The organism is Kitasatospora sp. NPDC059462 (assembly GCF_042749955.1).
Classification (GTDB): domain Bacteria; phylum Actinomycetota; class Actinomycetes; order Streptomycetales; family Streptomycetaceae; genus Kitasatospora.
Map to the genome: position 1 here is coordinate 1 of NZ_JBHYUU010000033.1, position 57671 is coordinate 57671.

A 57671-nucleotide genomic window follows, 5' to 3' on the forward strand; every position below is an offset into this window, starting at 1 on the left:
GGGCGGCGGGTGCCGCGGGCGCGCCGGACGACGCGGCGACCACCGAGCTGCGGGCCGTGCGGGACACCGGGGCGGCGCAGCCGCGGACCGGGCACGGCGACGACGCGACCCAGGAGCTCTCGCTGCGGGGCCGGGGCGCGGCGGACCTCACGGCGACGGCGAAGCTGCCGGTGGTGCCGGACGGGCCGGCGGCCGACGAGACCGCGGTGCTGCCGCGGATCCCGGCTGAGGACGCCGACTCGACGGCCGTGCTGCCCCGGATCGAGCCGGGCGCCCCGGTCGGCCGGACGCCCCGGGACACCTGGCGGGACGGGCGGCCCCGCACCGGGCGGCCGGAGACCGAGGAGCGCCCGGTGGAGCGCACCCGTGAGCTTCCGGTGGTCGACCCGCAGCAGGACGGGCCCGCCGCCGACCAGCGGCCGCGCCCGGACTGGGCGGAGGAGACCCCGATGGACGACCTGCCGAGCCTGACCGACACGCTGCTCGGCTCGCGCGAGGAGTGGGCCCGCTGGGGCCAGGACGACCGTCCGGGTTCCGGCGGCGCCGACCGCCGGGGTGACACCGGCGGCCAGGGCGGACCGGGTGCTCCGGACGGCCGGGGCGGTCAGGACGGCCAGGGTGGTCAGGGCGGGCAGGGCGACGGCAAAGGCAAGGGCCGCCGCTGGGGCCGCCGGAGCTGACCGGCGCCCGGCCGGCCGGGTGCCTCCGGGCCCGGCGGCCCGGCGGCCCGCCGGGCTTCCCGGGTGGCCATCCGCCCGGCCTCCCGCGCGGCCCGGGCCCGTCGTAGCCGCCACGTATGCTCGACGGCGGGAGCGGTAGTCCGTAGCGAGCTTGGGAGCAGCAGTGGCCGTCTGGGACGACCTGGTGGGCCAGGAGCGGGTGGTCGAGCAGCTGACCGCCGCCGCCCGGGCGGCCGGGGCGATCGTCGGCGCCGGGCGCGGCGCCGATCCGGAGGCGGGCGGCAACGCCTCGCTGATGACGCACGCCTGGCTGTTCACCGGCCCGCCCGGGGCCGGCCAGACCACCGCCGCGCGGGCCTTCGCCGCCGCGCTCCAGTGCACCAGCCCCGACCTCGCGCTCGGCGGCACGCCCGGCTGCGGCTTCTGCGACGGCTGCCACACCGTCCTCGCGGGCAGCCACGCCGACGTGAAGTACGTGCGCACCGACGGCCTGTCCATCGGCGTCGGCGACATGCGCGACCTGGTGCTGCGCGCCTCCAGCTACCCGACCGGCGGCCGCTGGTCGGTGATCCTGGTCGACGCCGCCCACCGGCTCACCGAGGCCGCCGCCAACGCGCTGCTCAAGGGCGTGGAGGAGCCGTCCCCGCGCACCGTCTGGCTGCTCTGCGCCCCCTCGGTGCAGGACGTGCTGCCGACCATCCGCTCCCGCTGCCGCCTGCTGGTGCTGCGCACCCCGGCCGCCGAGGCGGTCGCCGACATGCTGGTGCGGCGCGACGGCGTGGAGCCGCACACCGCCCGGCTCGCCGCGCTGGCCGGCCAGGGCGACGTCGACCGGGCGCGCCGCCTCGCCGTCGACGAGCAGGCCCGGACCCGCCGCACCGACGTGCTGCGGATCCCGCTGGAGGTCGGCGACATCGGCGGCTGCCTGGCCGCCGCCCAGCGCCTGGTCGACACCGCCAAGGCCGACGCCGAGGCGCTCGCCGAGACCCAGGACGCCAAGGAGACCGACGACCTCAGGGCCGCGTACGGCGCGGCCGAGGGCAGCAAGGCACCGCGCGGCATGGCCGGGGCGGTCAAGGAACTGGAGAAGCGGCAGAAGAGCCGGGCCACCCGGACCCGCCGGGAGACCCTCGGCGTCGCCCTGCTGGACCTGCTCGGCTTCTACCGGGACGTCCTCGCGCTCCAGCTCGGCTCGACCGGCGCGCTGGCCAACGAGGACCAGCGGCAGGCACTGGACCGGGTCGCCCAGGCCGGTCCGCCGGAGTCCACGCTGCGCCGGATCGAGGCGGTGCTCGCCTGCCGGCGGGCGCTGGACCGCAACGTCGACCCGCTGCTCGCCGTCGAGGCGATGACCGTGGCGCTGCGCGCGGGCTGAGCCGCCGTCGGGGCGGGCCGGTCTGCCCCGGGCGCGGGCCGAGTCACCGTCGGCGCGGGCCGCGCCGTCGGGCCGGTCGGCCGCCGGGGGCGCGGTTCGGCCCGACGCCTCCGTTCGGCGTCCCACCTTCGAGTGAACGTGCGTTACGCGCCGGGCACACGCGTGTGCGAGCCCCGGCTCGTCCCGCACGCTGGGGGCCGACTGCGCCCCGCCGCCGGGGCCGTCGTGTCCCGTACGGTGCCGGGCCCGACCGACGGCCGGCCGGCCCTCCTCCGAGGTGGTGCGTCCCATGGTCCGTTCGCTCCTGATCGTTCCCCTGCTGGCCGCCGCCGGGGGCGGGGTCTGGCTGGCACGCGGCGCGCTGCTGCGCTGGCGCGATCTGCGGGCGGCGGAGACGTACGAGCTGGCCGGGGAGCACCGGCCGATGCTGCTGCGGGCGGCTGGGGCGATGGTCTGCGGGGTCGGCGTCACGGTGCTGACGCTGCTGACGGCGCTGGGCACCTTCGGCGCGCTGAGCGGCGACGGTGCCGCGGACGGTGCGGGCGGACCGGGGGGCCTGACCGGCTCGGCCGGCTCGCTCGGCTCGGTGGCCGGGCGGCTCGACGGATCGGGCGGGGGGTGGCAGGCCGCCCCGCCGGCCGAGGCCGCGGACGCCGCCGTGCCCGCCCCGCCCGTGCCGACGCCGTCACCCCTGCCGGTGGTCAGCCGCTTCGACAGCGTCGGCCACCCGGGCGGCGGCGAGCTGCTGCAGTCCGCCGTCCCCGGCCCGGACGGCCATCCGCGCAACGTCCGGGTCTGGCTGCCCGCCCAGTACGCCAAGGACCCGAACGCCCGCTTCCCGGTCGTCGTGATGCACGCCGCCACCCCCAGGAAGACCGCCGACGCCGAGGTACCGGACGTCTTCGAGGGCCTCGCCTCCGCCGTGCAGAGCGCCAAGGGCAAGCCGTTCATCCTGGTCGCCCCCGAGGCGCCGAACGGCACCGCGCACCCCTGCGAGCTGGTCGCCGCCGCCCCGATGGCGGTCGCCGACGACGCCGCGCTGCGCACCACCATCGCGGCCACCTTCCGCACCCTGCCGCCCGGCCCGGCGGCCTGGGGCGCGCTCGGCGTCGAGGACGGCGCGCCCTGCGCCGCGGCCGCCGGCCTGGCCCGTCCCGACCTGTACGGCGCGGCGGCGGCCGTCTCCGGCAAGTACGACGCGCCCGCGCTCGCCCGCACCGGCGCCGAGGCGCCCGCCACCGGGACCCCGAGGCTGCTGCTCGCCGCCGGGAAGGCCGACACCGCCGGGGTGGACGCCGCCCGCAAGCTCCAGTCGGCGCTGCGCGGCGGCACCGGCGCCGCCGCCCGCGCCGAGGTGCGGATCTCCGACAACGCGACGGACTACTCGGCGGACCGGATCCGGCTGCGGCTGGTCCGGCAGGCGGCGCAGTACCTCGGCGAGGCGCTCGGCAAGGCGTCCTGAGCCCGGCCGCGCGCGGCACTACGCTTCCGGTACTCCCGGTGGCAGTGGGGCCACCGGGAGTGAACGGCTGAGGGGATCCCAGATGCGGGCCGACAGGCGGCAGGACGCCCCGGCGCGGGTGCGCGCCGGGCGCGGGGGAGGAGCGGTGGCGGCCGTCGCCGTCCTGGCCGCCGGACTGCTGGCGGGCGGCTGCTCGGCCGCCGGACCGACCCCGGGCGCCGCCCCGGCCGACGGCGGCGTGACCAGCTCCGCCACGCCGTCCGGGGCCGCCGCCGGGACCTCCGGGTCCGGGTCCGCGTCGCCGGTCACCCCGCTGGAGTCGCTGCCCGCCGCCGTGCCCGCCGCGCTCGCGCCCTACTACGGGCAGCGGCTCGCCTGGTCGCCCTGCGACGACGGCTACGAGTGCACCGGCTTCCGGGTGCCGCTGGACTACGACCACCCCGCCGACGGCGACCTCACCCTGGCCGCCGTCCGCGCCCCGGCCGTCCCCGACGGGTCCGGCGACCGCCTCGGTTCGCTGCTGCTCAACCCCGGCGGCCCCGGCGGCTCGGCCGTCGAGTACGTCGAGGGCGCGGCCCGGACGTACGACGCCGCCGTGCGGGCCCGGTACGACCTGGTCGGGGTGGACCCGCGCGGGGTCGGCCGCAGCTCCTCGGTCAGCTGCCTGAGCGGTGAGCGGATGGACGCGTACACCTCCGTCGACATCACCCCCGACGACCCGGCCGAGGTCGACGCCGTGGTGGCCGCCGCCAAGGAGTTCGCCGAGGGCTGCCGCCAGGGCGCCGGCGCCCGGCTGGGCCACCTGAGCACCGCCGAGGCGGCCCGCGACCTGGACGTGCTGCGCGCCCTGCTCGGCGACGAGCGGCTGAACTACGTCGGCAAGTCCTACGGCACCCTCCTCGGCGCGACGTACGCGGGCCTGTTCCCCGGCCGCGCCGGCCGGATGGTGCTCGACGGCGCGATGGACCCGTCGCTCGACTCGCTGGCCGGGAACCGCACCCAGGCGGGCGGCTTCGAGACCGCCTGGACCGCGTTCGCCCGGGACTGCGCCGCCCGCGCGGACTGCCCGCTCGGCCGCACCGAGCAACAGGCGGGCGAACAGCTCGCCGCCCTGTTCGCGGAGGCCGACGCCCGCCCGCTGCCGACCTCCGACGCCGGCCGCCGGCTCAGCGAGGCACAGGCGACCACCGGTGTCGTCCAGGCCATGTACGCGGAGTTCCTCTGGCCCCGGCTGCGCACCGCCCTCGCCGACGCCCGTTCCGGCGACGGCACCGGCCTGCTGAAGCTCTCGGACGCCTACTACGGGCGGGAGGCGGACGGCTCCTACCCCAATCTGATGTCCGCCAACGCGGCGGTGAACTGCCTCGACCTGCCCGCGCCGTTCGCCGGCCCGGACGACGCCGCGCGGGCGGTGCCGGAGTTCGAGCGGACCTCGCCGCGGTTCGGCCGGGACATGGCCTGGATGGCGCTGACCTGCACCTACTGGCCGGTCCGGGCCACCGGCACCCCGCACACCGTCCGGGCCGCCGGCGCCGCACCGATCGTGGTCGTCGGCACCACCCGGGACCCGGCCACCCCGTACGCGTGGGCGCAGGCCCTGGCCGGCCAACTGGAGTCCGGGCGCCTGCTGACCTTCGACGGGGACGGCCACACCGCGTACGGCCGCCACGACGTCTGCCTCGACGGCGCGGTCAACCGCTATCTGCTGGCCGGCGAGGCGCCGGAGGACGGGAAGCGCTGCGGGTCCTGATCCTGAGAAAGCTTCCGGTACGACGTTAGGATGAGCGCCCCCTCACCGCTCTCCCACCCCACCGGAGCCCACCGTGCTCGGAGTCAACGACCTGGCGACGTACGTCCTCGGCGCCCTCGTCATCGTCCTCCTCCCCGGCCCCAACTCCCTCTACGTGCTGTCCGTCGCCGCCCGCAAGGGCGTCCGCACCGGCTACCGCGCCGCCGCCGGCGTGTTCGTCGGCGACTTCACCCTCATCAGCCTGACCGCCCTCGGCGCCGCCTCCCTCCTGGAGGCCAACCCCGCCGTCTTCGCCGTGGTCAAGTTCGGCGGCGCCGCCTACCTGCTCTGGATAGGCATCGGCATGCTGCGCGCCGCCCGCCAGCTCTGGCGCGAGCACCGCGCTGGCCCCGCGACCGCCCCCGCCGCGACGGCCGCCGACCCCGCCGAGTCCACCGAGCGCCCGTTCCGCCGCGCCCTGGTGATCAGCCTGCTGAACCCCAAGGCCATCCTCTTCCTCCTCTCCTTCTTCACCCAGTTCGTCGACCCCTCCTACGGCAGCCCGGTGCTCTCCTTCACCCTGCTCGGCGGCATCCTGCAGACCTTCAGCTTCCTCTACCTCTCCCTGCTGATCTTCGCGGGCACCACGCTCGCCACCGCCTTCAGCCGCCGCAAGCGCCTCTCCGCCGGTCTCACCAGCGGCGTCGCCGCCCTCTTCGCCGGCTTCGCCGCCAAGCTCGCCGTCTCCTCCGCCTGACCCCACCCCGCCACCGCGTTACGGATCACCGGCCAACCTGTGTAGACTGGCCCGCGTTGCCAGGACTTCCGGCAACGGCGCCGCCTTAGCTCAGTTGGCCAGAGCAACGCACTCGTAATGCGTAGGTCGCGGGTTCGAATCCCGCAGGCGGCTCCATGGCGAACCCCAGGTCAGGACTCTGACCTGGGGTTTCTTCGTTGGGTTGGCCTTGGAATTCGGGTTAATCGGGCGGATGCGGTCTGCGCATCGCAATGCGCAGGCATGAGGTTGACTCAGTGTTGCTGGCCAGCCGAGACCGGCCGCTGACCTGCGGTTCTGTGGGCCGTGGCGTGAACTTGCGGCAAGCGATCGATGCGGCCGGTGGACAGCCGGTGGACAGCCGTGCGTGATGCACCGTCAGCAGCTCTTGTGCCCTCGCAGGCGCTGCAGGTAGGCCAGCGCTGAAACTGTGCTGTTCCGACAATCGAGATATGGGTTCGCGATGCAGCCCCGAGGGCCGAAGCGCTCAGCGCCGGATCGCAAAGACCTCGACCTCTGCGTTCATCGCCCGCAGCCTCCGGGCTGACTGAAGAAGTGAGACCTGAGCGAAGGCGAAGAGGGAGTCGACGGTGATCTCCTTCCCGTCCTTGAGGAGGATGGCGAGGACGACCTTCAATGTGCCGAAGTCGCTCAGGAGACGGTGGTCGGGAGTGCGGTCCGCAACCTGCCGGAGGAAGTCCCCGCGGATGGCTTCGTCACTGCGCAGGGTTTCGACGGCGGTCACGGCCTGAGCGAAGAGGTGGTTCAGCGGCGCGGTGCCAGCACTGCTGCTGGCCTTCTTGACACAGATCAGCTGGTTGTCCGGGCCCAGGACATCGCACATCTCCAGCCCGCCGCCGTTGAACTTGTCGGTCACGACGTTCTTTTTGTCGAAGAGAAGGTAGCCCTCCTGAGCGGCTGCTCGCTTGTTGTACCAGTCCTCGTCGTGAGAGTCCTGCCGCTTGCTGTTCGGCGCGCCCTTCGGCCACCTTGGCAGCTGCACGCTCGACGGCTTGTCGAGCAGCTGCCGCAGCTCCTCCTCGAGCGTCTCGAGGAATCCGGCACCCACCTCGTACCACTTCCCATGGCCATAGAAGTACCGCGTCGTTCCGACGGGGACATCCGCGATGAGCCATTCCTTGCCGCTGGTAGCGGCGCCGGCCGGCGTCTTCAGATCGTCATCGCTGAACATGACGACGCGCACTTGGCTGAGCGCCTTCAGGCGATCGCCTTCGGCTCTGTCTGAGACGAACTGGAGGAGAACGGGAAGGTCGAGATCGAAGACATCGACGGTTCGGCTGCCCGAGGAGATGCGGAATGCCTGGGCAGAGCTGAAGCCCTCCTGGCAGGCTTCGGGAACTCCCAAGGTCAGCCGGGGGTGGCTGGCATCAGCCAGCATGGCCTCCAAGGCGGTTTGGGCGTCTACCGCCTTGCGGCTTCGATTGTCCAAGGTGTGCAGCCGGTCCACGAAGCGCAGCTCGGGCAGCGGATCCGGTCGGGCGCACACCTCTTCAATCGCGCGCAGGTCGTTGAGAAACTCCTCCGGAGTGGTGGCCAACGGCAGCTTGATGGTCGACTCCGAGCACTCCACCCGGACGTGCTTGGAGGTTCCGGAGGGCAGCGAAGTCAATGCAATGCCGCTTACCGTTCCGCAGATGCGGCGGACGACTGCGCCGAATCGGTCGAGCCCGAAACCGTCGATTCGCTCGCCACGGGCGACGGAGTACTCATCAACACGCCCGCGGCCGTCCATGATCTGATTGCGGACCTTGATGATGCCGTCCTCGTCCAAACATCGAGTGGCGAACTCCAGCCCGAACTCGTCGTCCCGGTAGTAGGGGTCGAGCATGTGCTGGCCGACGCCGTAGCTCAAGGCGTACAGGCCGCGCTCGGTCCGCATCAGGACGAGGCCGGCGGCGGAGCGGTTTCGTTCGTTGACCTCCAGGCCGGTGATCCGTTCGACGGCCGGGCACCAGTCAGCCCGGTCCCGGGGGATCCCTCCGTTTACCAATAGTCCGGTGACGCCCTCTCGGGAGAAGTCTCGGACCTGGTAGCCCGGACGGCTGAGATAGCGGGGGCGCACAAGGGCTCGGAGGTCTACCGGCCGCCCATCGGGAACGGTGAGCCGGTGCAGGGTGGACTTCCGGGTTCCGGTGTTCTGTTGCTTGGCATCCACGTTGTGCTCCTTGTCTCTTGCCTTGAGCGGACATGAGCTGCACTGCCTCTTGCACGCTGGCCGGCCGAATGACAGCAGCAGCGCGTTGACAACGAAGGTAGTCAGAGCCTGTTGGCGCTGTCAACAGGGTGTAACTTCGAGAGCGGCTGGTCATGGTGTACGGTGAAGCCATGCTTGAACACGACGTCCCCGACCCCACGGCCACCGCTGCGGAGATCGCACGGTTGGCCGGGGTGACGCGCGCCGCGGTCTCCAACTGGCGCAGGCGTCGCCCGGACTTCCCAGCGCCTGTCGGCGGCACGGCGGCCAGCCCGTTGTTCTCGCTCGTTGAGGTGCAGCGGTGGTTGGACGGACAGCGCGAAGGCCGGGAGGTCAACAGCGAGGTTCGGTTGTGGCAGGCGCTTCGCACCACCTTCGGTGCCGAGATGGTTGGAGCGCTGGCGGCCGTTGGCGAGTATCTCCTCGGGGAGGGCGCCGGGCTGAAGGACCGCTCTGCGCGCGAGGCGATGGAAGGACTGCTCGCGGAGCGGACTCCTGCAGAGGTGATGGACGGACTTGTCGCCCGTCTCTTGGATTCCACCGCCCGCGCCGCTTTGGACGGAGCCTCGACGTTGCAACTCGCCCGAGCTGTGGGGGAGCTTGCGGGCGAGACCACCGGCGCCGTCTTCGATCCGGCCTGCGGTATCGGATCCCTCCTGGTTGCAGTGGGCGGCGACAAGGTGCGCAGCAGGCTGGGCCAGGACATGCAGGCGGACGCGGTACGTCTGGCCCAGGTGCGAACGGACCTGTCGCTCGCATCAGGGGCGACACCCTCTCGACTAGCGGCGGGCGACTCGCTTCGGGCAGACGCCTATCCAGACCTCCGCGCGGACCTGGTCGTGTGCGAGCCCCCAACTGCCGTGGCCGACTGGGGCCGCGAGCAGCTGCTAGTCGATCCACGGTGGGAAGCCGGCGTGCCCTCGCGCGGTGAGAGCGAACTCGCCTGGCTCCAGCACTGCTACCACCACACAGCCCCTGGGGGGAGGGCCGTGGTCGTCTTGCCAGCGTCGGTCGCCCACCGCCGATCCGGTCGGCGAATTCGCGCGGAACTGGTGCGTCGCGGCTGCGTCACCGCAGTGGTGGCTCTACCGCCGGGCCTCGCGGCCAGCCATGCACTCCCGCTGCACGTGTGGATGCTGAGCAGGCCTTCCATTCCTGGGAACAGCGCGACGACGGTACGCATGGTGGACCTCAGCGCCAGCAGTCCAGACGGACCGTGGCAGCCGAAGCCACACCAGGCGGCTGAGGTGCCGCTGATCGATCTGCTGGACGATGACGTGGATCTCACACCCGGCCGCTATGTCCGCGAGCCAGAACCCAACTACGCGGCAGAGTACATCGCGCTACGGGACGAACTCGATCTACAACTGCGCAGGCTTCGGAACCTACTGCCGGAGCTGTCGGCACGGAGTGATGCCAGCGACCTGGACGAGGGCGTACCAGTGGCGGTGAGCGACCTGTTGGCCGCTGGTCTAGTCACTCTCGACGGTGAGCAACTTGCCTCCACCAGTGACCAGCTGGACCCGGACTATGTGCGAGGCTTCGCAGCCAGTCCGGCGAACACCCGTCGCGGCACGTCGTCCTCGGGTACGTTCCGAGCGGACCTTCGCTCAGCGCGCTTGCCGCGTATGGACATTGAGGCGCAACAGCGCTACGGAAACGCCTTTCGCTTGTTGGGAACGTTCCAGCGCGAACTCGCTGAACTCGCCAAGATAGGGGACCGAGCCGCGCAGCTCGCCCGCGACGGCCTTACCAGCGGCGCGCTCGACCCAGAGCCCGCGCGGGACTCTGGCGACACCAAGCAGAAGATCACGACGACCGACGGAGACGACGCAGTGCGGCAGGAAGAAGGCAGGAAGCTTTGAGTAAGAACCAGGAACTGGCTGACTTCATCTGGTCGGTGGCCGACCTGCTGCGCGGAGACTACAAGCGCTCCGAGTATGGCAAGGTCATCCTGCCGCTGACTGTGCTGCGTCGGCTGGACTGCGTCATGAAGCCGACGCGGCAGGCGGTGTGGGACCGGGCCGCGTCCTACACCGGGGAGAACAAGGACGGATTGCTGCTGGCGGCGTCCAAGCTCAAGTTCTACAACCTCTCCGAGCAGACCTTCGACACGATCAGCAACGACGCGGCCAACGTGGCGAAAAACCTCAAGGATTACATCCGGGGCTTCTCAGCCGAGGCCACCGAGATCATCAACCGCTACGAGTTCCACCTCCAGATCGACCGACTGGACAACGCCGACCTGCTCTACCAGGTGGTGCGGAGGTTCGCAGGTCTGGATCTGAGCTTCGAGGTCGTGGACAACCACGACATGGGCTACGTGTTCGAGGAACTGATCCGCAAGTTCGCCGATGCCTCCAACGAGACTGCCGGTGAGCACTTCACCCCGCGTGAAGTCATCGAGCTGATGGTCGAACTGCTGCTCGGGCCAGACGATGATCGACTGACGGGCGAGGGACAGGTCGTTAAGATCCTCGACCCGGCCTGCGGCACCGGCGGCATGCTGGCTGCGGCCGAGGAGCACATCCAGAGGCTAAACCCGCGCGTGCGCGTCAACCTGTTTGGGCAGGAGCTGAACGCTGAGTCCTACGCGATCTGCCGCTCGGACATGCTGCTCAAGGGGCACACCGCTAAGAACATCCGCTTCGGCAACTCCTTCAGCCAGGACGGCCACGAGGGCGAGACCTTCGACTACATGCTTGCCAATCCTCCCTTCGGCGTGGAGTGGAAGAAGGTCGAGAAGATCGTCCGGCAGGAGCACGAGGACCGCGGGTACGACGGTCGGTTCGGCGCCGGCCTGCCCCGGATCAATGATGGCTCGCTGCTGTTCCTGCAGCACATGATGAGCAAAATGCAGCTGCTGAAGAAGGACGACGCCGGCGACGAGGTCGGCGGCACCCGGCTGGCCATCGTCTTCAACGGCTCCCCGCTGTTCACCGGCGGAGCGGGGTCGGGCGAGTCGGAGATCCGCAGGTGGATCATCGAGCACGACTACCTGGAGGCGATCGTCGCCCTCCCAGACCAGCTCTTCTACAACACCGGCATCTCCACGTACTTCTGGATCGTCACCAACCGCAAGCCTGCCGAACGCAAGGGTCGCGTTATCCTGCTGGACGCCCGCGACCAGTGGACCAAGATGCGTAAGTCGCTCGGCGAGAAGCGCAAGCAGATCACCCGTGCGCAGATCGGGCGCATCGGCGCCATCTACCGCGACGCGCTCAGCATCGCTAACGACGAGACCCACCCTGACCACGGGCGAGTGAAGGTCTTCGCTAACCGGGACTTCGGCTACCAGCGCATCACCGTGGACCGGCCGCTCAAGCTCCGCTTCGAGCTCACAGAGGACAGCCTTACCCAGCTCGGCGCGTCTGCCGCCGTGAAGAAGGCAGTTGGGGGCGAGGCAGCGGTCGAGTTCCTGCTCGCCGCACTCAAGCCGCTGCTCGGAGCGCGGTGGTCTACCAAAGCCGAGGCATGGGACGCCCTGCGTACGGCGATGGTGGCCGGGGGCGTGCTGTGGCCCTCTGTCGCATCGTTCCAGAAGGCTATGCGCGACGCGGTGGGTGTGACTGACCCGGAGGGCGAGGTCCAGCTCATCAAGGGCAAGCCCGAGCCTGACGCCGACCTGCGGGACTACGAGAACGTCCCGCTGGGCGAGGACATCGACGAGTACCTTGCCCGCGAGGTGCTTCCCCATGTCCCCGACGCCTGGATCGCGGAGATTCGGAACCCGAAGACAAAGGAGATGGAGCGATACAAGGTGGGGTACGAGATTCCCTTCACTCGCCATTTCTACGTCTACACGCCGCCCCAGCCCTTGCCGGAGATCGACGCGGAGCTGAAGTCGCTGGAGGCCGAGATCCAGGCGCTGCTCGGGAAGGTGGCGGGGTGAGCACGGTACGTCTGCGACACCTGGCACGGGTCAATCCTCCTTGCCCAGCGTTCGACCGCCTTGCCTTTGACGATGAGCTCACCTTCCTACCCATGGAGGCAGTGTGGCCAGGAGAGCGGCTTGACCTCTCCCGCCTACGTAGCAAAGCTGCTGTGGCGACTGGCTACACGCGATTCCAGGAAGGTGACGTACTCGTTCCGAAGATCACTCCGACCTTCGAGGCGGGGCGGGCCGTCTTGATTCGTGGCCTCCGCAACGGCGTTGGGGCAGGTACGACCGAACTCCATGTTCTACGGGCTGGGCCACTTATCGATCCCCGGTTCCTTTTCTATCTCGTGAACACGCATGGATTCCTGAAGTTGGGCGAGGCTGAGATGTACGGCGTCGCCGGTCAGCAGCGTGTCCCGGACGATTTCCTGCGTGACCTAGCAGTTGCTCTCCTGCCGCTTGATGAGCAGCGTCGCATCGCCGACTTCCTTGATGCCGAGACCGCTCAGATCGACAAACTGGTGGCTCTTCGCCTTCGCCAGCGGGATGTCATCCGCATCAGGCAGCGCGTGCACGCTGAGGGGGTGATCAGAGGGTGCTCCTCGGGGGAGTGGACGCGGACAAAATATCTCATGCGGGTGCGACCGCGTTATGGAGTGCTTGTCCCTGTTTTTGAGGACGATGGCGTTCCTTTTGTTCGAGTCAATGACTTGCTGGATCTTCGGGGTCGGGCAGGCAGTTTGGCGCGGATTCCTGCAGGACTCTCGAATCAGTATGCGAGAACAATCACTAGGCCGGGCGATGTGCTGCTCAGTGTTGTAGGAACTTTGGGAAGGGCTGCTGTCGTCCCGGAAGAAGTTGTGGGCGCCAACATTGCTAGGGCCGTTTGCTCGATCCGCTTGCGGCCAGACGTCGATCCGAGCCTCTTCGTCGCTTGGATTGCCACGAGCGAGTTCGAACGACAGGCACTTCTTGCGACTGGCTCCGACTCTGCCCAGCCCACGCTTGGGATGGAAGATCTGTCGAATTTTTCTATTCGATGGCCTACGGATCCCCGAGAGCAAGCGAGCGTTGCCCGTCAGGTGAGGGAGGGCCAGCAGATTCACACGGATTTGGTCCGACGTACAGATCGCCAACTGGCCCTTCTCGCCGAACGTCGCCAGGCGCTGATCACTGCGGCCGTCGCCGGCCAGCTTGATGTCACCACCGCCCACCCCGTGCATGACCGCGACCTCTGAGGGGGATTCAGATGAATGACACCCGCGTGTACACCGAGAAGGCCTTCGAGAACGCCGTCGAAGCAGCGTTGCTGCGCAGCGGTTGGCAGCGCGGGCTGTCGAACACCTATGACCGGGCCCTCGGGATCGACACCTCCGAGTTGGCCGCGTTCCTTGGTGCCTCGCAGAACGATGCGTGGCTCGCGCTTCAGGCCGCCTACGGCGAGGAGGAGCAGCAGGCCATCGCGCGATTCGCGAAGCGTGTCGCGCGGGAGATCGACTCGCGCGGGTTGCTGGACGTCCTGCGGCGGGGGGTGAACGACCGGAACGTGAAGATCCAGCTTGCGTACTTCCGTCCCGCGCACACCCTCGCCGCGGACGCTCTCGCGGAATACGAGGCCAACCGGCTCACCTTCGTGCGCCAGTTCCACTACTCCGTCTCCCGCCCCACCGATACCCTCGATATGGCGTTCTTCCTCAACGGACTGCCGGTCGCCTCGGTGGAGTTGAAGAACGGGCTGACCGGCCAGACCGTCGAGGACGCCAAGCGGCAGTACCGCCAGGATCGCGATCCGAAGGCGCTGTTCTTCGCCAAGCGCAGCCTGGTTCACTTCGCGGTCGATCCGATGCTCGCGTTCCTGACGACCCGTCTGGCCGGGGATGCGACGCGCTTCCTTCCCTTCAACACCGGCTCTGGCGGCCCTGGGCAGATCGGCGGCGCGGGAAACGTCCCTGCCTCTACTGGTGGCAGCTACCCCACCTCCTACCTCTTCGATGGGGTGTGGGCACGCGACAACTGGCTGGACCTGTTGCAGCGGTTCCTGCACGTGGAGGACGCCGCCGCGAAGGCTGGCCGGGCTCCGTCGCACAAGCCCGGCAGCGCTCACGCTCAGCCGTTGATCTTCCCGCGGTTCCACCAGTGGGACGCCGTGCGCAAGCTCACCGCACACGCAGCCCGTCACGGTGCGGGGGAGAACTACCTGATCCAGCACTCCGCGGGTTCGGGCAAGTCCAACACCATCGCCTGGCTCGCTCACCGCCTGTCCAGCTTGCACACCCCGCAGGATCCGGCGCTGATCGCGCCGACTGCGCTCGCCAGCGGTCTAGGGGTGAACAAGTTGGTCTTCGACAAGGTTATCGTCATCACCGACCGCCGCGTCCTGGATAAGCAGCTTCAGGACACGATCTACCAGTTCGACCACAAGGCCGGCGTGGTCGTACGGATCGACGAGAACTCCCAGCAGCTCGCGGACGCGCTGACCGGACCGACCGCCCGGATCGTGATCACGACGGTGCAGAAATTCCCCTTCGTGCTGGACAAGGTCGCAGGGCTGGGCGCACAGCGCTACGCAGTGATCATCGACGAGGCACACTCCTCGCAGGGTGGGGAGAGCGCGGCGGCGCTGAAGAAGGCGCTGGGCCGTCTCGGCTCGGACGCGGTGGACGAAGACGGTGACCCGCTGACGGCCGCGGCATTGGCCCGCGGCAAGCAGCCGAACCTGTCGTTCTTCGCATTCACCGCCACCCCCAAGGCGAAGACGATCGACCTGTTCGGTACCCCTTACCCCAATGCCGGCTCCGGGGAGCAGGAGAAGGGACCGTTCCACGTCTACTCGATGCGGCAGGCCATCGAGGAAGGCTTCATCCTGGATGTGCTCGGCAACTACATCACCTACGCCACCTACTTCAAGCTTCAGGAAGCCGCCGCTGAGGAGGCGGAGCAGCAGGTCGATCCGCGTAAGGCCCGTTCCAAGCTGGTGAGGGCCGCGCTGATGTCGGAAGCGTCGATGGCCTCCCGCGCGAAGATCATCGTGGATCACTTCCGCTCGCATTCCAGCCCGCGCCTGGGCGGCCGGGCCAAGGCGATGGTGGTCACCTCCAGCCGCGAGCATGCTGTGCGGCTCTACCAGGCCATGCGTACCTACATCGACCAGCGCGGCTTCACCGACTGCGGCACCCTGGTCGCGTTCTCCGGGGCGCTGACCCTCGACGGGATCGAGTACACCGAACCCAAGCTCAACGGCTTCCCGGAACGTGAACTGCCTATCCGCTTTGGATACACCCGCGTTGACGATCCGAACCCGCCGTCCGTCCCGAAGCCTGAACACCGCATCCTTGTCGTCGCCGAGAAGTACCAGACCGGCTTCGACCAGCCGCTGCTGACCACCATGTACGTGGACAAGATCCTGGTGAAGCTGGCCGCGGTCCAGACTCTGTCCCGGTTGAACCGCACCCACCCGCTCAAGACCACCGAGGACCTGTTCATCCTCGACTTCGCCAACCGGCCCGAGGACATCGAGCAGGCGTTCCAGCAGTACTACGAGGCGTCGATCACCGAGCCCACCGACCCCAACCTGCTGTTCGACCGCCAAAACGAGGTGATGGCTTACCAGCTCCTGGTGGAAGCCGAGATGGACGCCTTCGTCACCGCGTACTTCGCCGCCTTCCAAGGCGGAATGGCGACCGATACCGCCATCATGAAGGCCCACGCCCGCCTCTACGGCTACCTCCAGCCGGCCCTGGACCGCTTCAACGCCCTCAACGCCAGCGAACCCGACACCGCCGCCGAGTTCCGCCGTGCCCTGGACTCCTACACCAAGGCCTACGGCTGGCTCTCCCACGTCATCGGCTTCGAGAACCTGGAGCTGGAACGGCTCTACCAGTACGGGCGCTTCCTGCTGCGCCGCCTGCCGGCGCCCGTGCGCAGCGCCGGCGCGGACATTGGCGCCGCAGTCCCGAGCCACATGCGCATCACCCAGACCGGCACCCCCGAGCTGCGCCTGGAGGCAGCCGGCGCCCAGCTCCTGCCCGGCTTGGTGCCCGAAGCCGGCGGAGTAGTGGCCGAGGCGGAGGAGATGTCGCTGGCCGAGGTGATTCAGTCCGTCAACGAGGAATACGGGACTGGGCTGTCCACCACCGACCAGATCCTGCTCGGCCAGCTGGTGGTCGCCGTCAGCGAAGACCCCGAACTGCGGGCCATCGCGCTGCACCAGGACCAAGACGTCTTCGGCGGGGAACTCGAGAAGGACCTCGACAGGATCGTCATCGACCAGGCAGCTTCCAACGACGCGCTCATGGTCCGCTACTTCGACGATGCCAACGTCAACCGCCTGTTCAAGCAGGTCGCGATCCAGCAGGCTTACCAGCTCATCCGTCGCCCGGTCCGGCGCGAAGCCGAGCGCCGGGCTACCGAGCAGCGGGCCGCCGAACTGAAGTCCACTGGAAGCCCACGCGCAGATCCACCGACCGCATAGCCTTCTCCCGTCAGAACCTCACATGACAGGCCCGGCGGGGCAGTTGTGCTCCGCCCATGCAGAGAGGCATCGCGCATGGTGCACGGCACGCCGCCCTCCGAGCCCGGAGTACCGGCCCGCCTCATCGCGGGCCGGTACCGGCTGCACACCCCCATCGGTACGGGCGGCATGGGTGAGGTCTGGCAGGCGTACGACGAACGCCTGGACCGGCGGGTCGCTGTGAAGATGATGCTGGCCGAAAGTCCGGTTGCACCCGGCTTCCAGGGCGCGGCCTTCGAGGAGACCCTTCAGACCCGCCGAGCCCGCTTCCTGCGCGAGGTCCAGATCACGGCCGGCATCGAACACCTCGGTGTTCCCGCTATCTACGACACGGGCACTGACGAGGCCAGCGGCCGCCTGTTCGTCGTGATGCAACTCCTACAGGGCCGCGAGCTGCAGACCTTCATCGACGAAACCGACTACGAAAGCGAGACGGTCCCCGTCTCCTGGGCCGCGGCCGTCGGTGCCCAGATCGCCTCCGTCCTCGACACCGTGCACCGCCACGACGTCGTCCACCGTGACATCAAGCCCTCCAACCTGATGATCACCCCAGGAGGGGTCGTCAAGGTCCTCGACTTCGGCGTCGCTGCTCTTCGCGGAGTCGGTACGCTGCCACGGCTCACCCAGGTCGGCATGACCGTGGGCACCCCGCCCTACATGTCGCCCGAGCAGAGCCTGGCCAACGCCGTAGGCCCCGCCGCAGACGTCTATGCCCTCGCCTGCGTACTCCACGAACTCCTCACCGGGAAGCCTCCCTTCACCCCCGACGACAGGCGCTCCCACATGTGGCACCACGTCCACACCCCGCCCCCTCCCATCCGCTCCCTGCGCCCGGACGTACCCGCCGACGTTGAGAAGCTGCTCTTGGCGATGCTGGCCAAGGAATCCGAGCAGCGCATGGGAGCGATGGAGGTCTACGACGCTCTCCTGCCTCTCGTTCACGTCAACGCCGAAACCCTCGCTGCGACGGGCGACGGTGTCCTCGACCCCCGACTGCCGTTCCTGCGCCCCTTCGGTGGTCGGGCGCGCAGTGTCGGCGTCGCCGCCTCCTACACGCCCACCGTGGTGGTTCCCTCGCCACTGGCAGTCCCTGCCGGAGCGGCGCAGGCAGGTACCGCCGCCCTGACCGAGAAGGAGGCGGACGCGATCTCGGACCGTGCAGCTCGGCTTGCTCAGGAGGGCCAGTTCACCCAGGCTGGCGACGCTCTGGATGAGGCCATCGCGAGGGCCATGGATCCAGAACTCAGGGAAGGCATGCAGTTCAGTCTCGCCCAAGTGAAGTTCCTGGCCGGAAGCCACCGCGAGGCCCTCACCCTGTTTGAGCCACTCGCCCACGAATACACCAACCGCTACGGCGACGACGACGAGCAAGCACAGCTGTGCTGGTACTACGCCGCGCAATGCCGGATGGAACTGGGTGAGGCGAGTGCCGCCATCCGGGCTTTCGACCACGTCGCGGAGAACACGCCTGCTCCCGACGACGAGGACGCCGTCAATCGCCATCTGGATACCCTCGCACGGCTCATGAGCCTTTACGCGGCGGCGGAGAACCTTCCTCAGGCACTGGACGTTGGTGACCGTCTCCGTTCGCAAACCTCCCAGTTGCGGGGAAGCGACTGGCCGGGGTTGATGCAGATCGACGCGTATATTCGCCGCCTTCGCCAGGATCTCGGCTGACCTCAATAGCTGCATACCGACAGCGTGTACGTGGTCCGTCTGGTGAGTCGCCGTAGAGCTCCGGTGAGCCGAGTGACGCAAGTCAGCTAAGCGGGTGGACGCAGACTGTCATGTGTAGAGGGTCTCGGCGTTACTCCTCAGCGTCGATGGGGAAGAGTATGCCCTGCCCTGGGACCGTGGTGCGCTTGGCCTGCTTCTTTGGGCTGCGGCGATGGTTTCTCTGCTCGCGTTCCCTCACAGTCTCGGTAGCGCGTTCCACGGCAATGACCACGCTACGTTTGGCCTTTATCCGCTCGCGGCCAAGGGCGTCCAGCTGCTCGAAGGTTGTGCCGACCGTGCCAGCGAAACCGTGCTTTACCAACTCAATGAACTGAGTATTAATCATGTGCCGATTGACATGCTTATAGCTGAGTACTCGTCCGCCGCGCTCTCCGAGCGTGCAGTCATCTGACAGCAGAAGCCGAACATATGAGACAGGTAGGTACATTCCAGGTGCGAGCCCGTGGTCAGGCAGGCCGTTCTCCGGCCAGTAGGCGAGCTTCAAGTAACAAGGATCGGAGCCTAGCCGCCAGTCGTCGGGGGAGGTCGGGCTTTGGCTGAGAGCAGCAACCTCTTCCAGTCGATCCAACTGCCTCAGAAGTCTTTCATCTACCTGGGTCGATTTCCGGCGGGGGTCTAGCCGTTTGTATTGCACCAGGACGAAGCTGCGAGTTGCCTCGTGATAGTAGATGAGGTCAGTGCCCAACCTGGCTTCGACCGGGGTTGCGTTGACATTCACGACCTCCAAGCGGCGCCCTTCGGTGTCATGAAGGACTTGGATGTCCAAGCGCAGGACTTCCGGCCCAGTCCAGTCGCTGAATAGTCCGAGGGCCGGTCCAGTCATACGCACGTCGTGGTCGATCATGCTGTGCTCGACGGGCTCTGGGATCAACCCCGCGGTGTAGGGGGCGTGGATGTCCTTAGGGCGAAGCCACGCGGCGAAGGCTGCAGGGGTTCCGAAGATGCTCCTCGAGCAGCGTGCCGCCTCCTGCTGTTCCTGCCAAGCACGATCTTCGGGTAGCTCGCTGTTGAAGACCGGAGCGTTGATCTGCGCGATGAGCCAATCGAGAAGGGAGGCGAGTGAGGAAGAGCGGGCTCGGAGCGCATCTTCGATGACAGTCCAGACATCCTTGGGGCAGTACGTGACTCCGGCTGAACTCGAGAGAGCCTCGAACGCTTCGCGATGCGCTTCCGGAAGCTGCTCAAGCAGCCCGTTGGCACCAAGAAGGGGAACGGGTGGCAGGCATTCACGTAGAGGCTGGACCGTGATGCTCCGGTCTACCGGACCGACCGTGTTCCAGCGCCCGACCTTGCCGATCCACACGAGGCTTCGATCTCGGACTGCCTGGTGGAAACCGCGAGACTTGGCGGGCCGGCCATCAGTGAGGAACAGAACCAGCGGCAGCGCGCCCGGCTCCTCCGGCCCGTAGCCCGGGGGGATCGCTTTGGTGAACTTCAGGTTCTGACGGAGATCGTCTTGGCTTCGAGCTAGGTCATCGGTGCTCAGGATTACGAGGAAAACCACCCACCGAGCGTAGTGGCCGAGCGATCTCTTTGGTGCCGAACCCGCAAGCTGGCAGCATGCCAGCGCAGCAGCCGGATCTGACCTGGCGTCGACTGGGAGCCCTTCGCGTGGAAGGCGCCTCCTGGATGGGCTTGTGGGAGTTCCACAAGGCCTGACGATCGCCCTGTCTGGGCGGTAGGGACCCCTTCCGGTGGACAGCCGGTGGACAGCCGGTGGACGGATGCCTTTGGACGGTGCTGCATTGGATGGCACGGGACAACCTGCCGCACGTGCTCTGACCGGCCCAAACGTCATGAGACGGCAAGGGGCGGTACTACGTAGCACGACTCCTCGTGATCTCGTAATGCGTAGGTCATGGGTTCGAATCCCATAGGCGGCTCAGTAGAGGCCCAGGTCACCCAACCCGTGACCTGGGCCTTTGTCGTTCCTCGCCACGCGGGCGGGCGCCGGCGGTGCTCTCGGCACTCCCCGGGGTCGTCCCGGGGAGTGCCGAAGTGCGGGGCCGGGTGCGGATGGGTCCACGGTCTCGGAGGCGGGCGGGGGCGGCCTCGGTGTCTTCGGGGCCGGACGGTGGGCGTCGGTCAGTAGTTCTCCCGCACGTACTCGTACGTGCGGTCGAACAGCTCGCCCTTGATCGGCAGGCCGTACTCCTTCAGGGCGGACCGCAGTTCGCGGCGAACGCGCTTGTCGCCGGCGTCGCTCGCGCTCCAGCCGGCGTAGGCGACCTCGACGACGATCGTGTCGATCCGCGAGGCTATGTCGGGGACGATCCTGTGCAGTCCGGGTGGCATGTTCTCCGTGACGATCTGGGTGAGCGCTCCACGCTTCGGGTCGGCCAGGCGTTCGAGCGTTCCGTGGTCGCCCTGTACCGCCGCCCGGTCGGCGGCGACCACGTCCTGGGCGATCCTCAGTGCTTCCTCAAGGAATGCCAGTGAGTCCTCGACGTTCTCGATCGCCTTGGTGCGGAGCCTCTCGATCCGCTCCGCCAGGGACCGGTACGCCGGGCTCCCGGTGGCGGCGAGCCGACGCCGGAGGCGGGCCTCGATGGAGTCGAGGACCTCCTGGTAGACGTCATCGGTCCTCGACTCCGGCGTCTGCCGCTCGGCGAGCTGCAGCTGCTCGGCGATCTTCTTCACCAGCGCCAGGCCGGCGGCGTCGAGCGTGACCGTCTTCGACGGCATCGACGTCACGTCCACATCGGTCATGTGACCGTGGATCAGGGCCCTGGTCTTCGCACCGAGGCGTGCCCAGAGGAACGTCTTGGAGACGTCCTTGGGCCGGATCGACTCGTACACCTTCGCGAGCCAGAAGTACTGTCCCCGGAACGGCCGGAGCATCGGGTGCGGGTCGAGGAACTCCCACACCGTCTGCAGCGCGACGTAGGTCTCGATGAACTCGGAGCGCCGCTCGTCGCCCTCGGGGATCCGCTCGTGGGCCTCGGCGAGCGACCCGAAGGACGAGTCGCCGGTGTCGATGCCGTCGAACAGGTGCAGGAGACGCGTGAGGTCGGTGACGAACTTCCCCGCCAGCTTGGAGGCGTCGGTGACGTTGAGCTCGCGCTCCTCGCCGTCCTCCGCCCTCGGGTCGGCGACCGCCTTGCCGATGGCCCTCGCCAGGCCGATGTAGTCGACGACCCGCCCGAAGTCCTTGCGCTGGCCGGTGACGGGGTTCCTCCACGGGCGGTTGGGCCGCGTGATCGTCTGGAACAGGTTGGTGTCCTTGGCGGGCTTGTCGAGGTACAGGACGCCCTCGATGGGCGCGTTGAAGCCGGTCATCCACTTCGCGGTGACGATGACGAACGACAGTGGGTCGTCGACCTTCTTGAAGCGGCGCTTGAGCGCCTCCTCCTGCTCCGGGGTGAGCAGGTGCCTCCGGTACTCCGCGGGGGTCTCCTTGCCGTCGGCGACGTGCATCACCACGCCGACCTCACGGAGCCGTCCGTCCGGCATGACGGCGGCACGGCGCGCCAGCTCGGCCTCGATGGCGCCGGCGTACGCGATCACGAGGCGCTGGTTGTACGCGACGACCTGGGCCTTCTGCCCCAGGGGCGCGACATGGGTGAGGAAGTGACCGACGATGTCGGCACACACCGCCGCCACGCGCTCGGGGCTGGAGAGGATCGTCTCGATGTGCGAGGCCTTCCCCGACAGGAAGACCTTCTCCTCCTCGTCCAGGCCCTCCTCCGCGGCCAGCTCGTCGAAGGCCTCGTCCAGGGCCTCCTTGTCGAGCTCGAACCCGACGGAGCGGCCCTCCACGATCACCGGCTTGGTGAACCCGTCGGCGATGGACTGCTCCGGCGTGTAGCGCGACATCACGAAGTCCGGGTCCTCAGGGTCCCCGAACAGCTTGAACGTCGAACGGTCCTTGTCCTCGACGGCGGTGCCCGTCGCGCCGAAGAACTTCGCGTTCGGGACCGCCGCGCGCCAGGCGTCGCCGAACTTCCCCTCCTGCGAGCGGTGCGCCTCGTCGACGAGGACCACGATGTTCGACCGGTCGTTCAGGTGGCCGGCCTCGGCGAACTTGTGCACCGTCGTGATGATCACCCCGGGCTCACCGCTGCGCAGCAGGGCGTGCAGCTCCCGCCGGTTGCGGGGCACGGACATCCGCGGCATGCCGGCGGTCTCGAACATCTCCGCCGTCTGCCGGACCAGGTCCTTGCGGTCGGCGATCACGATGACCGTCGGCGCGCTCCCGAACCTCCGCGTCACCGCGTCGTCGCGCAGCAGGCGGGCGGCGGCGAACGCCATGAGTTCGGTCTTGCCCGACCCCTGGTGATGCCAGATCAGCCCGCCGGGACGGCCGGCCAGCACCTTGGCGTGGATCGCCAGGGCCGCCTCGAACTGCGGGTAGCGGGGCAGGAGTTTGAGGTCGACCTCGGAGGCGTCCCTGGCATGACGGAACATCACCAGGTCCTTGAGGATCGGCAGGACGGTCTCCGGCCGCAGCAGCAGGCGTGCGGCCCGCTCGACGCGGGCCGGTCCGGTGACGGTCCTCGGGTCGTCCCCGGTGGACCCCCAGGGGGCCCAGATCTCGGAGTCGGGGTCCGGAACCGCGCGGATCGGAGCCATGCGGAACTCCAGGCCCTCGGTGGCGACGTTGAAGACGTTCGTCGCGAAGAAGCCCGGGTATTCCGCTTCGTAGACGTCGTGGAGGTCCTTCGCGGCGTTGACCCACGAGACCTGGTGCTTCACGGGCGTCTTGGTCTCGGCGACGACCAGCGGGAACCCGTTGACGTAGTAGACGACGTCGAACCGGCGCGGTTTGGCGGCGCCGTCGACGGTGACCTCGTCGGCGACGGTGAAGCGGTTGTTGTCGAGGTCCTCGAAGTCGATCAGCCGGCGCGGCACGTGCCTGCCGTCGATCGTCGTGAACGAGTGGTCGCCGCGGAGCATCACGGTCAGCCGCTCGTTGGCCGCGACGAGACCGTTGTGCGCGTCGAGGACCGCCTGGTTGAGCTCGTGCAGCACGAGGTCCGCCGACTCGGGGTCGTCGGCCAGCTCCGGGTTCAGCGCGAGCAACGCTTCGCGTGCCCAGTCCTCGACGATGACGTCATGCTCGCGGCGCGGGAGCTCGTCCCCCCGCAGACGCTCCCAGCCGGTCTCCTCCGCCCACTCCAGCAGTGAGCGCTGGATCGTGCTCGCTTCCGTCCAACCCATGTCAGGACACCTCTTCGAGCAGCGCGTCGTACGACTCCGGGATCTCGATCTCCTGGTTGAGGAGAGAGGCCAGGAGCGCGGAGCGGAAGGTACGGAGGTGGGAGCGTTCGGCCTCGACCGCCAGTGCCCCCGCGATCAGCCCGTCCAGGCCTGCCGCGAGTACGGCCTGCGCCTCGGCCCCGGGATCGGGAATCGCGAGCTCCCGGATGGCCCGCTGCCCGATGTTGCGCATGTCGGAACCGGCGGTCAGCCGGGCTATCTGGTCGCGGACGCTGGGCGTCGCCATCGCGTGCACCAGGTAGCCGCGGTGCAGGACCTCCTCGTCCGGCACGAGCCGCAGGGTCTTGTCGCACAGGTACAGGTTGTCGGGGACCTCGTGCACGCGGCAGACCGTTCCGACGCGGTCGAGGACGGCGTTGCAGCGGACCAGCAGAACGTCGCCGGACCGCACCCTCGTGGCTTCGGGGAGCACCGTGCCGGCGTCGACGGTCTTCACCTCGGACGGGAGGAACCGCGCCCGACCGACCGCGCTGATCTTCAGGACGGCCCGCTCGTCGGGAGCCGGGATCCGCTCCTGTCCCTTCGGGCTCTTGCCGGCTTCGATGGCGCGCAGACCGTCCGACAGGAGCAGCCGGCCCTCGTGCTCGTCCAGACCCGCCACCGCCGCCTGCCACGACGCCCAGGCCCGGTCGGCCTCCTCCCCCAGCGCCTCGATCTGCGCGTCCACCGCGGCCATCACGTCGACGATGCGCCGCTGGGTGGCCGGGGACGGGAGGGCGAGTTCGTAGTCGTTGAACTGCGCCTCCTTCCAGCGGCTTCGGCTGGCGGTCGTCCCGGTGCTCACGCGCGCGACGTACGACCACACGGACGCCTGCCCGAAGTGGAGGCTCAGGAACTCCGGCAGCAGCCGGGCCCGGTCGCAGTCGAACAGCGGGAACTCGTTGGAGACGTAGGAGCCGGCCAGGTCGTCGCCCACGAGCCCGAAGGCCCCCTTCCAGGCGAACAGGCGGTTGTAGATGAACTGACCGGGCCGGACGCGGTAGAAGCGCGTCGCCTTGGAGGTCTCCGAGGTCACCACCTCACGGAGGAACGGACCCTCGGCGTACCACTTCACGCCCAGCAGGGGGTACTCGGTCCCCGGGGCGACCCTGACGAGCTCCTGGACCGGGGACGTCACGTCCCCCAGCCGTGTCGGCACCCACTCACTCACCCGACACCCCGAACATGCTCAGGTCGACGCCCGCCGCGGCGAGCCGCTCGAACATGACGGCCTCGGTGTCGATGCGGCGCTGCCGGGCGTCGGCGTACGCCACGAGCGCGGCACCCGGATCGGCGGTCTCTTCCGCGGCGACCTTGATGTAGCGGCCGATGTTCAGGTCGAAGCCGTTCCGCTCGATCTCCTCGAACGGCACCAGCCGGACGTTCGCGCCCTCCCGGCCGTCCGGGGCGCCGCCCGTCCGGTACGCCTCGATGAGAGCCCTGACGTCCTCCTCGGACATCACGCTCTGGTTCTTGCCCTTGCCGAACAGGGCCGAGCCGTCGATGAAGAGCACGTGCCTCCTGCGCTCCTCGGACTTCCGGTCGCGGAAGATCAGCAGGCAGGCCGGGATCGACGTCGAGTAGAAGAGGTTGGACGGCAGCCCTACGACGGCCTCCAGGAGGTCCTTCTCGATGAGGCCCCGGCGGATCTTCGCCTCCGCCCCGCCGCGGAACAGCACGCCGTGCGGCATCACGACGCCGACGCGGCCGGATCCGGGCTTCATCGACGAGACCATGTGCTGGACGAAGGCGTAGTCGCCGTTCTTCGCGGGCGGAACGCCGCAGATGGCCCGCGGGTCCGAGGACCAGCGGTCCGCCCCCCAGTTCGTCAGGGAGAAGGGCGGGTTGGCGATCACGGTGTCGAACCGGCGGACGGTACCCTCGGCGGTCTTGAACGCCGGAGCGCGGAGGGTGTCCCCGCGCTTGATGTCGAAGTCCTCGATCTCGTGCAGGAAGAGGTTCATCCGGGCGATCGAGGCCGTCGTCAGGTTGATCTCCTGGCCGTACGCCCGGAGCGTGCGGTAGTCCTTGCCGGACTCGCGCAGCTGGTTGATCGTCGCGACGAGCATCCCGCCGGAGCCGCAGGACGGGTCGTAGACGGACTCGCCCGGCCGGGGCCGGAGGATCCCGACGAGCAGGTTCACGACCTCGCGCGGGGTGAAGAACTCGCCGGCCTTCTTGCCAGACTCGTCGGCGAAGTTCTTCAGCAGGTACTCGTAGCCCGCGCCGAGCAGGTCGTGCGAGACCGTCGACGGGTCGAGCGTGATCTTGTCGAACGCCCGGACGAGCCCCAGCAGGGCCGACTGCGGGATGCGCTCCTGGTTGCCCCACGAGGCGTCGCCGAAGACGCCGGCGAGCGAGCGGGGGTTGGCCATCTCGATGCGCTGGAAGGTCTTCGCGATCTCCGCACCGAGGTTGGTGACCCTTCCGGTGACCTCGCTCCACAGCGTGCCCTCGGGCAGCTCGAACCGGTGGAAGTCGGCCTCGATCTCGTCGTCCAGGTCGTCGCCGTACTCGTCGAGCGCCGTGTCGTGCTCGTGGACCCAGGTGTCGCTGATCCACTTCCAGAACAGCATCGGGAAGACGTAGGTCTTGAAGTCGGCGGGGTCGACGGGACCGCGGAGCGCGTTCGCGGCGTCCCAGAGTCGGGATTCGAGCTCGTGCTGGGCGATCGTCACAGAGGTGAGGTCCTTCGTCGAAGACTGTCCCTGCGATTATGGAGGAGGGCGCCGACATCCCGGGGGCGGGGACGACGGGCAGCGGCGCCCCGCGGACCACCCGCACCCCGAGCGTGACCGAGGACACGCGGGAGCCGGACGCGTCGGCACGGCTACGACCCGGCTGCCCGGTGGCGGGCGGCGGCGTCGGCCGGGGCCGGCGGGCGGCCGTCGACCGGGTGGGCCGGCTCCGGACGGGCCGGCTCCGGGCGTCGCCGCAGCAGGGCCGCGACCAGCGCGGCGCCCGCCAGGGCGGTGAGGCCGCCGGCCAGCAGGGTGTGGTCGAGGGCGGTGGCGAAGGCGGTCCGGAGCCGGTCCCCGGGCAGGCCGGGCACGGCGCGGCCGGCGCCCAGCGTGCGGGCGGCGGAGTCCGGGTCCGGGACGGTGTCCGGGTGCCCGGCGAGGGCGTCGCGCAGGCCCCGGTGCAGGACGAGGCCGAGCAGGGCGATGCCGAGCGCCTGGCCGAGCTGGCGGAAGGTGTTGAGGGCGCCGCCGGCCGTGCCGCCGAGCTCCGGCGGAACGGCCGCCATCGCGGCGGAGGCCAGGACCGGGCTGACCACGCCGACGCCGAGGCCGGTCAGCGCCAGCCCGGGCAGCAGCGCGGCCCAGCCCGACGGCCCGGCCGGCACGGTCTGGAGCAGGCCGCCCAGGCCGATCACGGCCAGGCCGCCGGCCAGGGGCACCGCCGTCGGCAGCGCGGCGAGCCGGCGGCCCGTCAGCGCGGAGACCAGGAGGGCGGCGGCGCTCATCGGCAGCAGGGTGAGCCCGGCGGCCATCGGGCCGAGGCCCAGCACCGACTGCAGCCACAGCGAGATGTACGGCAGGGAGGAGAACGCGGCGGCGGAGTAGACGGCGCCGCACAGCATCACCCCGGTGAAGGCGGGGCGGCGGAACAGCGCGAGGTCCAGCAGCGGGTGCGGGGCCCGCCGTTCGGCCAGCAGGAACGCCGCGAGCGCCAGCACGGCGGTCGCGCCCGCGCCCAGGACGGCGGGCGAGCCCCAGCCGTCCGTGCCGCCGCGGATCAGCGCCAGGACGGCCGCGCCGGCCGCGAGGGTGAAGGCAGCGGCGCCGGGCAGGTCGAGCCGGCGGTCCCCGGAGCCGCGGGACTCCGGCAGCGTGCGCCGGGCCAGGACCAGGCCGGCGAGGGCGACCGGCAGGTTCACCAGGAACACCCACCGCCAGCCCAGGTACTCGGTGAGCAGGCCGCCGGCCACCGGCCCCACGGCCGCTCCCGCGCCGCTGACGGCGCCCCAGACGCCGAAGGCCACCGCCCGGTCGCGGCCCCGGTAGGCGAGGTTGAGCAGCGCCATGGCGGTGGCGAACATCGCCGCGCCGCCGCCCGCCTGGACGATCCGCGCCACCACCAGGGTGGCGCCGTCCGGGGCGAGCCCGCAGGCCAGCGAGGCGAGCGCGAACACCGCCAGGCCCGCCGTGTACACCCGGCGGCGGCCCACCCGGTCGGCCAGCGCGCCGAGCCCGAGCAACAGGGCGGCCAGCGCCAGCGCGTAGCCGTCGAGCACCCACTGCAGGCCGTCGAAGCCCATGTCCAGCCCGGCGCCGATGTCCGGCAGCGCCACGATCACGATGCTGACGTCGGTCAGCAGCATGAACACCCCGAGGCCGACCGCGACCAGCGGTCCCCACTTGCGCATCCCCGTGTCCCTTCCTCCGTGCCGCCCGGTCCGGCCGACGCCCCGTCACCTTCCGTGCGGGGGCGGCCGTTGCGCCGCCCGGCGGGAGGATTCCGGCGGATCCCGACACCGGCTACCCTCCGGACGGTGGAAACCCTGACGCTGGACGAGCTGGACCGGGCACTGCTGCACGCCCTGCAGGTGGACGGCCGGGCACCGTTCCGGCGGATCGCCGAGGTGCTCGGGGTGTCCGACCAGACGGTGGCCCGCCGCTACCGGCGGCTGCGCGGCGCCGGGGTGGTGCGGGTGGTGGGGCGCACCAGCGCCCGGCTGCTCGGCCAGGTCGACTGGCTGACCAGGATCCGCTGCGTGCCGGACGCCGCGGCGTCGATCGCCGAGGCGCTGGCCCGGCGGCCGGACACCTCCTGGGTGAGCCTGCTGTCCGGCGGCGAGATCGTCTGCAACGCCCGCGCTCCGGTCCGGCCGGAGCGGGAGGAACTGCTGCTCGGCAAGCTGCCGCGGACCCCGCGGGTGCTGTCGGTCGCGGCGCACTACCTGCTGCGCACCTACGTCGGCGGGCGGGTGGCGTGGAGCGGGCGGACCTCGGCGCTGAGCGCGGAGCAGGCCGGGCGGCTGCTCCGTGCGGCGCCGGCGGCCGGGTCCGCTCCGGCGGGCGCGCCGGGTGTGCCGGTCGTGCCGGGGTCGCCGGGAGGGAAGGCCGCGCCGGGCGTGCCCCGTCCGGCCGCGCCGGGCGCGTCCGGACCGGTGGCGCCGGACGGGCTGGACCGCGCGCTGCTGGCCGCGCTCGCGGTGGACGGGCGGACGCCGCTCGCCGCGCTGGCGGCCCGGACCGGGAGCCCGGAGGCGACGGTGCGCCGGCGGCTGGCCGGGATGACCGGGTCCGGGCTGCTCTTCTTCGACGTGGACGTGGATCCCCGCCCGCTCGGCTACGGGATCGAGGCGTTCTGCTGGCTGACGGTGGCGCCGGGGCGGCTGGCGGCGGTGGGGCGGGCGATGGCGGACCATCCGGAGGTGGCCTTCGTGGCGGCGACCACCGGGCCGGCCAACCTGGTGGCCGGGCTGGTCTGCCGGGACACCGAGGCGTTCTACGACTACCTGACGGAGCGGCTGGGCGCGCTGGAGGGCGTCGGCACGCTGGAGACGGCGCCGGTGATCAGGAGCGTGAAACGCGCGGGGTTGATAATGCCGTAAATAAAATCATCGGCAAAAGCTTCTGTCGGTCGAATGGCGATGATTTCCGGCAAGGCGCGGGATCGGGGTTCTCTGTAGATCATCGGACAAATCGAGAATTCCATGATTCTCCTCGAAAATGCCTGGCGATGCCTTCGGGGCGCCCTTAGTATCTGAACGAACACTTTCGGTGATCGTTCGACGAAGGGCCGCGAAAGGGGGCTGTCATGCGTGAGCAGCTTCGGACCGTGCTGCGCCGGGTCGCCTATCCGTTCCTGCTGGTCGGCCTCGTCGTGGTATCGGTGGCGACCCTGCGTCTGCGCTGGGACCTCGGCCGGGCGAACCAGCTCTTCCTGCTCGGGACGATCGCCTACATGGCATTGCTCGAACGGATGATTCCGTACGAACCGGAATGGCTTCCGAATGTGCGCGAGTGGGGCTGGTACGGGATCTACTTCGTGCTGACGATGATCGGCGGGGCGCTGTCCCAGATCCCGGTGTCCGCTCTCGTCGGCTGGGCGGCGCCGTCCACGGGGGTGCTGCCGCTCTGGGGGGAGATCCCGGCCGCGCTGCTGCTCGGCTCGCTGGCCAACTACCTGGTCCACCGCTGGTGCCACACCAACCCGAGGCTCTGGCGGCTGCACGGGGTCCACCACGTGCCCGACAAGGTGAACGTCGGCAACAACGGGGTCAACCACCTGCTGGACGTCCTGCTCACCCAGGGCTGTGTCCAGTTCTCGCTGGCGCTGGCCGGCTTCTCGGAGCCGGCGGTGTTCGTGGTGGGCCTGTTCGTCGTCGCCCAGGGCTACTTCGTGCATGCCAACATCGACGTCCGGCTCGGCCCGCTCAACCACGTGCTCGCCGGTCCCGAGCAGCACCGGCTGCACCACAGCACCGACCTGGCGGAGGCCGGACACTACGGTTCCGACCTCTCGGTGTGGGACCACGCCTTCGGCAGCTTCACCTGGAAACCGGGGCGCCGCCCGGTCGCGGTGGGGCTGGCCGATCCGGGCGCCTTCCCGGCCACCGGCCGGGTGATCGCCAGCCATCTCCAGGCCTGGCGCCGCCCGGCCCGGGCCGAGGGCTCCCCGACCGGCTCGACCTGACCCCGCCGAAGCCGTTCAGCCCGAAGCCGACCAGCCCGAAGCCGTTCACCCCGTCGCCGTTCAGCTCCCAGCCGTTCAGCTCCCAGCCGTCCATCCGGTACCCGACCCGACCGGAGCCGATCCGCCCGCACCCGTCCTCCGACCGACCCCCACCGACCGGCCCGTCCCCTCGGCCGTCCCGGTGTCCGGCCTGCCCGGACCCGGCGCCCCGACCCGTGTCCCCCCGCGCACGCGGTGCTCCCGCACTCCACCCGCGCGCGCGAACGCAGCGACCCAAGGACTCGACTCGCATGACGGATTCCCGCTTCGTCACCTCACCGGAAACCTCCGAACGCCCCGCACCCGCCGGTCCGTCCGCCGCCGGGCGGGAGAAGATCGCGATCATCGGGATCGGTCTCCGCCTGCCCGGCGGGGCCTGCGACCACCGGTCGTTCTGGCAGAACCTGGTCGAGGGCAAGGACTGCATCACCCCCACCCCGCGCAGCCGCTACGACGTCGCCACCCTCGGCAGCCGCGACAAGGCCAAGCCCGGCCGGCTGGTCGGCGGCCGCGGCGGCTACATCGACGGCTTCGACGAGTTCGACCCGGCGTTCTTCGGCATCAGCGGCCGCGAGGCCGACCACATGGACCCGCAGCAGCGGAAGCTGCTGGAGGTGGCCTGGGAGGCACTGGAGGACGGCGGGCAGAAGCCCGCCGAGCTGGCCGGCCGCGAGGTCGGCGTCTACGTCGGAGCGTTCACCCTGGACTACAAGATCGTCCAGTTCTCCGACCTGTCCTTCGAGACGCTCGCCGCGCACACCGCGACCGGCACCATGATGACGATGGTGTCGAACCGCATCTCGCACTGCTTCGACTTCCGCGGCCCCAGCGTCTCCATCGACACCGCCTGCTCCTCCTCGCTGGTCGCCGTCCACCTCGCCGCGCAGAGCCTGCAGCGCGGCGAGACCGACCTGGCCCTGGCCGGCGGCACCCTGCTGCACATCGCCCCGCAGTACACCATCGCCGAGACCAAGGGCGGCTTCCTCTCTCCCGAGGGCCGCTCGCGCACCTTCGACGCCGCCGCCGACGGCTACGTCCGGGCCGAGGGCGTCGCCGTGGTCGCGCTCAAACGGCTCTCCGACGCCCTGCGCGACGGCGACCCGGTGCACGCCGTCGTCATCGGCAGCGGCGTCAACCAGGACGGCCGCACCAACGGCATCACCGTGCCCAACCCGGACGCCCAGGTCGCGCTGATCGAGCGGGTCTGCGCCGAGGCCGGGATCACCCCGGGCGCCCTGCAGTACGTGGAGGCGCACGGCACCTCCACCCCGGTCGGCGACCCGATCGAGGCGAACGCGCTGGCCCGGGCGCTCGCCGTCGGCCGCCGCCCCGGCGACACCTGCTACGTCGGCTCGGTGAAGACCAACATCGGGCACACCGAGTCCGCCTCCGGCCTGGCCGGGCTGATCAAGTCCGCGCTCGCCCTCGAACACCGCACCATCCCGCCGCACATCAACCTGGAGACGCTCAACCCGGCGATCGACCCGGCCACCCTGCCCTACGAGATCCCCACCGAGCCGACCCCCTGGCCGGCCCACGAGGGACCGGCCCGCGCCGGGGTCAACTCCTTCGGCTTCGGCGGCACCAATGCGCACGTCCTGCTGGAGGCCGCGCCGGAGCCCGCGCCCGCCGACGACCCGGCGCCCGACGCGGACCCCGCGCACCCCGCCGACGTCCCCGCCGACGTCCCCGCCTGGACGGTGCTGCCGCTCAGCGCCCGGGAGGCCGCGGCCCTGCCCGAACTGGCCGCCGGCGTTCGGGAGGAACTGGCCGGCGTCCGCGGCGGCAGCCCGGCCCGCCCGGCCGACCTCGGCCACACCCTGGCCCACCGCCGCCAGCACCACGACGCCCGGCTGTCGGTCGTCTACGACGCCCGCGAGCACGCCGCCCGCGCCTCCCTCGACGAGGCGCTCGGCGCCCACCTGCGCGGCGAGCCGCACCCCCGGGTCCTCACCGACCACCGCCGCGAGGCCCGGCACCGCCGGCTGGCCTGGGTCTTCACCGGCATGGGCCCGCAGTGGTGGGCGATGGGCCGTCAGCTGTTCGCCACCGAGCCCGTCTACCGGGAGGCCGTCGAACAGGTCTCCGAACACCTCGCCGAACTCACCGGCTGGTCGCTGACCGACGAACTCGCCGCCGACGAGGCGACGTCCCGGATGGCCGAGACCTGGCTCGCCCAGCCTGCCAACTTCGCCGTCCAGACCGGCCTCGCCGCGCTCTGGCGCAGCCGGGGCGTGCGGCCGGACGCGGTCGTCGGCCACTCCACCGGCGAGGTCGCCGCCTTCCACGAGGCCGGTGTCTACGACCTCGCCGACGCGGTCAAGGTGGTGGTCCACCGCAGCCGCCTGCAGCAGAGGCTCGCCGGCACCGGCGGCATGCTCGCGGTCGCGCTCACCGAGGCCGAGGCGCTGCGCCGGATCCGCCCGTACGGGGACGCCGTCTCGGTCGCCGCCGTCAACAGCCCCGGCTCGCTCACCCTCGCGGGAGACGAGCCGGCCCTGGCCGAGCTCGCCGCCGCGCTCACCGCCGAGCAGGTCTTCGCCCGTCCGCTGACCGTCGAAGTCCCGTACCACAGCGCCCGGATGGAGCTGATCAAGGACGAGCTGCTGGAGTCGCTGGCCGACCTCAAGGCCCGTCCGGCGCAGGTCCCGCTCTACCTCACCGGCCGCGAGGGCACCGCGCACGGCACCGAACTGGACGCCGGGTACTGGTGGCACAACGTTCGTGACAGCGTGCGCTTTCGGCAGGCCGTGGAGCGGCTGACCGACGACGGCTACGGCCTGTTCCTGGAGATCGGCCCGCACCCGGTGCTCGGCCGCTCGATCCAGGAGACCGTGGAGGCCCACCCGGGCACGGCGGACCGGCCCGAGGTGCGCACCCTGCCCTCGATCCGCCGCCAGGAGGACGAGCGGGCCGTCCTGACCGCCTCGCTGGCCGCGCTGCACAACCTCGGGGTCGCGGTCGACTGGTCGGTGCTGCAGCCCGCCGGGCGGATCGTCCCGCTGCCGCGCTACCCGTTCCGGCGCGACCGGCACTGGGTGGAGCCCCGGCCGGTCGAGCAGGTCCGGCGCGGAGAGCTCGACCACCCGCTGCTCGGCCGTCGGCTGCCCGGGGCGGAACCGGCCTGGGAGGCCCGGCTGGACGCCGAGGCGCTGCCCTACCTGGAGGACCACCGGATCCAGGGCGACGTCCTGTTCCCGGCCGCCGGGTACCTGGAGATGGCCGTCCAGGCGGTCCGCGCGCTGACCGGCGGGACGGACGCCGCCCTGGCCGACATCGAGCTGCGCAAGGCGCTGTTCCTGCCGGACGAGGAGAGCCGCGCCGTCCGGCTGACCCTCTCCGCGGAGCAGGGCACGTTCACCGTCGCCACCGGCGAGGGCGCCGAGCGCACCGTGCACACGGTCGGCAGCGTCCGCCCCGCCCAGCGCCGCCGGCCCGGCCGGCCGTTGGACACCGGGGCGGTGCGCGGGCGGGCGGTGCGCCGGCTCGCCGGGCCCGACTGCTACGCGGAACTCGCCGCGCTGGGCTACCACTACGGCCCCGCCTTCCAGGGCATCGAGGAGGTCTGGATCGGGCCCGGCGAGGCCCTGGCCAGGATCCGCCCGACGGCGCCGGTCGCCGGGCAGGGGGAGCACCACCAGGTGCACCCGGTGGTGATGGACGCGTTCTTCCAGACCCTGCTGACGCCCCAGCTGCTGGACGGCCGCCCCGGGGGCACCGGCATCCGGCTGCCGGTGGCGATCGCGGAGGTCCGGCTGGACCAGGTCGGCGAGCGTCCGCTCTGGGTGCACGCCACCGTCACCCGGGACGCCGGCGGCGAGCTGGTCGGCGACCTCGCGGTGCACGACGAGCACGGCGCACCGCTCGGCGGGATCACCGGCTTCCGGGCCGCCGACGTCGAGCAGGCCGCCACCGCCGTCGGCCTCTCCACCATCGACGGCTGGCTCGCCGAACCGTCCTGGACGGAGCTGCCGGCCGCCGCCGAAGCCCCCGACCTGCTGGCCGAACACCCCGACCACTGGCTGCTGTTCGCCGACCGGGGCGGGGTCGCCGACGCCCTCGCCGGGCGGATCGCCGCGCGCGGCGGCAGCTGTCTGCTGGTCCGCGCCGGTACCGGCTACCGGCCCGCCGGGGGCGGCCACCCGGCCACCGTCGACCCCGGCTCCGCCGAGGACCTCGCCCGGCTGCTCGCCGACCACCGGGCCACCGGCGCCCCCGACCCCGCCGCCGTGGTCCACCTGTGGAATCTCGACCGTCCCGGGCTGGCCGGGGCCGATCCCGCCGTCGTCGCCGGTCACACCGCCGCGGGTGCCTACAGCCTGGTCGCCCTGGCCGCGCTGCTGGCAGCCGAACTCCCCGACTGCCGCCTCCATGTGGTCACCCGCTCCGCCCAGTCCACCGCCCCCGGCGAGCTCGTCGAACCCCTCGCCGCCCCCGCCTGGGGCATCACCCGCGTCCTGCGTCACCAGGAACTCCCCTCCCACCAGGGCAAACTGATCGACCTCGGCCCGTCCGAGGAGGCCGGAACCGGAGCCGGAGTTGTAGCCGGAGCCGGAGCCGGAGCCGCGGAGGCCGGAGCCGGGCCCGAGGCCGAGGCCGGGGCGCTGCTGCGGGAGTTCGCCCTCGCGGACGAGGACGAGATCGCCCTGCGCGACGGGCGGCGGCTGACCAGCCGGCTGCGGACGGCCGAGGGCCTGAGCCGGCCGCTCGCGCCCCGGCTGCGGGCGGACGCGGCGTACCTGGTGACCGGGGCCTTCGGGGCGCTCGGCCGGCTGCTCTGCCGCACGCTGGTGAAGCGCGGGGCCCGCCGGCTGATCCTGGTCGGCCGCAGCCCGCTGCCGCCGCGCGAGCAGTGGCGCGACCTCGACCCGGCGAGCCCGGCCGGGCAGCGGGCGGCGTTCCTGCGCGAGCTGGAGGCGCTCGGCGCCGAGCCGGTCCCGGCGGTCCTGGACGTCACCGACGAGGCCGCGCTGGCCGCCTGGCTGGCCGAGTACCGGCGGCTGGACCGGCCGCCGGTGCGGGGCGTCTTCCACCTCGCCGGGCAGGTCAGGGACACCCTGGTCGGCGAGCTGGACCGGTCGACCTTCGAGACCGTGTACGGCCCCAAGGTGCTCGGCGCCCTCGCCCTGCACCGGCAGCTGGCCGGCGAACCGCTCGACCACTTCGTGCTGTTCGCCTCGATCGCCTCGCTGCTGACCACCGCGGGACAGACCAACTACGCCGCCGGCAACGCCTTCCTGGACGCCCTGGCCCACCACCGCCGGGCCCTCGGCCTGCCGGCGCTCAGCCTCGACTGGGGCCCCTGGGCCACCGGCATGATCGAGGAGCTCGGCCTCATCGACCACTACCGGCACAGCCGGGGCATGAGCTCGCTCGCCCCGGAGACCGGAATGGCCGTGCTGGAGCGGGTGCTCGGCCAGGACCGCGCCCAGCTGCTGGTCGCCACCGTCGTCGACTGGCCGGTGTTCCTCTCCTGGTACCCGGCGCCGCCGCCGCTGGTCGCCGAACTCGCCGCGGCCGCCCGGGAAGCCGCCCCGGCGGCCGGGCAGACCGGCCTGCTGGACGCCCTGCGGGCGGCCGGGGAGGAGGAGCGGCGGGCGCTGCTCACCGAGCGGTTCACCGCGCTGGCCGCCACCGTGCTGCGGGTGCCCGCCGAGCAGGTCGACCCCGCCGCCGGCCTCGGCGGCCTCGGCCTGGACTCGCTGCTCGCGATGGAGCTGCGGGCCCGGCTGAGCAGCGAACTGGGCACCACGCTCCCGGTGGTGGCGCTGCTCGGCAACACCCCGGTGGCCGAACTGGTCGCCCGGCTGCACGAGTCGCTGGCCGAGCTGCTGGACGAGGACCCGCAGGGCCCGGGCGCGGCCGAGGTCGAGCGGTACGAGGACGAGTCGGCCCACCCGCTGACCCAGAACCAGAAGGCGCTCTGGTTCCTCAAGCAGCTCAACCCGGACGGCTTCGCCTACAACATCGGCGGCGCCGTCGAGGTCCGGGTGGAGCTGGAGCCCGAGCTGATGGCCCTGGCCTTCCGGGCCATGGTCGAGCGCCACCCGAGCCTGCGGGCCAACTTCGTGCTGGACGGCGGCCGGGCCGTGCAGCGGATCTCCGCCGCGGTGGAGCCGGACTTCGGGGTCTTCGACGTCGAGGGCCTGGCCTGGGACGACATCCACGCGATGATCGTCCGCGAGTACCGCAAGCCGTACGACCTGGAGCGGGACCCGCTGGTGCGGTTCCGGCTGTTCCGGCGCGGACCGGCCCGCTGGGTGATCATGAAGGCCGTCCACCACATCATCTCGGACGCGATCTCCACCTTCACCTTCATCGAGGAACTGCTCGCCGTCTACGAGGGACTGCGCCGCGGCCGGGTGCCCGAGCTGCCCCCGGTGGCCGCCCGCTACCTGGACTTCCTCAACCGGCAGAACGCCTTCCTGGCCGGCCGCGAGGCACCGAGGATGCTGGAGTACTGGCGCTCGCACCTGCCCGCCGAGGTGCCGATCCTCAGCCTGCCCACCGACAAGCCGCGCCCTGCGGTGCAGACCCACAACGGCGCCTCCGAGTTCTTCGTGCTCGACGAGGAACTCAGCGCCCGGGTGCACGCGCTGGCCCGCGAGCACAACGTCACCGTGTTCATGGTGCTGCTCAGCGCCTACTACCTGCTGCTGCACGCCTACGCGGGCCAGGACGACGTCATCGTCGGCAGCCCGGTGACCGGCCGCACCGACGAGGAGTTCGCCGGCGTCTACGGCTACTTCGTCAACCCGCTGCCGCTGCACGTCTCACTGGCCGGCGCCCCGACCGTCGCCGAACTGCTGGACCGGGTGCGGACCACCGTGCTCGGCGGGCTCGACCACCAGGAGTACCCCTTCGTCCTGCTGGTGGAGAAGCTCGGGCTGCAGCACGACCCGAGCCGCTCGGCGGTCTTCCAGGCGATGTTCATCCTGCTCCACCACAAGGTGGCCACCGAGAAGTACGGCTACCACCTGGAGTACATCGAACTCCCTGAGGAAGAGGGCCAGTTCGACATCACCCTGTCCGCCTACGAGGACGAGGCCGAGCGCCGCTTCCACTGCGTCTTCAAGTACAACACCGACCTCTTCCTGCCCGCGACGATGGCCCGGATGGCCGGCCACTACGTCAACCTGGTCGACGCCCTGACCACGGCCGGGCCGGAGCGGGCCGCCACCGGTCTGGAACTGCTCGGCCGCGAGGAGCGCGCGGTGGTGCTCCGGGAGTGGAGCGGCGCCGGCCGGCGGGTGGCGTTCCCGGAGCCGGTGCACGAGCTGGTGCTGCGTGCGGCGGCGGCCGACCCGGAGGCGCCCGCGGTGGCGGCGCCCGCCGAGTCCGGCCCGACCGTCCGGCTGTCCTACGGCGAGCTGGCCGAGCGCTCCCGGCGGGCCGCCGCCCGGCTGCGCGAGCTGGGCGCCGGGCCGGGCACCGTGGTGGCGCTCTGCCTGCCGAAGTCGCCGGAGCTGGTCACCGCCCTGCTCGCGGTGCTCCGCACCGGCGCCGCCTACCTGCCGCTGGACCCGGACCACCCGGTGGACCGGCTGGCGTACATGGTCCGGCACGCCGGTGCCGCCCTGCTGGTCGGCGACGACCCCGAGCGGCTCGGCGGACTGCCCGCCCGGCTGGTCGGCACCGCGGAACTCGACGCACCCGCGGCCGGGTTCACCGACGCGGTGGTGAGCCTCGACGACCCGGCGTACGTCATCCACACCTCCGGTTCCACCGGCCGCCCCAAGGCGGTGCGGGTCTCCCACGGCAACCTCGCCTCGGCCTACCGGGCCTGGCAGGCCGAGTACCGGCTGGACACCGACGCCCGGGTCCACCTCCAGATGGCCGGTCCGTCCTTCGACGTCTTCACCGGCGACGTGGTCCGCGCCCTCTGCTCGGGCGGCTCCCTGGTGCTGGTCGGCCGGGAGCTGCTGTTCAACACCGCCCGGCTGTACGAGGTGATGCGCACCGAGCGGGTGGACGCCGCCGAGTTCGTCCCGGCGGTGGTCCGCACCGTCCTGGACCACTGCGAACGCACCGGGCGGGACCTGGCGTTCATGCGGCTGCTGGTGGTCGGCTCGGACGTCTGGAAGGTCGAGGAGTACCAGCGGCTGGGCGCCCTGTGCGGTCCCCGCACGCGGCTGGTCAACTCCTACGGCCTGACCGAGACCACCATCGACAGCGCGTACTTCGAGGGCCCGGCGGACGGCCTGGAGCCCAGCCGGATGGTGCCGATCGGGCGGCCGTTCCCCAACAGCGCCTTCTACCTGCTCGACGCGCAGGGCCGCCCCGTGCCGCCCGGGGTCACCGGGGAGCTGTGGATCGGCGGCTCCGGCGTCGCGCTCGGCTACCTCGGCGACGAGGAGCAGACCGCCGGCCGCTTCGCCACCCTGCCGCTCGGCGGCGCCGACGGCACCCGGCCGGTCCGGCTCTACCGCACCGGGGACCTCGCCCGCTGGGACGCCGACGGCGGGGTGCACCTGCTCGGCCGGGCCGACTCGCAGATCAAGGTCCGCGGCCACCGGATCGAGCTCGGCGAGATCGAGAGCCGGCTCGCCGACCGGCCCGAGCTGGAGCGGGCCGTGGTCACCGTCCGGCCGGACCACGCCGGCGAGCCCGTGCTCTGCGCCTACTGCGTACCGGCCCCCGGTCGGACCTTCGACCACCGCGCGCTGCGCCGCCGACTGGCCGGCCACCTGCCGACCTTCATGATCCCGACGCACTTCGTGGAGCTGCCCGCGCTGCCGCTCACCGCCAACGGCAAGGTGGACACCGCCGCGCTGCCCGAGCCCCGCACGGACGCCGCGGAGGCCTCGGAACCGCCGGTCACCCTCTACGAGGTCCGGATGGCCGAGCACTGGCGCACGCTGCTCGGCATCGAGGAGCCCGGACTGCAGCACGACTTCTTCGAGTCGGGCGGCTCCTCGATCAAGCTGATCGAGCTGATCCACGGGCTGCAGTCCGAGTTCAACATCAGCATCCCGGTCAGCCGGCTCTTCAAGGTCACCACCCTGCACGGGATGGCGAAGACGGTCGAGCACATCATCACCGGCCGGATCGAGGGCGGCCAGCCGTACCTCTGGTTCAACCAGGAGCAGCAGCAGACGCTGTTCTGCTTCCCGCCGGCCGGCGGCCACGGCCTGGTCTACCGGCAGTTCGCGGCGCACCTCCCCGAGTACCGGATGGTCGCCTTCAACTACGTGACCGGGGACGACAAGGTCGCCCAGTACGCCGATCTCGTCGAGGCGCTCCAGCCGGAGGGCCCGTGCGCGCTGCTCGGCTACTCGCTCGGCGGCAACCTCGCCTTCGAGGTGGCCAAGGAGCTGGAGCGGCGCGGCCGGGCGGTGCCCAATGTGGTGATCATGGACTCGCACCGCATCCCGGAGTCCTTCGACCTCGCCGACGAGCACCTCCAGGCCTTCGAGCGGGAGCTGGCCGAGCACCTCCAGCGGCACACCGGTTCGGCCGCGGTCGCCCAGGAGACCCGCGAACAGGCCCGGGACTACCTGCGGTTCTGCAGCCGCACGCCCAACCTCGGGGTGGTCACCGCCGCGCTCAGCGTCATCTCCGACGACGAGAAGGTGGCGCTCTACGAGGCCGGGCAGCACGGCGCCTGGCACGGCAGCTCGGCCACCGGGACGGCCGTCTTCAAGGGCTTCGGCCCGCACGCCGAGATGCTCGACCGCGAGTTCATCGCCCACAACGCCGGGCTCGCCCGGTCGATCCTCACCGGAGCCGCCCCCCATGCGTCCTGAGACGGTCCGGGGCCGCGCCCCGCACCTGCCCGCCCCCGCACGAGAGACGGATCCGCCCATGCTGCGCCAGCACCCGCCGCTGACCTACCCCTTCGAGCCGAACGGTCTCGAACTCGACCCCCGCTACGCCGAGCTGCGCGAGCAGCCGCTGGTCAGGATCCGGATGCCGTACGGCGACGGCGCCTGGCTGGTCACCCGGTACGAGGACGTCCGGGAGGTGCTCGGCGACCCCCGGTTCAGCCTCGCCGCCGCGATGGGCGAGGACCAGCCGCGGATGCGCCCGGTGGCCCGCACCGGCGCCGGCCTGTTCTCCACCGAGCCGCCCGAGCACACCCGGCTGCGCTCGCTGGTGGCCAAGGAGTTCAGCGCCCGCCGGGTGGAGCGGCTGCGGGTGCGGGCCCGGGAGCTGGCCGACGAACTGCTCGACGGCATCCTCGCCAAGGGCCGGCCCGCCGAGCTGGTCGAGGACTTCGCGATCCCGATGCCGACCACCATCATCTGCGAGGTGCTCGGGATCCCGGCCGAGGACCACCGGATGCTCTGGCGCTGGGCGGAGACGGTGCTGTCCGCCGTCACCCCCGGCGAGGTGCTGGCCGTCGACGGGCAGGCGTTCATCGACTACATGGCCGGGGTGCTGGAGCTGCGCGGCCGCGAGCCCGGCGAGGACCTGCTCACCACGCTGGTGGCGGCCTGCCGGGAGCAGAAGCTGATCAGCGAGGAGGAACTGCTCTCCATCGCCTGCGACCTGCTGATCGCCGGGTTCGTCTCCACCACCAACCAGATCGGCAACTTCCTCCACCAACTGCTGGTGAACCCGGAGGAACCGGCCCGGCTGCGGGAGCACCCCGAGCTGATCCCGAAGGCCGTCGAGGAGCTGATGCGCTACGTGCCGCTGCTCACCGGCTTCAGCCTGCCCCGGTACGCCACCGCGGACGTCGAGCTGGGCGGGGTGGTGATCCGGGCCGGCGAGGCGGTGATGATCGCCACCGCCGCCGCCAACCGTGACCCGGAGGTCTTCGAGGAGCCGGAGCGGCTGGTGCTGGACCGGCAGGCCAACCCGCACATCGGCTTCGGCCACGGCGTGCACTACTGCATTGGTGCGCACCTCGCCCGGCTGGAGCTCCAGGTGGCGATCGAGCAGGTGCTGACCCGGCTGCCCGGGCTGCGGCTGGCCGTCCCCGAGCGCGAACTGCGCTGGAAGGAGGACGCGATGGTGAACGGGCTGCAGGCGCTCCCGGTCACCTGGTGAGCGGTCGCCGACCCCACCCACACGGCTAGGCAAGGACGACGAGGAAGGCCAGGAATGGCACGGCAGACGGACACCGCCCAGCGGCGGGAGTCGATGATCATCGTCGGTGGCGGGCTCGGCGGCCTGTCCACCGGGTGCTACGCCCGGATGAACGGCTACCGCACCAGGATCTTCGAGATGCACGAGATCCCCGGCGGCTCCTGCACCGGCTGGGACCGCAGCGACTTCACCTTCGACTGGTGCATCAGCTGGCTGCTCGGCAACGGCCCGGGCAACGAGATGTACCAGATCTGGCTCGAACTGGGCGCGCTCCAGGGCAAGGAGATGCGGCACTTCGACGTGTTCAACATCGTCCGGGCCCGGGACGGCCGGGCGGTCTACTTCTACTCCGACCCGGACCGGCTGGAGGCCCACCTGCTCGGCCTCTCCCCGGTCGACGCGGCGCCGATCCGGGAGTTCTGCGCGGGGATCAGGACCTTCCGCAAGGCGCTCGCGGCCTATCCGTTCCTCAAGCCGGTCGGGCTGATGGGGCGGCTGGAGCGCTGGCGGATGCTGGCCTCCTTCACGCCGTACTTCAACACCATCCGCAAGTCCATCGCGGTGCTGATGACGGACTTCTCGCAGCGGTTCCAGGACCCGCTGCTGCGCGAGGCGTTCAACTTCATCCTCTACGAGAAGCACCCGGCCTTCCCGGTGCTGCCGTTCTACTTCCAGCTCGCCTCGCACGCCAACCGGGCCGCGGGGGTGCCGGAGGGCGGTTCGCTCGCGCTGGCCCGGTCGATCGAGGAGCGCTACCGCGGGCTCGGCGGGGAGATCACCTACAACGCCAGGGTCGAGGAGATCCTGGTCGAGCACGACCGCGCGGTGGGCGTGCGGCTCAGCGACGGCCGCGAGTACCGCGCCGACATCGTGGTGTCCGCCGCCGACGGCCACACCACGGTGATGAAGCTGCTCAAGGGGCAGTACCTCAACGACACCTACCGCCGGCTCTACACCTCGCTGATCGACGAGCCGGGACAGCTGTCGCCGGGGTACGTGGCGCTCTTCCTGGGCCTGCGCAAGCCCTTCCCGACCGGCGACCCGTGCACCACCTACCTGCTGGGCGAGCGGGAGACGGCCCAGCTGACCGGGATCCGCTGCCCCTCGATGAACGTCCAGTTCCGCACCCGGCACTACCCCGAGCTGGCACCGTCCGGCTCGACCGTGGTGTTCGCGACGTACTTCTCCGACATCGCCCCCTGGCGGGCGCTGTCGGAAGGCCCGGAGCGGTCCTCGCGGGTGCGGCGCGGCGAGGAACTGCACACCCTGCCGGTCAAGCACGGCCGGGAGTACCTGGCGGCCAAACGGCGGGTCCGCAACGGCATCGTCGGCTTCCTGGACGAGCGCTTCCCGGGCTTCAAGGACGCGGTGGCCGTCGCCGACGTGTCCACCCCGCTCACCCAGGTCCGCTACACCGGCGTCTACGACGGCACCTTCCCCGGCTGGAACCCCTTCGTGGAGGGCGCCGAGACGGTGGAGGAGGAGATCAAGAAGAGCGGCCCGGTGCTGCCGGGGCTGTCGAACTTCTACCTCTCCGGGGTCTGGGCGACCATTGGCGGGCTGATCCGGGCGGCGGCCGCCGGGCGGCACGTCATGCAGTTCATCTGCCGGGACGACGGACTGGAGTTCACCGCCGAGATCGACCCGGGCGCGCCGCTGCCGACGCATCTGGTGATTCCGGTGGGCCGGCCCGCGGGGCCGGCCCGGCAGGCGGCGCCGGCGGGGGCCGACGGGGCGGGACGGACCGAGGACAGCGAGAACGTGGAGACGGGAGCCCTGGCATGAGGATCGAGAAGTGGGTGGTCCGGGAGCACCTGGACGGTGTGCCCGACGTCAACCGGATCTACGAGAAGGTCGTGGAGGACGTCGAGATCGACCTGCGGCCGGACGAGATGCTCTTCCGGACCAGGTACGTCTCGGTGGACCCGTACCAGAACGGCCTGGCGCTGGAGACGCCGGTCGGCCACCACATGGGCGCCGACTCGATCATGGAGGTGACCGAGGCCGGGCCGGAGGCGGCGTTCGCGGTCGGCGACCTGGTGCAGGGCTTCGGCGGCTGGCGCACCCACGTCGTCCACAACGGGGCCGAGGAGCTGTGGACGACCGGTACCTTCCCGATGGTCTTCCCGGCCTACCGCCGGCTCGACCCGTCCTGGTACGACGAGCGGCTGCCGCTGTCCACCGCGCTCGGTGTCATGGGCGCGCCCGGGATGACCGCCTGGGGCACGCTCACCCGCTTCCTGGAGGTCCGCCCGGGCGACACCGTGGTGATCAGCGGGGCGTCCGGCTCGGTCGGCACCCTGGTGGGCCAGTTGGCGAAGCGGGCCGGGGCCGGCCGGGTGGTCGGCACCACCGGCTCGCCGGGCAAGGCCGAGTACCTGCGCGAGCTGGGCTTCGACGAGGTGGTGCTCTACACGCAGGGCGACGACGCGGAGAAGGCCCGGCAGGCGCTGGTGTCGGCCGCCCCGGACGGCGTCGACCGGTACTTCGACAACCTGGGCGGGGCCGTCACGGACGCGGTGTTCACCATGCTGAACGTGGACAGCCGGGTGGCGGTCTGCTGGCAGTGGGCGACCACGGTGAACGGTGAGCTGACCGGGCCGCGGTTGCTGCCGTACATCATGTTCCCGCGCACCACGATCCGCGGGATCTTCGCCCAGGAGTGGTTCACCGAGCCGCTGTTGGCACAGATGCACCGCGAGCTGGGCGGGCTGGTCGGCCGCGGGGAGATCCGCTACCACCAGACCGTGCACAAGGGGTTCGACGCGATCCCGCAGGCCTACCGGAGCCTCTACCTGGACCGGGAGGCCAATCGGGGCAAGGTGCTGGTCGAGGTGTGAGCCGGCCCCGGGCGGGCGGCCGGAACCGCCCCCCCGGGGCCCGGCCCGGGCTCTCAGTCCTCGTCGAGGCCGTCGAAGGCGCCGGCGTCGGAGCCGTCCGGGGTGCCGGTGAGGGCGTAGCCCTGGCGGCGCGCCTCGTAGCAGGCCACCGTGGCGGCGGCGGAGACGTTCAGCGAGCCGACCCGGCCCAGCTGCGGCACGAAGACCACCTGGTCGCAGAGGGCGAGCGCGTCGGCCGTCACCCCGCGGTCCTCGTGGCCCAGCACGAAGGCGACCGCCGGGGTCAGCTCGGCGGCGAACATCGGCACCGCCTCGTCGGCGAGCTCCAGGCCGACCACCTTGAAGCCGTCGGCCTTCGCGGCCGCGACCGCCTCGGCGACGGTGGGGAAGTGCTCGACCTTCAGGTACTTGTCGGTGCCCATCGCGGCCTTCTGCGCGCCGGAGGAGCGCACCGACGGGGTGTCACCGGTGAGGTAGAGCTTCTCCGCACCCATCGCGGCGCCGGTCCGGACGACCGAGCCGACGTTGAACGGCGACTGGAGGTTCTCCAGGATCATCGCGAGCCGGAACTCGTTGCCACGCCGCCAGGAGCGGTGCAGCCGCTTCAGTTCGGTCCCGCGGAGCTGCTTCACGACGTCGTCCCTCGTCCACTCTCGGGGCCCTCGCCCGCCGCCGGGCGGGGCCGCGCTTCCAGAATCCGGAACCCGTTGACCGAGGTCAGCCGGGTGGTCGGCCAGCCCTGCTCGTTCAGCCACTTCTGCAGCGAGTCCGAGCCGAGGTGCTTCTGCACCACCAGGAAGGCGGAGCCGTCCGGGGTCAGCCGGCCCAGCCACTGCTCCAGCAGCCGGCGCAGCGCCGTCTTGCCGATCCGGATCGGCGGGTTGGAGTAGATCGCCGCGAACCGCAGGTCGGCGGGGACCTCCTCGGGCAGCGCGGCCTGCACGTTGCCCAGCCCCAGCGACCCGGCGTTGTGCCGGACCAGCTCCAGGGCGCGTTCGTTGACGTCCACCGCCCAGACCGGGAGCCGCTTGCGGCGGCTCGCCCAGGTCAGCGCGATCGGGCCGTAGCCGCAGCCGACGTCCAGGATCGGTCCGCGCACCCGGGGCGGGGGCGCGTGCTCCAGCAGGATCCGGGTGCCCGGGTCCAGCCGGGTGCGGGAGAAGACGCCCGCGTCGGTGGTGAGCTCCAGGGTGAGGTCCGGCAGGGTGACCGTGATCGGCCTGCGCTCGCTGGCGACCTCGGGTGCACCGGTGAAGTAGTGCGAGCCGGACATGATTTCCCCGTCGTTCGTAAGGGCCTCGGGGCCACCGGGAGGTGTGGGTAAGCCCTGCTGGTACGGCTCCGATCGTACCCCGGTGGCCGCCGGGCCCGTCCTGCCCGCCCCGCCCGTCCCGGCCGCCCGTCCCGCCCGCGCTGCCGGTCCCGGGGGACCGGCCGGCCGGCGGGTGCCGGGGGTCCTGCGGGTGGCGGGGCCGATCCGGCGGGCGGGCCCCGGGCGCGGTGCGCACCGGCCGGTTCCGACGGGCCGATCCGGGTAGGAGGCAACACGCCGACGGGCCGGTGGCGCTTCGCGCCCGGGCGGCGGCCGACGGATACTGCCAGTACCCACCGGGCAGTCGCCATCGGGTCAGGGAAGCCTCCGATGAAGCCTTCGAGGAACCTTCGAGGAACGAGGACGGACGCCATGCCGCAGAACCACGAGGACTACCTGGACGAGGTCGACGAGGTCGAGGAGGCTGCGGAGCAGGACGAGCAGTCGGACGAGGACGAGTACGACGAGCTGGCCGAGCGGCGCGCGCTGGGCGCGGACCCGGCCACCGACGTCGCGGACGTCGCCGAGCAGAGCCGGATCGTCCAGCTCGACGAGGACGAGTACCGGGAGTAGCCCCGCACCGGAAGCAGCCCCCGCCACCGGGAGGGGCCCGGCGTCAGAGCGCCCCGCGGCGCTGGAGCCAGCTGAACGCCGCCCAGCCCGGCAGCACCGGCAGGAGGAGCGTGAGCAGCCGGAAGAGGGTGACGGCGGCCAGTGCCCCGCCGTCCGCCATCGAGGGGGTCAGCTTCAGGCCGGCCAGCAGCGCGCTGTCCACGAAACCGGCCCCACCGGGCGTCGGCGCGGCGCTCCCGGCCGCGTTGCCGACCAGGAACACCACGCCGACCGCGGCGAAGCCCGGCTCCGAGCCGACCGCCCGGGTGCAGCAGTACAGGCAGGTGATCAGCGTGATCGACACCATCAGCTGCCCGGCGAAGCCGATCGCGAGCCGCCCCGGGTTGCGCAGCAGCTCCACCAGCCGGGGCAGCACCTCGGCGGTCAGCGGGCGCAGCCGGGCGGCCAGCCAGCGCCGGGCCGGCGGCACGGCGGACACCGCGACCAGCAGCGCGCCCGCCACGGCGAGGCCGCCGACCACGAACGGCAGGGCGTCCAGCTCGGACTCGCCGGTCTCCACCCCGGTGAGGTAGACGAAGGCGCCGAGCTGGAGCAGGTGCAGCACCAGCCCGAGCAGCTGCCCGACGCCGACGCTGGACAGCGCCTGGCCGGTCGGGATGCCGGCCCGCTGGAGGAAGCGGGTGTTCAGGGCGACGCCGCCGACCCCGCCGGGGGAGACCAGCTTCACGAAGGAACCGGCGACCTGGGCGAGCACGGCGTTGCGGAAGTCCAGCCGCTCGGGGACGAAACCGACGAAGCCCATCGCGGCGGTGACGTGGCTGGCGGCCGCGGCGAGCAGGGCGAGGACGAGCCAGAACGGGTCGGCGTCGGCGACCGCGGCGATCGGGTTGCGCTCGGTGGCGAAGAGCTGTGGCAGCAGCAGCCAGCCGGCCATCACGCCGCCGCCGACGGCGAGCAGGGTGCGGGGGCGCAGCCGTTCCAGCCGGACCGGCCGGACGGGGGCCTGCGGGCGGCTGCGGAGGACCTCCGCGCGGATCTGCTCCAGCAGATCGGGCCCGGGCTGCCCGGAGGGAGCCGTCGGCTCGGACGGTGCGGACGCTTCGGCCGGCTCGGACGGTCGGGCCGGCGCGGACGGCGCGGCCCGTCCGGCCCGCTTGAGGGCGAGCCGGGTGCCGCGGGCCAGCGCGATCGGCTGGAGCAGCGGCAGGGCGGCGGCGACCGCGTCCGGCCCGAGCACCGCCACCGCGCTGCGCACCGACCGCTCCGCCCCGGTGCGCAGCGCGAGCGTGGTGAGCAGCTGGGCGACGTCGCTGCGCAGCACCAGCTCGCCCGCCGCGATGTCGCCGTCCGCGAGGCCCACCAGGTGCACCGTCCCCGCCGCGTCGACCAGCAGCGCCGAGGGCACCAGCGCGCGGTGCGCGATCGCCCGCCGCTGGAGCAGGGCCAGCTGGCCCCAGGCGTCGGCGAGCAGCGCGTCGGTGAGCTCCTCGTCGGCCAGGTCGTCCAGGGTGCGGCCGGGCAGCCGCTCGTAGGCGACCAGCGCGGTGTCCCGGCCGAGTTCGACGGTGGCGGCGATCCGGCGGGTGCGGACCCCGGCGGCGACCGCCGCGTAGGAGACCAGGGCCTCGTGCTCCAGCCCGGTGCGCAGCGAGCGCAGGGCGCGCGGGTGCGGGGCGGTGCGCAGCCGCAGCCGCCGCCAGGCCCGCTGGACCAGGGCGGCGGTGACCGCCTGCCGGTCGAGCAGCTGGACGTCCAGCTCGGGGCGGCCGTCCTGCTGGCGGACCAGGTAGCGGTCCGGGCCGGCCGGGGTGGCGGCGACCGGGCGCAGGCCGGCCTCGCGCAGGCTGTGCAGGAGCTGGGCGGGCCGGGGCCGCGGGTCCGGGGTGCCGACGGCCCAGCGGGTGCCGTGGGCGGCCGTCCAGCCGATCAGTACCCCCAGCAGCAGTGCGGTCGGGGTGGCGGCCCCGCCGGCGAGGCCGGCCAGCGCGGAGAGGGCGAGGACGGAGCGGGGCACCCGTCGCTCGCGGGCCGCGGAGGCGATGAGGAAGGCGAGGACGGGGGCGAGGTAGCCGTACACCGGCTCGGTGCGGGCGATCGGGTCGCCGGGCAGCGGCTGGGTGAGCGCGGACACCAGTGAGAACGGGGCGGGCCCGTCGATCCACAGGTCGACGGCGAGCGAGGCGCCGTAGGCCAGGACGGCGGCCAGCAGGCCGTCGGAGAGCTGCTGGAGGACGTGCCGCCGGTCGGCGGTGGTGCGCAGCAGGCGGCGGGCGGCCGAGAGGGCCGGCAGGAGCAGCAGCGCGGCGGTGGTGAGGCCGGTGGCGACGCCGCCCAGCGGGTGCGGCACCAGCGCGGCGGCGTCGGCGACGTCCTCGGCGAGGCCGTTGGTGGTGGCGCGGGCGTAGTCGGCGAAGAGCAGGGCCAGGGCGATCACGGTGAGGCCGGCGAGCAGCCGGATCAGTGCCGCGGGCTGCCGGATCCGGCCGGTGCCGGATATGCCCGGAGGCGGGAGGTCTCCCGCGTCGCCGGTCGTGCTGACTGCCGCGCTCCCCGTCACATCCGCCACAGGGGCATGCTCCCACGAGCCTCCGGGCGCGTGTCCCGGGGAGCGCGGCGGGCCCGGCGTCACTACTGTGCGTTCCATGAGCGCCTGCGAAGACCTCGCCGCCGCACCCGGGGACATCGCGCCCCTGCCGCCCGTGGACGGCTGCGCCGACTGCCTGGCCCAGGGCCGCCGGGACTGGGTGCACCTGCGGCTCTGCCTGGACTGCGGCCACATCGGCTGCTGCGACTTCTCGCCGCAGCGGCACGCCACCGCGCACTTCCACGACAGCTCCCACCCGGTGATCAGGTCGTACGAGCCGGGGGAGGACTGGCGGTGGTGCTTCGTCCACGAGCTCATGGGGTGACCGGGCCGCGGGGGACGGGTTGACGTTCCGGCGGCCATGGGTTGAGGTGTAATTCCCGATCAATCGGGACATAACGCCCGTGCGGCCCCCGGCCGGGTTCCGTCCGGCCGGCGGCCACCGAAGGGAGGCCGACGATGACCAACCGAACAGCGGGAAGCTCCCCCAGGCTCCGCCGCGGTGCCCAGGAGCTGCTGGAACGCCGGGGCATGGCGACGACGCCGGACACGCTCCCGCCCCGGCTGCGCACCGGCGCCGGGCGGTCCGCCTCCGGTGCCGGGACGGCGGCCGCCTCCTTCCGGCACGGCGGCCGGGACGCCGCGACCGCCGTCCCGCACGCCGCGCCCGCGCAGCACGCCGAGCTCAAGGGGCACCGGCACCGCGGTGCCGAGCGCCACAGCGCGCACTGAGCCCACAGCGCGCACCGGGCACACCGGGCGCCCCCGCCCCCGGCCGCCGTCCTGACGTCCGCTCAGGGTGGCGGCCGGGGGCGTGCGGCGGCACTGTCGGTGGGCTGCGGTACCTTTCCCGGTGATCGACGACATGCAGGTGAGCGGGGGCGCGGGCGATGGCCGAGCTGATGACGGAGGAACCGGTCGAACTCCAGCTGGAGAGGTACCGGACAGAGCTGACGGGGTACTGCTACCGCATGCTCGGCTCGGTCTTCGAGGCCGAGGACGCGGTGCAGGACACCATGGTCCGGGCCTGGCGCGGGTACCGGGGGTTCGAGGGCCGCGCGGCGCTGCGCTCCTGGCTCTACCGGATCGCCACCAACGTCTGCCTGGACGCGCTGAACGGCCGCAACGCCCGGGCCCGGCCGATGGACCTGGCCGGCCCCTCCACCGTCGCCACCGCCAGCGACGCCCAGCTGCCCGAGGTCACCTGGATCGGCCCGGCGCCGGACGGCCGGGTGGTGCCCGAGACCGGTGATCCGGCGGAGGTGGCCGCGCAGCGCGAGTCGGTGCGGCTGGCCTTCGTCGCCGCGCTCCAGCGGCTGGCGCCCCGGCAGCGGGCGGTGCTGATCCTGCGCGAGGTGCTCGGCTGGCGGGCCAACGAGGTCGCCGAACTGCTCGGGGTCACCGTCGCCTCGGTGAACAGCGCGCTCCAGCGGGCCCGGGCCGCGCTGGCCGCCGACCCGGCCGCCTCCCGCCCGGCCGCGGAGCTGGACGAGGACCACCGGGCGCTGCTGGCCCGGTACGTCACCGCCTTCGAGGCGTACGACATGGACGGCCTGGCGGCGCTGCTGCACGAGGACGTCACGCTCAACATGCCGCCGTTCGCGCTCTGGCTGACCGGGCACGCGGACCTTCGGGAGTGGATGCTCGGGCCCGGGCACGGCTGCCGGGGCTCGCGGCTGGTGTCGGCGCGGGCCAACGGCAGTCCGGCGTTCGGCCAGTACCGGCCCGGCCCGGACGGCGGGCACGAGCCGTGGGCGCTGATCGTGCTGGAGGTGTCAGCGGGCCGGATCACCGGGCTCACCAACTTCCTCGACACGGACGTGCTGTTCCCGCTCTTCGGTCTGCCGCCACGGCTGGCGGCCGGGGAGTAGCCCCGCGCCGTCCTCCTCGACGGGCAGGACGGCGCCCAGCCCGCTGAACGCGAGGAGATCGCGCAGCGGGCCGGCGGCGTTGCGCAGGACGAGGCGGACCCCGTGCCGGGCGGCGGCGAGCCGCAGCCGGGCCAGGGCGTCGACGACGGCCAGGTCGGGGGCGGTCAGGGCGCCCAGGTCGCAGCTCAGCGGACGGTCGGCGGATGCTTCCGGTTCGGTCTTCACGGAGATGAGACCGGCGTGATCGGCGGGCCTCATCGGCCCGCCGGAAAGATTCCCGGAAAAACTTCTCCGGGGAGCGATGAGTTTCCGGTGCGCCCCCGGTCTACCCCTGTGAAAGCGCGGCACCGAGCGGCGCGTCCAGCGAACAGAGGGAACACCACCATGACCGAGAACCTCGGCACCCTGTCCATCGTCCGCGAGCTGTCGGCCACCCCCGCCGAGGTCTTCCGGGCGTACGTCGAGCCCGAGCAGTTCGTCCGCTTCTGGGGCCCGGTCGGCACCCGGGTGCCGCTGGACACCGTGACCATCGAGCCGGTGGTCGGCGGGCGCTTCGACAGCACGATGGTGATCGACGCGACCGGCGACCGCTACCCGCTGCGCGGCCACTTCACCGCGGTCCGCGAGGGCGAGCTGCTGGAGTTCTTCGAGGAGGGCGTGGGCCTCACCGGCCGGATCACCCTCAGCGACCTCGGCGACGGCCGCACCCGGGTGCTCATGGAGCAGGAGAACGTGCCGGCGATGTTCCTGGGCCCGGAGGCCGAGGCCGGCCACAACTCCAGCTTCGACCGTCTGGTCGAGCACCTGGCCGCCCGGGCCTGACCGTCGCGCAGGCCGGCCGGCCGTCGCGCGGACCGGCGGAGCGGGGAGCGGCAGGGCGGGGACCGGCAGGGCGGGGCCTGGCAGAGTGGGGACGCACGCCTGTTCCCGCGCCCCAGGAGGCCCCGCCGTGTCGGTCGAGCCGTTGAAGTCCCGTGAAGAGTGGTTGGCCTCGCTGCCGCGGACCTACGCGGCGGCGGGGTGCGTCCTGCGGGACGCCTCCGGGCGGATCCTGCTGGTCAAGGCCGGGTACCGGGAGCACTGGCAGTTCCCGGGCGGCACGATCGACCTGGGGGAGGGGCCCGCCGAGTGCGCGGCCCGGGAACTGCTGGAGGAGACCGGCATCGTGCGCGAGGCCGGGGACCTGCTGGCCATCTCCTGGACCCACCCGTCGGGCGAACTCGACCACCCGGCCGTGCACTTCCTCTTCGACGCCGGCACCGTCCCGGACGGCACCCCCGTGACCGTCCCGGCCGGTGAACTGGACGACCACCGCTGGGTCGACGACGACGAGGCGCTCCGGCTCCTCGGCCCCGCGCGGTCCTTGCGGCTGAGCGCGGCGCTGGAGGCGAAGACCGAGGGACGGACGCGGATCGTCACCACGCACGTGTCGGGCTTCTGAGCGGCGGACGCCGTTCCGGGGCCGGGCCCGTCCCGCACGGCCCCGGAACGGATCCTTCAGTCCTGCGCGTCGCCGCCGCTCGACGCGACGAACGCGGCGAGCAGCTCGCCGACGAACCGCTCGGTCTCGGCCTTCTCCACGCCGAGGTCGTCGAGCACCCCGGCGCCGTTCTCCAGCTCCAGCAGGGCGAGCAGGATGTGCTCGGTGCCGACGTAGTTGTGGCCGAGCTTCAGCGCCTCCCGGAAGGTCAGCTCCAGCGCCTTCTTCCCCCGGGCGTCGTAGGGGATCAGCGCCGGCACCTCGGCGCCGGGCGCGGGCAGGGCGGCGACGGCGGCCGTGCGGAGCGCCTCCGGGGTGACGCCCTGGGCGGCGAGCGCCCGCACGGCGAGGCCGTCCGGCTCGGCGAGCAGGCCGAGCAGCAGGTGCTCGGCGCCGATCTCGGCGTTGCCGGCCTGGCGGGCCTCCTCCTGCGAGGCCATCACCACGTGCCGGGCCCGGTCGGTGAACCGGCCGAAGCCCTGGCTCGGGTCGAGGTCGTTGGGGGTGGCCGGGTCCTTGGGGACGAAGCGCTTCTGGGCGGCCTGCTTGCTGACGCCCATGCTGCGGCCGATGTCGGTCCAGGAGGCGCCGGAGCGGCGGGCCTGGTCGACGAAGTGGCCGATGAGGTGGTCGGCGAGCTCTCCGAGGTGGTCGGCCGCGATGACGGCGTCGGAGAGCTGGTCGAGGGCGTCGGTGTGGATCTTCTTGATCGCGTCGATCAGATCGTCGAGGCGCAGCGGAGTGGTCTTGGGAACGATCGGATTCTCCATAGCGTCAACCGTAGGTTGTCGACCCTGGGATCGTCAACCATCGGTTGACGCTACGGCGAGTTGCCGGTCTACCGCTTCTCCCACACGTACGCCGCCGAGACCGGGTGGCTGCGGTACTTCTCCCACTTCGGCTTGAGCGCGATCCACCCGTCGTCCACCACCGCCTCCCGCATCTCGACCAGCGTCCAGCCCGCCGCCAGGCCGGCCGCGAGGTGGTCGGAGACCAGGTGGACGTGGGTGGTGATGGCGACGTCGGAGCCGTCCGCGCCGGTGAAGTGGGTCGGCATGCCGGCGGCCATGATGAAGTACGGGTGCAGCCCGACCAGGACGCAGCGCCCGCCGGGGCGGGCCAGCCGGAAGGCCTCGCGGTAGTACGGGCCGAGGTCGGCCAGGTGCTCGTCGATCAGCGAGGAGACCACCAGGTCGTACGCGCCCGCGGCGAGCCCGGTGCCGGCGACGTCGGCCTCCGTCAAGCTGTCGTGGGCGCCCCGCTCCCGGGCGCGCGCCAGCATCTCGGGCGTGAGGTCCACCCCGTCCAGCACGAGGCCCCCGGCGGCCCTGCCGCGCAGCCAGGCGCCCGTGCGCCCGGTCCCGCAGCCGAGGTCGGCGGCCCGGCGGACCTCCGCCCAGCGCGGCGTGTCCAGCCGGTCGAGGACGGCGAGGTCCATCGCGTCCTCGACGGTCTGCTCATAGGTGTCGACCCAGCCGGCGTAGCCGGTCCGGACGTCCACGGTGGGGTAGTTGCGGGTGTCGAAGTCGGAGAAGTCCACCATGCCCGGCAGTATCGAGCGGCCGGCGGCCCTGCCGCGAACGATTATCGGAGCGTCAGCTTGAACCCGTCATGGCTGCGGTCGAAGCCGAGCGCCTCGTAGAACCGGTGCGCCTCCGTCCGCCGCTTGTTGCTGGTCAGCTGGACGAGCGTGCAGCCCCGCGCCCGGGCCCGCTCGATCGCCCGGAGCATCAACTCCCGCCCCAGCCCCGCCCCGCGCCGATCGGCCCGCACCCGCACCCCTTCGACCAGCGCCCGCTCCGCCCCGCCCCGCCCCAGCCCCGGGACGTACGTCAGCTGGAGGTACCCGAGCACCGCCCCGTCCCCTTCGTCGAGCACCAGCATCTCGTTCCGCGGATCGGCGTCGATGTCGGCGAACGCCCGCTCGTACGCCTCACCCACCTCGACGTCGGCGGGATCGCCCACCCCGTCCTCGTCGGTGAGCAGGGCGATGATGCCGGGCAGGTCCTGGCGGGTGGCGGTGCGAAGGATCACGCCCGGAGTCTGCCAGAGCGGAGGGGGAGGCCGGCGGGGCCGGCGTCCCCCTCCCGGGGAGCCGCGGTCAGGCGGGGAGCAGACGGGCGCGGACGGCTTGGAGGGCGGTGGGGGCGACGCTGGCGGTGAGGAGGTAGGGGGCGGGGGCGAAGCCGGTGAGGGTGGCGGCGAGGGCGGCTTCGGCGGTGGTGCCGGCTTCGGCGAGGACGGTGTCGATGCGGCGGAACGGGTCGGGGAGGCCGAGCATGCCGTAGAGCGGGCGGACGTTGGGGGCGCTCAGGAGGTAGTCGGCGGCGATCTCGGCGGGTTCGACGTCGGCGAGGGCGAGCAGCAGGAGGGCGGCGAGGCCGGTGCGGTCACGGCCGGCGCCGCAGTGGACGACCAGGCCGCCGGGGCGGGCGCCGGCGATCGTGGTGATCAGCTCGGCGGCGGCGTGCGGGCAGTGGTCGAGGTAGGGGCGCAGGGCGAGCGGGGTGCCGTCGAGGTGGCCGTAGGCCTGCCACCAGGCGGGGCCGGCGAGTTCGTCCAGGGGGACGCGGATCAGTTCGACGTCCTCGGGGAGCGGCAGGAGCGGCTTGTACTCCTCGGTGTTGCGCAGGTCGACGACGGTGCGCACGCCGTGGTCGAGGAGGGCGTCCCAGCCTTCGGCGGTGAGGCGGTCCAGGTTGTCGGCGCGGACGATCGCGCCGCGGGTGGTGCGGGCGCCGGTGGTGGTGCGCAGCCCGCCCAGGTCGCGGACGTTGAGGCAACCGTCCCAGACGAGGGTGCGGTCCTCGGTGGTGGTGGTTCGCGCGTCGGCCCGGCTCATCGGTTCCCCGTTTCCTCGACGAGGGGGTCCCGTTACCCCCTCGTTATTTCTGGACTCCCGGTGGGGCGGGTTGGTTCCTCCGGCGGTCGGACAGCCGGCCCGCTCAGGCGGCCTCGGTGCGGACCAGCTTCTCCATCGGCTGCGCGGCGGCCTGTCCGAGCACCGAGCCGGCCGCGATCCCGGCGACCAGCAGCACGGTGGACAGCCACGCCATGGTGGCCACCGGCAGGGTGAAGGCCCCGGCGACCCGGGCGACGCACTCGGCGAGCAGCGCGGTGCCCCAGATCGCCGAGAACCGGCGCTCGTGGCGGCGGAAGGCGCGCGAGCCCTCCGCGAGCCGGTCCCAGGCCGCCTCGCGGGCCGCGTCGCCCCGGGTGAGGAAGGGGCGCAGCGCGGCGGACATCAGCGGACGGGCGGTCAGCGCCGAGCCCAGGATCGCCAGCGCCATGAAGCCGCTGAGCACGGAGTCCTTGGCGATCATCAGCCGGGCGTCGCCGCTGACGGCGGTGAGGGCCAGGCCGGTCAGGTTCACGCCGACCATCAGGGCGGCGAAGCGGTTCAGCCTGCGCTCCCCGACCAGGCCGAGCACGGTGCGGGCGACCGGGAGCAGGCTGCTCCAGGCGAGGGCGGCGAACTCGCCGAGGCCGAGGCCGGAGTGGAGGAGGGAGAAGCCGGCGAGCGGGCCGGCGATGTCGACGGCGAGCGGGCGCAGGGCCCGGGCGAGGGGGTTCGGGGTCTTGGCGGTGGCGGCGCCGGCGGGTGCGGCGGCGGACGCGGTGGCGGCGATCTGGCTCACGGTGGGTTCCTCCCCGGACTGGCTGCTCGGTCGGCGGGCCGCTGCCCGCTCCGTCGTGCCTCCAGTCTTCCGAGCGGGGCCGCCCGCTCAGCAGTGCCGTCCGTTGCCGGATCCGCATGACAACTGTCATGGCGCGCACGGGACGTCAGGGGTGGCCGAAGTCCCAGAGCGGCCGGCCGAGGGTGTCCGCGCAGCGCACGACGGCGAAGAGCTCGTCCTCGGCGGAGAGGAAGCCGAGGGCGACGCCGCGCAGCACCGTCCGGGCGGCCGCGTCCGCGCGCGTCCAGGCGCCGATGAGGACCAGCGCCCCGTCGACCAGTTCGGCGCGCTGGATCCGGGCCACCGGGACGGCCAGCAGCGCGGCGTTGACCTGTTCCAGGTCGGCGGGGGAGAGGTAGGTCTCGCCCGCGGCGGCGCCGCGCTCCCGTTCGGCCCGGCGGCGCAGCTCGGGCAGTGCGTAGTGGCGGACGGCGGCCGCCGAGTCGTCCAGGGCGACCCGCCAGCGCGGGCCGGGCAGCACCTCCCACCAGACGTCCTCGCAGACCGGCATCAGCTCGCCGATCCGGGCCCGCCAGGACTCGATGCCGTAGACGGCGCGCGGGTCCGGGCGCGGGCCGGGGAAGCCCGCGGCGGTCCAGTCGGCGCGGCGGACCAGGCTCAGGTCGAAGGTGTAGCGCAGCCGGCCGTCGGTGCGCTGCTCGACCAGGCCGAGCAGCGCCCAGTGGGTCGGGTCGGGGAGGCTGAAGGTCCGCCGCCAGCCGGTGAGGCCCAGGAGGCGGAGGGTGGGCGCGAGGTGGTCGCGCAGGCCGCGCTCGAAGAGCTCGTGGGCGGCGGAGGTCATGGCGTTCCTGGGGGTGGGGGAGCAGTCGGCGGCGTCCGCGGCGCACGGAGGGGGGAGGGGGCGCAAAGGGGGCGGCCGAAATGGATCGTTCACCTACAACGTAGGTGATGTGGTCATTGTGGTGCTGCAGGCGAAGGCTAGAAGGTCTCAAGACCTTCGACCTGAAGGCGAACCGGCGTGAATGCTGCACCCTGCCCATCGTTGGACGGAGCGCGGAGGCGCTGTGGACGGACGGCGCACGGACCGGGGGACGGGCGCCGGACGGGGCGCGAAGAGGTCGCGGACGGGCCGCGGACGCGGCTGGGAACGACGGCCCGGGCCCGAGGGGACGGGACGTTCGCCCGGATGGCGGATGATGTGGCGGGTGCAGAGTGCAGAACGCCCCGGAGCGGGCACCGACAGCCCCGTCGGCCGGTCCGGACCGGTCCCGACGTCCGGCCCGCCACCGGGCCCGCCCGCCGGCGGCGAGGCCCCCGGCCCCGTCGATCTGACCGAGGCGGTCCGGGCCGCGCAGGGCGGCGACGAGGAGGCCTTCCGGCTGCTGTTCCGCAGCGTCCAGCCGGGCCTGCTCCGCTACCTGCGGGTGCTGGTCGGGGGCCGCCCCGAGGACGCCCAGGACGCCGAGGACATCGCCTCCGAGGCCTGGCTCCAGATCGCCCGCGACCTCGGCTCCTTCACCGGCGACGGCGACGGCTTCCGCGGCTGGGCGGCGACCGTCGCGCGCAACCGGGCGCTGGACCACCTGCGGGCCCGGCGCCGCCGGCCGGTCACCGACCTGCCCTTCGAGCAGCTGTCCGGGCTGGCCGGCGGGGACGACACCGCGGGCGCGGCGCTCGCCTCCGTCGGCACCGCGGACGCGCTGGCGCTGATCTCCCGGCTGCCCCGGGACCAGGCCGAGGCGGTGCTGCTGCGGGTGGTGATGGAACTGGACGCGGAGAGCGCCGCCCAGGTGCTCGGCAAGCGCTCGGGCAGCGTCCGGATGGCCGCGCACCGGGGGCTCAAGCGGCTCGCCAAGCTGCTGGAACAGTCCTTCCCCGCGGGTGCGGGGACCGGCGCCGGCGGCCCGGGGATCCCGGCCGCGCGCACGGGCCGGGACGGCGCCGCCGCCGGTGGCCGGAAGGGGCTCGGACGAGCCGCGAAGAAAAATCCTCCGCAGGGTGTGACAGAACGCCGGGCCGCGACGCTGAAGGACATGAGATGAGCACCAACCGACCCCGTCGGATCGACCGTGACACCGCCGAGCACCTGCTCA

Annotated in this window: 39 protein-coding genes, 1 tRNA gene and 1 pseudogene (1 of these 41 running past the window's edge); 25 read left to right on the forward strand and 16 right to left on the reverse strand. The window is 72.0% G+C overall.

The features are described from left to right. The 6 genes and pseudogenes from ACFXAM_RS11980 to ACFXAM_RS12005 form a co-directional block, all read left to right on the forward strand. Positions 1-680 (forward strand): annotated as a pseudogene (locus tag ACFXAM_RS11980) (hypothetical protein); the annotation flags it as partial. Between the two features lie 163 nt (positions 681-843). Then, on the forward strand, positions 844-2055 hold the full coding sequence (locus tag ACFXAM_RS11985; protein WP_380290116.1) for a DNA polymerase III subunit delta': 1212 nt from the start codon (positions 844-846) through the stop codon (positions 2053-2055). Positions 2056-2344: 289 nt separating this feature from the next. Beyond that, complete coding sequence (locus ACFXAM_RS11990; RefSeq protein ID WP_380290044.1) at positions 2345-3517, forward strand: hypothetical protein; 1173 nt, start codon at positions 2345-2347, stop codon at positions 3515-3517. A gap of 82 nt (positions 3518-3599) precedes the next feature. Further along, positions 3600-5267 (forward strand): alpha/beta hydrolase, encoded by a 1668-nt coding sequence (locus tag ACFXAM_RS11995; protein ID WP_380290046.1) that lies wholly within the window; start codon positions 3600-3602, stop codon positions 5265-5267. Positions 5268-5340: 73 nt separating this feature from the next. Next, positions 5341-6003 (forward strand): leucine efflux protein LeuE, encoded by a 663-nt coding sequence (leuE, locus tag ACFXAM_RS12000; RefSeq protein ID WP_380290048.1) that lies wholly within the window; start codon positions 5341-5343, stop codon positions 6001-6003. A 79-nt stretch (positions 6004-6082) separates the two neighbouring features. Continuing rightward, a tRNA-Thr gene (locus ACFXAM_RS12005) sits at positions 6083-6159 on the forward strand. A 349-nt stretch (positions 6160-6508) separates the two neighbouring features. Here ACFXAM_RS12005 and ACFXAM_RS12010 read toward each other — a convergent pair. Then, positions 6509-8197, reverse strand: a complete 1689-nt coding sequence (locus tag ACFXAM_RS12010; RefSeq protein WP_380290050.1) for a DUF6119 family protein — start codon at positions 8195-8197, stop codon at positions 6509-6511. Between the two features lie 170 nt (positions 8198-8367). Here ACFXAM_RS12010 and ACFXAM_RS12015 point away from each other — a divergent pair, with 170 nt between their 5' ends. From ACFXAM_RS12015 to ACFXAM_RS12035, 5 genes are all read left to right on the forward strand, one after another. Next, the gene (locus ACFXAM_RS12015; RefSeq protein WP_380290052.1) at positions 8368-10101 is read left to right on the forward strand and encodes an N-6 DNA methylase; all 1734 of its coding nucleotides are present in this window, start codon (positions 8368-8370) and stop codon (positions 10099-10101) included. Further along, positions 10098-12128 carry an N-6 DNA methylase gene (locus ACFXAM_RS12020; protein WP_380290054.1) on the forward strand — a complete coding sequence of 677 codons (2031 nt, stop codon included), beginning with the start codon at positions 10098-10100 and terminating at the stop codon, positions 12126-12128. The genes ACFXAM_RS12015 and ACFXAM_RS12020 overlap by 4 nt, the downstream gene beginning before the upstream one ends. A 152-nt stretch (positions 12129-12280) precedes the next feature. Further along, on the forward strand, positions 12281-13354 hold the full coding sequence (locus ACFXAM_RS12025; protein ID WP_380290056.1) for a restriction endonuclease subunit S: 1074 nt from the start codon (positions 12281-12283) through the stop codon (positions 13352-13354). Between the two features lie 11 nt (positions 13355-13365). Beyond that, the gene (locus ACFXAM_RS12030) at positions 13366-16587 is read left to right on the forward strand and encodes a type I restriction endonuclease subunit R (protein ID WP_380290058.1); all 3222 of its coding nucleotides are present in this window, start codon (positions 13366-13368) and stop codon (positions 16585-16587) included. 75 nt (positions 16588-16662) lie between these two features. Next, on the forward strand, positions 16663-18303 hold the full coding sequence (locus tag ACFXAM_RS12035) for a protein kinase (protein WP_380290060.1): 1641 nt from the start codon (positions 16663-16665) through the stop codon (positions 18301-18303). A gap of 130 nt (positions 18304-18433) precedes the next feature. On the opposite strand, the gene ACFXAM_RS12040 is transcribed toward ACFXAM_RS12035, so the two are convergent. The 5 genes from ACFXAM_RS12040 to ACFXAM_RS12060 form a co-directional block, all read right to left on the reverse strand. Beyond that, positions 18434-19867, reverse strand: a complete 1434-nt coding sequence (locus ACFXAM_RS12040) for a hypothetical protein (RefSeq protein ID WP_380290062.1) — start codon at positions 19865-19867, stop codon at positions 18434-18436. A gap of 581 nt (positions 19868-20448) precedes the next feature. Next, positions 20449-23523 (reverse strand): type I restriction endonuclease subunit R, encoded by a 3075-nt coding sequence (locus ACFXAM_RS12045; RefSeq protein WP_380290064.1) that lies wholly within the window; start codon positions 23521-23523, stop codon positions 20449-20451. A gap of 1 nt (position 23524) precedes the next feature. After that, positions 23525-24700, reverse strand: coding sequence for a hypothetical protein (locus ACFXAM_RS12050; protein ID WP_380290066.1), 1176 nt, complete (start codon positions 24698-24700; stop codon positions 23525-23527). Positions 24701-24725: 25 nt separating this feature from the next. Further along, positions 24726-26240: an N-6 DNA methylase gene (locus ACFXAM_RS12055; RefSeq protein WP_380290068.1), complete on the reverse strand. Its 1515-nt coding sequence runs from the start codon at positions 26238-26240 to the stop codon at positions 24726-24728. 152 nt (positions 26241-26392) lie between these two features. Next, positions 26393-27931, reverse strand: coding sequence for an MFS transporter (locus ACFXAM_RS12060; protein ID WP_380290070.1), 1539 nt, complete (start codon positions 27929-27931; stop codon positions 26393-26395). 126 nt (positions 27932-28057) lie between these two features. Here ACFXAM_RS12060 and ACFXAM_RS12065 point away from each other — a divergent pair, with 126 nt between their 5' ends. The 6 genes from ACFXAM_RS12065 (at position 28058) to ACFXAM_RS12090 (ending at position 44120) form a co-directional block, all read left to right on the forward strand. Next, positions 28058-29122 carry an Lrp/AsnC family transcriptional regulator gene (locus ACFXAM_RS12065; RefSeq protein WP_380290072.1) on the forward strand — a complete coding sequence of 355 codons (1065 nt, stop codon included), beginning with the start codon at positions 28058-28060 and terminating at the stop codon, positions 29120-29122. Between the two features lie 206 nt (positions 29123-29328). Next, on the forward strand, positions 29329-30207 hold the full coding sequence (locus tag ACFXAM_RS12070) for a sterol desaturase family protein (RefSeq protein WP_380290074.1): 879 nt from the start codon (positions 29329-29331) through the stop codon (positions 30205-30207). A gap of 290 nt (positions 30208-30497) precedes the next feature. Beyond that, a complete protein-coding gene (locus tag ACFXAM_RS12075; protein WP_380290076.1) occupies positions 30498-39992 on the forward strand; it encodes an amino acid adenylation domain-containing protein in 9495 nt (3164 codons plus the stop codon). Positions 39993-40050: 58 nt separating this feature from the next. Next, positions 40051-41241, forward strand: a complete 1191-nt coding sequence (locus ACFXAM_RS12080) for a cytochrome P450 (protein WP_380290078.1) — start codon at positions 40051-40053, stop codon at positions 41239-41241. A gap of 93 nt (positions 41242-41334) precedes the next feature. Continuing rightward, complete coding sequence (locus tag ACFXAM_RS12085) at positions 41335-43065, forward strand: phytoene desaturase family protein (protein WP_380290118.1); 1731 nt, start codon at positions 41335-41337, stop codon at positions 43063-43065. Next, entirely contained in the window at positions 43062-44120 is a 1059-nt protein-coding gene (locus tag ACFXAM_RS12090; RefSeq protein ID WP_380290080.1) for an MDR family NADP-dependent oxidoreductase, read from the forward strand. The genes ACFXAM_RS12085 and ACFXAM_RS12090 overlap by 4 nt, the downstream gene beginning before the upstream one ends. 53 nt (positions 44121-44173) lie before the next feature. Here the strand turns inward: ACFXAM_RS12090 and ACFXAM_RS12095 are convergent, their stop codons facing one another. Continuing rightward, positions 44174-44752 carry a TrmH family RNA methyltransferase gene (locus tag ACFXAM_RS12095; RefSeq protein WP_380290082.1) on the reverse strand — a complete coding sequence of 193 codons (579 nt, stop codon included), beginning with the start codon at positions 44750-44752 and terminating at the stop codon, positions 44174-44176. Further along, positions 44749-45393: a class I SAM-dependent methyltransferase gene (locus ACFXAM_RS12100; RefSeq protein WP_380290084.1), complete on the reverse strand. Its 645-nt coding sequence runs from the start codon at positions 45391-45393 to the stop codon at positions 44749-44751. The genes ACFXAM_RS12095 and ACFXAM_RS12100 overlap by 4 nt, the downstream gene beginning before the upstream one ends. Before the next feature lie 411 nt (positions 45394-45804). Between ACFXAM_RS12100 and ACFXAM_RS12105 the strand changes: the two genes are divergently transcribed. Further along, entirely contained in the window at positions 45805-46005 is a 201-nt protein-coding gene (locus ACFXAM_RS12105) for a hypothetical protein (protein ID WP_380290086.1), read from the forward strand. Between the two features lie 43 nt (positions 46006-46048). Here the strand turns inward: ACFXAM_RS12105 and ACFXAM_RS12110 are convergent, their stop codons facing one another. After that, on the reverse strand, positions 46049-48571 hold the full coding sequence (locus ACFXAM_RS12110; RefSeq protein WP_380290088.1) for a lysylphosphatidylglycerol synthase domain-containing protein: 2523 nt from the start codon (positions 48569-48571) through the stop codon (positions 46049-46051). Between the two features lie 76 nt (positions 48572-48647). Between ACFXAM_RS12110 and ACFXAM_RS12115 the strand changes: the two genes are divergently transcribed. From ACFXAM_RS12115 to ACFXAM_RS12125, 3 genes are all read left to right on the forward strand, one after another. Beyond that, positions 48648-48914 carry a UBP-type zinc finger domain-containing protein gene (locus ACFXAM_RS12115; protein WP_380290090.1) on the forward strand — a complete coding sequence of 89 codons (267 nt, stop codon included), beginning with the start codon at positions 48648-48650 and terminating at the stop codon, positions 48912-48914. 134 nt (positions 48915-49048) lie between these two features. Next, on the forward strand, positions 49049-49321 hold the full coding sequence (locus tag ACFXAM_RS12120; protein WP_380290092.1) for a hypothetical protein: 273 nt from the start codon (positions 49049-49051) through the stop codon (positions 49319-49321). A 170-nt stretch (positions 49322-49491) separates the two neighbouring features. Then, a complete protein-coding gene (locus ACFXAM_RS12125; RefSeq protein WP_380290094.1) occupies positions 49492-50460 on the forward strand; it encodes a sigma-70 family RNA polymerase sigma factor in 969 nt (322 codons plus the stop codon). Here the strand turns inward: ACFXAM_RS12125 and ACFXAM_RS12130 are convergent. Next, on the reverse strand, positions 50365-50685 hold the full coding sequence (locus ACFXAM_RS12130; protein ID WP_380290096.1) for an STAS domain-containing protein: 321 nt from the start codon (positions 50683-50685) through the stop codon (positions 50365-50367). The genes ACFXAM_RS12125 and ACFXAM_RS12130 overlap by 96 nt on opposite strands. Positions 50686-50844: 159 nt before the next feature. Between ACFXAM_RS12130 and ACFXAM_RS12135 the strand changes: the two genes are divergently transcribed. Beyond that, a complete protein-coding gene (locus tag ACFXAM_RS12135; RefSeq protein ID WP_380290098.1) occupies positions 50845-51282 on the forward strand; it encodes an SRPBCC domain-containing protein in 438 nt (145 codons plus the stop codon). A gap of 127 nt (positions 51283-51409) precedes the next feature. Continuing rightward, entirely contained in the window at positions 51410-51901 is a 492-nt protein-coding gene (locus ACFXAM_RS12140) for an NUDIX domain-containing protein (RefSeq protein WP_380290100.1), read from the forward strand. A gap of 56 nt (positions 51902-51957) precedes the next feature. Here ACFXAM_RS12140 and ACFXAM_RS12145 read toward each other — a convergent pair whose 3' ends face one another. The 6 genes from ACFXAM_RS12145 to ACFXAM_RS12170 form a co-directional block, all read right to left on the reverse strand. Beyond that, the gene (locus tag ACFXAM_RS12145) at positions 51958-52710 is read right to left on the reverse strand and encodes a Clp protease N-terminal domain-containing protein (protein WP_380290102.1); all 753 of its coding nucleotides are present in this window, start codon (positions 52708-52710) and stop codon (positions 51958-51960) included. Between the two features lie 68 nt (positions 52711-52778). Continuing rightward, the gene (locus ACFXAM_RS12150) at positions 52779-53483 is read right to left on the reverse strand and encodes a class I SAM-dependent DNA methyltransferase (protein WP_380290104.1); all 705 of its coding nucleotides are present in this window, start codon (positions 53481-53483) and stop codon (positions 52779-52781) included. A gap of 41 nt (positions 53484-53524) precedes the next feature. Then, on the reverse strand, positions 53525-53974 hold the full coding sequence (locus tag ACFXAM_RS12155; protein ID WP_380290106.1) for a GNAT family N-acetyltransferase: 450 nt from the start codon (positions 53972-53974) through the stop codon (positions 53525-53527). 67 nt (positions 53975-54041) lie between these two features. After that, positions 54042-54782, reverse strand: a complete 741-nt coding sequence (locus ACFXAM_RS12160) for a tyrosine-protein phosphatase (RefSeq protein ID WP_380290108.1) — start codon at positions 54780-54782, stop codon at positions 54042-54044. Between the two features lie 103 nt (positions 54783-54885). Continuing rightward, positions 54886-55578, reverse strand: coding sequence for a VC0807 family protein (locus ACFXAM_RS12165; RefSeq protein ID WP_380290110.1), 693 nt, complete (start codon positions 55576-55578; stop codon positions 54886-54888). 145 nt (positions 55579-55723) lie between these two features. After that, positions 55724-56419: a hypothetical protein gene (locus ACFXAM_RS12170; RefSeq protein WP_380290112.1), complete on the reverse strand. Its 696-nt coding sequence runs from the start codon at positions 56417-56419 to the stop codon at positions 55724-55726. Positions 56420-56774: 355 nt separating this feature from the next. Here ACFXAM_RS12170 and ACFXAM_RS12175 point away from each other — a divergent pair, with 355 nt between their 5' ends. Further along, positions 56775-57620 carry an RNA polymerase sigma factor gene (locus ACFXAM_RS12175; protein WP_380290120.1) on the forward strand — a complete coding sequence of 282 codons (846 nt, stop codon included), beginning with the start codon at positions 56775-56777 and terminating at the stop codon, positions 57618-57620. Then, a protein-coding gene (locus ACFXAM_RS12180; RefSeq protein ID WP_380290114.1) for a hypothetical protein crosses the window boundary here: on the forward strand, positions 57617-57671 show its beginning. The gene runs 1169 nt beyond the window's last position; the window shows 55 of its 1224 coding nt (coding positions 1-55); the start codon lies at positions 57617-57619; its stop codon lies off the right edge, out of view. Before ACFXAM_RS12175 ends, ACFXAM_RS12180 begins: the two co-directional genes overlap by 4 nt.

Bases quoted from the DNA above. Each gene is read 5' to 3' on its own strand.
- ACFXAM_RS12035 (WP_380290060.1), top strand. From the start codon at position 16,663: ATGGTGCACGGCACGCCGCCCTCCGAGCCCGGAGTACCGGCCCGCCTC.
- ACFXAM_RS12100 (WP_380290084.1), bottom strand. From the start codon at position 45,393: ATGTCCGGCTCGCACTACTTCACCGGTGCACCCGAGGTCGCCAGCGAG.
- ACFXAM_RS12170 (WP_380290112.1), bottom strand. From the start codon at position 56,419: ATGACCTCCGCCGCCCACGAGCTCTTCGAGCGCGGCCTGCGCGACCAC.
- ACFXAM_RS12080 (WP_380290078.1), top strand. From the start codon at position 40,051: ATGCTGCGCCAGCACCCGCCGCTGACCTACCCCTTCGAGCCGAACGGT.
- ACFXAM_RS12175 (WP_380290120.1), top strand. From the start codon at position 56,775: ATGTGGCGGGTGCAGAGTGCAGAACGCCCCGGAGCGGGCACCGACAGC.
- ACFXAM_RS12075 (WP_380290076.1), top strand. From the start codon at position 30,498: ATGACGGATTCCCGCTTCGTCACCTCACCGGAAACCTCCGAACGCCCC.
- ACFXAM_RS12015 (WP_380290052.1), top strand. From the start codon at position 8,368: ATGCTTGAACACGACGTCCCCGACCCCACGGCCACCGCTGCGGAGATC.
- ACFXAM_RS12150 (WP_380290104.1), bottom strand. From the start codon at position 53,483: ATGGTGGACTTCTCCGACTTCGACACCCGCAACTACCCCACCGTGGAC.
- ACFXAM_RS12045 (WP_380290064.1), bottom strand. From the start codon at position 23,523: ATGGGTTGGACGGAAGCGAGCACGATCCAGCGCTCACTGCTGGAGTGG.
- ACFXAM_RS12160 (WP_380290108.1), bottom strand. From the start codon at position 54,782: ATGAGCCGGGCCGACGCGCGAACCACCACCACCGAGGACCGCACCCTC.
- ACFXAM_RS12030 (WP_380290058.1), top strand. From the start codon at position 13,366: ATGAATGACACCCGCGTGTACACCGAGAAGGCCTTCGAGAACGCCGTC.
- ACFXAM_RS12125 (WP_380290094.1), top strand. From the start codon at position 49,492: ATGACGGAGGAACCGGTCGAACTCCAGCTGGAGAGGTACCGGACAGAG.
- ACFXAM_RS12060 (WP_380290070.1), bottom strand. From the start codon at position 27,931: ATGCGCAAGTGGGGACCGCTGGTCGCGGTCGGCCTCGGGGTGTTCATG.
- ACFXAM_RS12120 (WP_380290092.1), top strand. From the start codon at position 49,049: ATGACCAACCGAACAGCGGGAAGCTCCCCCAGGCTCCGCCGCGGTGCC.
- ACFXAM_RS12105 (WP_380290086.1), top strand. From the start codon at position 45,805: ATGCCGCAGAACCACGAGGACTACCTGGACGAGGTCGACGAGGTCGAG.
- ACFXAM_RS12085 (WP_380290118.1), top strand. From the start codon at position 41,335: ATGATCATCGTCGGTGGCGGGCTCGGCGGCCTGTCCACCGGGTGCTAC.
- ACFXAM_RS12145 (WP_380290102.1), bottom strand. From the start codon at position 52,710: ATGGAGAATCCGATCGTTCCCAAGACCACTCCGCTGCGCCTCGACGAT.
- ACFXAM_RS12135 (WP_380290098.1), top strand. From the start codon at position 50,845: ATGACCGAGAACCTCGGCACCCTGTCCATCGTCCGCGAGCTGTCGGCC.
- ACFXAM_RS11990 (WP_380290044.1), top strand. From the start codon at position 2,345: ATGGTCCGTTCGCTCCTGATCGTTCCCCTGCTGGCCGCCGCCGGGGGC.
- ACFXAM_RS12115 (WP_380290090.1), top strand. From the start codon at position 48,648: ATGAGCGCCTGCGAAGACCTCGCCGCCGCACCCGGGGACATCGCGCCC.
- ACFXAM_RS12070 (WP_380290074.1), top strand. From the start codon at position 29,329: ATGCGTGAGCAGCTTCGGACCGTGCTGCGCCGGGTCGCCTATCCGTTC.
- ACFXAM_RS12090 (WP_380290080.1), top strand. From the start codon at position 43,062: ATGAGGATCGAGAAGTGGGTGGTCCGGGAGCACCTGGACGGTGTGCCC.
- ACFXAM_RS11995 (WP_380290046.1), top strand. From the start codon at position 3,600: ATGCGGGCCGACAGGCGGCAGGACGCCCCGGCGCGGGTGCGCGCCGGG.